The 55,023-nt window shown below is 60.4% G+C and carries 54 protein-coding genes, 1 other RNA gene and 1 pseudogene (1 of these 56 only partly in view); 30 read left to right on the top strand and 26 right to left on the bottom strand.

The annotated features are described in order from the left end of the window. Nucleotides 1-71 precede the first annotated feature (71 nt). Nucleotides 72-362, bottom strand: a complete 291-nt coding sequence (locus AC0ZWN_RS16665) for a hypothetical protein (RefSeq protein WP_476335789.1) — start codon at nt 360-362, stop codon at nt 72-74. Nucleotides 363-485: 123 nt separating this feature from the next. On the opposite strand from AC0ZWN_RS16665, the gene AC0ZWN_RS16670 reads away from it, so the two are divergent. Next, complete coding sequence (locus AC0ZWN_RS16670; protein ID WP_476335791.1) at nt 486-1,145, top strand: glutathione S-transferase family protein; 660 nt, start codon at nt 486-488, stop codon at nt 1,143-1,145. Nucleotides 1,146-1,275: 130 nt separating this feature from the next. On the opposite strand, the gene argH is transcribed toward AC0ZWN_RS16670, so the two are convergent. Then, entirely contained in the window at nt 1,276-2,670 is a 1,395-nt protein-coding gene (argH, locus tag AC0ZWN_RS16675) for an argininosuccinate lyase (RefSeq protein WP_476335792.1), read from the bottom strand. Nucleotides 2,671-3,004: 334 nt separating this feature from the next. Between argH and AC0ZWN_RS16680 the strand changes: the two are divergent. The 8 genes and pseudogenes from AC0ZWN_RS16680 to rsd all read left to right on the top strand — a co-directional run. Then, nucleotides 3,005-3,145: pseudogene (locus tag AC0ZWN_RS16680) on the top strand (sensor histidine kinase); the annotation flags it as partial. Then, nucleotides 3,142-3,888, top strand: coding sequence for a LytR/AlgR family response regulator transcription factor (locus AC0ZWN_RS16685; RefSeq protein WP_093429721.1), 747 nt, complete (start codon nt 3,142-3,144; stop codon nt 3,886-3,888). The pseudogene AC0ZWN_RS16680 and the gene AC0ZWN_RS16685, both read left to right, overlap by 4 nt. 138 nt (nt 3,889-4,026) lie before the next feature. Then, nucleotides 4,027-4,968 carry a hydroxymethylbilane synthase gene (gene hemC, locus AC0ZWN_RS16690; protein ID WP_476335794.1) on the top strand — a complete coding sequence of 314 codons (942 nt, stop codon included), beginning with the start codon at nt 4,027-4,029 and terminating at the stop codon, nt 4,966-4,968. Then, complete coding sequence (locus tag AC0ZWN_RS16695; protein ID WP_476335795.1) at nt 4,965-5,726, top strand: uroporphyrinogen-III synthase; 762 nt, start codon at nt 4,965-4,967, stop codon at nt 5,724-5,726. The genes hemC and AC0ZWN_RS16695 overlap by 4 nt, the downstream gene beginning before the upstream one ends. A gap of 16 nt (nt 5,727-5,742) precedes the next feature. Continuing rightward, nucleotides 5,743-6,885, top strand: coding sequence for a uroporphyrinogen-III C-methyltransferase (locus AC0ZWN_RS16700; RefSeq protein ID WP_476335797.1), 1,143 nt, complete (start codon nt 5,743-5,745; stop codon nt 6,883-6,885). Next, nucleotides 6,882-8,120, top strand: coding sequence for a heme biosynthesis protein HemY (locus AC0ZWN_RS16705; RefSeq protein WP_320336162.1), 1,239 nt, complete (start codon nt 6,882-6,884; stop codon nt 8,118-8,120). The genes AC0ZWN_RS16700 and AC0ZWN_RS16705 overlap by 4 nt, the downstream gene beginning before the upstream one ends. Nucleotides 8,121-8,338: 218 nt before the next feature. Next, nucleotides 8,339-8,890 carry a disulfide bond formation protein B gene (locus AC0ZWN_RS16710; RefSeq protein WP_093429726.1) on the top strand — a complete coding sequence of 184 codons (552 nt, stop codon included), beginning with the start codon at nt 8,339-8,341 and terminating at the stop codon, nt 8,888-8,890. A gap of 183 nt (nt 8,891-9,073) precedes the next feature. Beyond that, complete coding sequence (rsd, locus tag AC0ZWN_RS16715) at nt 9,074-9,532, top strand: sigma D regulator (RefSeq protein ID WP_194936447.1); 459 nt, start codon at nt 9,074-9,076, stop codon at nt 9,530-9,532. Nucleotides 9,533-9,592: 60 nt separating this feature from the next. Here the strand turns inward: rsd and AC0ZWN_RS16720 are convergent, their stop codons facing one another. Continuing rightward, nucleotides 9,593-10,258 (bottom strand): FKBP-type peptidyl-prolyl cis-trans isomerase, encoded by a 666-nt coding sequence (locus tag AC0ZWN_RS16720; RefSeq protein WP_476335799.1) that lies wholly within the window; start codon nt 10,256-10,258, stop codon nt 9,593-9,595. A 192-nt stretch (nt 10,259-10,450) separates the two neighbouring features. Here AC0ZWN_RS16720 and AC0ZWN_RS16725 point away from each other — a divergent pair, with 192 nt between their 5' ends. Continuing rightward, entirely contained in the window at nt 10,451-11,650 is a 1,200-nt protein-coding gene (locus tag AC0ZWN_RS16725) for an AlgP family protein (protein ID WP_476335800.1), read from the top strand. Here the strand turns inward: AC0ZWN_RS16725 and AC0ZWN_RS16730 are convergent. Next, a complete protein-coding gene (locus AC0ZWN_RS16730) occupies nt 11,647-12,108 on the bottom strand; it encodes a TIGR02444 family protein (RefSeq protein ID WP_476335802.1) in 462 nt (153 codons plus the stop codon). The two genes, AC0ZWN_RS16725 and AC0ZWN_RS16730, sit on opposite strands and share 4 nt — an antisense overlap. Before the next feature lie 50 nt (nt 12,109-12,158). Between AC0ZWN_RS16730 and AC0ZWN_RS16735 the strand changes: the two genes are divergently transcribed. The 3 genes from AC0ZWN_RS16735 (at nt 12,159) to AC0ZWN_RS16745 (ending at nt 15,449) form a co-directional block, all read left to right on the top strand. Further along, a complete protein-coding gene (locus AC0ZWN_RS16735) occupies nt 12,159-14,069 on the top strand; it encodes an ATP-binding cassette domain-containing protein (protein ID WP_186620123.1) in 1,911 nt (636 codons plus the stop codon). Beyond that, on the top strand, nt 14,069-14,650 hold the full coding sequence (locus tag AC0ZWN_RS16740) for a mechanosensitive ion channel family protein (RefSeq protein WP_093429732.1): 582 nt from the start codon (nt 14,069-14,071) through the stop codon (nt 14,648-14,650). Before AC0ZWN_RS16735 ends, AC0ZWN_RS16740 begins: the two co-directional genes overlap by 1 nt. 166 nt (nt 14,651-14,816) lie before the next feature. After that, on the top strand, nt 14,817-15,449 hold the full coding sequence (locus AC0ZWN_RS16745; protein ID WP_095049367.1) for a LysE family transporter: 633 nt from the start codon (nt 14,817-14,819) through the stop codon (nt 15,447-15,449). 72 nt (nt 15,450-15,521) lie between these two features. On the opposite strand, the gene AC0ZWN_RS16750 is transcribed toward AC0ZWN_RS16745, so the two are convergent. The 5 genes from AC0ZWN_RS16750 to AC0ZWN_RS16770 all read right to left on the bottom strand — a co-directional run bounded on the left by AC0ZWN_RS16750 (nt 15,522) and on the right by AC0ZWN_RS16770 (nt 20,285). Next, on the bottom strand, nt 15,522-16,265 hold the full coding sequence (locus AC0ZWN_RS16750) for a penicillin-binding protein activator LpoB (RefSeq protein ID WP_095125000.1): 744 nt from the start codon (nt 16,263-16,265) through the stop codon (nt 15,522-15,524). A 3-nt stretch (nt 16,266-16,268) separates the two neighbouring features. Next, nucleotides 16,269-16,856 carry a penicillin-binding protein activator LpoB gene (gene lpoB / locus AC0ZWN_RS16755; protein ID WP_016772610.1) on the bottom strand — a complete coding sequence of 196 codons (588 nt, stop codon included), beginning with the start codon at nt 16,854-16,856 and terminating at the stop codon, nt 16,269-16,271. 36 nt (nt 16,857-16,892) lie between these two features. Further along, on the bottom strand, nt 16,893-17,267 hold the full coding sequence (locus AC0ZWN_RS16760) for a YcfL family putative periplasmic lipoprotein (RefSeq protein ID WP_007911131.1): 375 nt from the start codon (nt 17,265-17,267) through the stop codon (nt 16,893-16,895). A 15-nt stretch (nt 17,268-17,282) separates the two neighbouring features. Next, nucleotides 17,283-18,677, bottom strand: coding sequence for a COG3014 family protein (locus AC0ZWN_RS16765; protein WP_460130390.1), 1,395 nt, complete (start codon nt 18,675-18,677; stop codon nt 17,283-17,285). Between the two features lie 243 nt (nt 18,678-18,920). Beyond that, nucleotides 18,921-20,285, bottom strand: coding sequence for a COG3014 family protein (locus AC0ZWN_RS16770; protein ID WP_476335803.1), 1,365 nt, complete (start codon nt 20,283-20,285; stop codon nt 18,921-18,923). A 189-nt stretch (nt 20,286-20,474) separates the two neighbouring features. On the opposite strand from AC0ZWN_RS16770, the gene AC0ZWN_RS16775 reads away from it, so the two are divergent. Beyond that, entirely contained in the window at nt 20,475-22,370 is a 1,896-nt protein-coding gene (locus tag AC0ZWN_RS16775; RefSeq protein ID WP_476335804.1) for an FTR1 family protein, read from the top strand. 120 nt (nt 22,371-22,490) lie between these two features. Further along, on the top strand, nt 22,491-22,946 hold the full coding sequence (locus AC0ZWN_RS16780; RefSeq protein ID WP_007911138.1) for a YaiI/YqxD family protein: 456 nt from the start codon (nt 22,491-22,493) through the stop codon (nt 22,944-22,946). A 118-nt stretch (nt 22,947-23,064) separates the two neighbouring features. Here the strand turns inward: AC0ZWN_RS16780 and elbB are convergent, their stop codons facing one another. Continuing rightward, entirely contained in the window at nt 23,065-23,733 is a 669-nt protein-coding gene (gene elbB / locus AC0ZWN_RS16785; RefSeq protein ID WP_038359087.1) for an isoprenoid biosynthesis glyoxalase ElbB, read from the bottom strand. Nucleotides 23,734-24,023: 290 nt separating this feature from the next. Next, nucleotides 24,024-24,674, bottom strand: coding sequence for a DedA family protein (locus AC0ZWN_RS16790; protein WP_476335805.1), 651 nt, complete (start codon nt 24,672-24,674; stop codon nt 24,024-24,026). A 207-nt stretch (nt 24,675-24,881) separates the two neighbouring features. Here AC0ZWN_RS16790 and hemB point away from each other — a divergent pair, with 207 nt between their 5' ends. Beyond that, complete coding sequence (gene hemB / locus AC0ZWN_RS16795) at nt 24,882-25,895, top strand: porphobilinogen synthase (protein ID WP_476335806.1); 1,014 nt, start codon at nt 24,882-24,884, stop codon at nt 25,893-25,895. A gap of 18 nt (nt 25,896-25,913) precedes the next feature. Continuing rightward, nucleotides 25,914-28,139, top strand: coding sequence for a polyphosphate kinase 1 (gene ppk1 / locus AC0ZWN_RS16800; protein WP_007911143.1), 2,226 nt, complete (start codon nt 25,914-25,916; stop codon nt 28,137-28,139). A 245-nt stretch (nt 28,140-28,384) separates the two neighbouring features. Here ppk1 and ppx read toward each other — a convergent pair whose 3' ends face one another. From ppx to AC0ZWN_RS16825, 5 genes are all read right to left on the bottom strand, one after another. Then, nucleotides 28,385-29,887 carry an exopolyphosphatase gene (ppx, locus tag AC0ZWN_RS16805; protein ID WP_093429742.1) on the bottom strand — a complete coding sequence of 501 codons (1,503 nt, stop codon included), beginning with the start codon at nt 29,885-29,887 and terminating at the stop codon, nt 28,385-28,387. 220 nt (nt 29,888-30,107) lie between these two features. After that, nucleotides 30,108-30,845 (bottom strand): amino acid ABC transporter ATP-binding protein, encoded by a 738-nt coding sequence (locus AC0ZWN_RS16810; protein ID WP_007911148.1) that lies wholly within the window; start codon nt 30,843-30,845, stop codon nt 30,108-30,110. After that, complete coding sequence (locus AC0ZWN_RS16815; RefSeq protein ID WP_095049376.1) at nt 30,832-31,482, bottom strand: amino acid ABC transporter permease; 651 nt, start codon at nt 31,480-31,482, stop codon at nt 30,832-30,834. Before AC0ZWN_RS16815 ends, AC0ZWN_RS16810 begins: the two co-directional genes overlap by 14 nt. After that, nucleotides 31,479-32,153, bottom strand: coding sequence for an amino acid ABC transporter permease (locus AC0ZWN_RS16820; protein WP_476335809.1), 675 nt, complete (start codon nt 32,151-32,153; stop codon nt 31,479-31,481). The genes AC0ZWN_RS16815 and AC0ZWN_RS16820 overlap by 4 nt, the downstream gene beginning before the upstream one ends. Before the next feature lie 21 nt (nt 32,154-32,174). Further along, entirely contained in the window at nt 32,175-32,960 is a 786-nt protein-coding gene (locus AC0ZWN_RS16825; RefSeq protein WP_103302521.1) for a transporter substrate-binding domain-containing protein, read from the bottom strand. A 256-nt stretch (nt 32,961-33,216) separates the two neighbouring features. On the opposite strand from AC0ZWN_RS16825, the gene AC0ZWN_RS16830 reads away from it, so the two are divergent. The 7 genes from AC0ZWN_RS16830 (at nt 33,217) to AC0ZWN_RS16860 (ending at nt 41,352) form a co-directional block, all read left to right on the top strand. Further along, a complete protein-coding gene (locus AC0ZWN_RS16830) occupies nt 33,217-33,924 on the top strand; it encodes a FadR/GntR family transcriptional regulator (RefSeq protein WP_116254271.1) in 708 nt (235 codons plus the stop codon). Nucleotides 33,925-34,044: 120 nt separating this feature from the next. Further along, nucleotides 34,045-34,374, top strand: a complete 330-nt coding sequence (gene trxA, locus AC0ZWN_RS16835) for a thioredoxin TrxA (RefSeq protein ID WP_003206727.1) — start codon at nt 34,045-34,047, stop codon at nt 34,372-34,374. A 250-nt stretch (nt 34,375-34,624) separates the two neighbouring features. Beyond that, nucleotides 34,625-35,884 (top strand): transcription termination factor Rho, encoded by a 1,260-nt coding sequence (gene rho / locus AC0ZWN_RS16840; protein WP_003229334.1) that lies wholly within the window; start codon nt 34,625-34,627, stop codon nt 35,882-35,884. Nucleotides 35,885-36,010: 126 nt separating this feature from the next. After that, a complete protein-coding gene (locus AC0ZWN_RS16845; RefSeq protein WP_476335810.1) occupies nt 36,011-37,972 on the top strand; it encodes an acyltransferase family protein in 1,962 nt (653 codons plus the stop codon). 80 nt (nt 37,973-38,052) lie between these two features. Then, nucleotides 38,053-39,519: a 4-hydroxy-3-polyprenylbenzoate decarboxylase gene (ubiD, locus tag AC0ZWN_RS16850; RefSeq protein ID WP_007911173.1), complete on the top strand. Its 1,467-nt coding sequence runs from the start codon at nt 38,053-38,055 to the stop codon at nt 39,517-39,519. Next, nucleotides 39,519-40,487, top strand: coding sequence for a CDP-6-deoxy-delta-3,4-glucoseen reductase (locus tag AC0ZWN_RS16855; protein ID WP_095049381.1), 969 nt, complete (start codon nt 39,519-39,521; stop codon nt 40,485-40,487). Before ubiD ends, AC0ZWN_RS16855 begins: the two co-directional genes overlap by 1 nt. Nucleotides 40,488-40,683: 196 nt before the next feature. Then, the gene (locus AC0ZWN_RS16860) at nt 40,684-41,352 is read left to right on the top strand and encodes a gamma-glutamylcyclotransferase (protein WP_095049382.1); all 669 of its coding nucleotides are present in this window, start codon (nt 40,684-40,686) and stop codon (nt 41,350-41,352) included. Here AC0ZWN_RS16860 and glpT read toward each other — a convergent pair. After that, a complete protein-coding gene (gene glpT, locus AC0ZWN_RS16865; RefSeq protein WP_016985912.1) occupies nt 41,328-42,677 on the bottom strand; it encodes a glycerol-3-phosphate transporter in 1,350 nt (449 codons plus the stop codon). The two genes, AC0ZWN_RS16860 and glpT, sit on opposite strands and share 25 nt — an antisense overlap. A 224-nt stretch (nt 42,678-42,901) precedes the next feature. On the opposite strand from glpT, the gene AC0ZWN_RS16870 reads away from it, so the two are divergent. After that, the gene (locus AC0ZWN_RS16870; RefSeq protein ID WP_476335811.1) at nt 42,902-43,531 is read left to right on the top strand and encodes a flagellar basal body-associated protein FliL; all 630 of its coding nucleotides are present in this window, start codon (nt 42,902-42,904) and stop codon (nt 43,529-43,531) included. 178 nt (nt 43,532-43,709) lie between these two features. Further along, on the top strand, nt 43,710-44,324 hold the full coding sequence (locus AC0ZWN_RS16875; protein ID WP_476335813.1) for an energy transducer TonB: 615 nt from the start codon (nt 43,710-43,712) through the stop codon (nt 44,322-44,324). Between the two features lie 54 nt (nt 44,325-44,378). Here the strand turns inward: AC0ZWN_RS16875 and AC0ZWN_RS16880 are convergent, their stop codons facing one another. Continuing rightward, a complete protein-coding gene (locus tag AC0ZWN_RS16880; protein ID WP_476335815.1) occupies nt 44,379-45,356 on the bottom strand; it encodes an NADPH:quinone oxidoreductase family protein in 978 nt (325 codons plus the stop codon). Nucleotides 45,357-45,506: 150 nt separating this feature from the next. On the opposite strand from AC0ZWN_RS16880, the gene AC0ZWN_RS16885 reads away from it, so the two are divergent. Next, nucleotides 45,507-45,914 (top strand): flagellar basal body-associated protein FliL, encoded by a 408-nt coding sequence (locus AC0ZWN_RS16885; protein WP_027610485.1) that lies wholly within the window; start codon nt 45,507-45,509, stop codon nt 45,912-45,914. A gap of 16 nt (nt 45,915-45,930) precedes the next feature. Here the strand turns inward: AC0ZWN_RS16885 and AC0ZWN_RS16890 are convergent, their stop codons facing one another. The 4 genes from AC0ZWN_RS16890 to AC0ZWN_RS16905 form a co-directional block, all read right to left on the bottom strand. After that, nucleotides 45,931-47,049, bottom strand: a complete 1,119-nt coding sequence (locus tag AC0ZWN_RS16890; RefSeq protein ID WP_476335816.1) for an ABC transporter permease — start codon at nt 47,047-47,049, stop codon at nt 45,931-45,933. Next, the gene (rbbA, locus tag AC0ZWN_RS16895) at nt 47,049-49,778 is read right to left on the bottom strand and encodes a ribosome-associated ATPase/putative transporter RbbA (protein ID WP_476335817.1); all 2,730 of its coding nucleotides are present in this window, start codon (nt 49,776-49,778) and stop codon (nt 47,049-47,051) included. Before rbbA ends, AC0ZWN_RS16890 begins: the two co-directional genes overlap by 1 nt. After that, entirely contained in the window at nt 49,775-50,740 is a 966-nt protein-coding gene (locus AC0ZWN_RS16900) for an HlyD family secretion protein (RefSeq protein WP_099757474.1), read from the bottom strand. Before AC0ZWN_RS16900 ends, rbbA begins: the two co-directional genes overlap by 4 nt. A gap of 121 nt (nt 50,741-50,861) precedes the next feature. Continuing rightward, on the bottom strand, nt 50,862-51,311 hold the full coding sequence (locus tag AC0ZWN_RS16905) for an EVE domain-containing protein (RefSeq protein WP_476335818.1): 450 nt from the start codon (nt 51,309-51,311) through the stop codon (nt 50,862-50,864). 197 nt (nt 51,312-51,508) lie between these two features. Here AC0ZWN_RS16905 and AC0ZWN_RS16910 point away from each other — a divergent pair, with 197 nt between their 5' ends. Then, nucleotides 51,509-51,664 carry a hypothetical protein gene (locus AC0ZWN_RS16910; RefSeq protein WP_016985917.1) on the top strand — a complete coding sequence of 52 codons (156 nt, stop codon included), beginning with the start codon at nt 51,509-51,511 and terminating at the stop codon, nt 51,662-51,664. Nucleotides 51,665-51,700: 36 nt separating this feature from the next. On the opposite strand, the gene AC0ZWN_RS16915 is transcribed toward AC0ZWN_RS16910, so the two are convergent. From AC0ZWN_RS16915 to AC0ZWN_RS16930, 4 genes are all read right to left on the bottom strand, one after another. Continuing rightward, the gene (locus AC0ZWN_RS16915; protein ID WP_476335820.1) at nt 51,701-52,306 is read right to left on the bottom strand and encodes a 5-formyltetrahydrofolate cyclo-ligase; all 606 of its coding nucleotides are present in this window, start codon (nt 52,304-52,306) and stop codon (nt 51,701-51,703) included. A gap of 79 nt (nt 52,307-52,385) precedes the next feature. Continuing rightward, nucleotides 52,386-52,564, bottom strand: a non-coding RNA gene (gene ssrS / locus AC0ZWN_RS16920) — 6S RNA. A gap of 30 nt (nt 52,565-52,594) precedes the next feature. Then, a complete protein-coding gene (locus tag AC0ZWN_RS16925; RefSeq protein WP_093429754.1) occupies nt 52,595-52,912 on the bottom strand; it encodes a cell division protein ZapA in 318 nt (105 codons plus the stop codon). Continuing rightward, complete coding sequence (locus AC0ZWN_RS16930; protein ID WP_007911197.1) at nt 52,909-53,118, bottom strand: TIGR02449 family protein; 210 nt, start codon at nt 53,116-53,118, stop codon at nt 52,909-52,911. Before AC0ZWN_RS16930 ends, AC0ZWN_RS16925 begins: the two co-directional genes overlap by 4 nt. Before the next feature lie 125 nt (nt 53,119-53,243). Here AC0ZWN_RS16930 and AC0ZWN_RS16935 point away from each other — a divergent pair, with 125 nt between their 5' ends. Together AC0ZWN_RS16935 and pepP are read left to right on the top strand one after the other, a co-directional pair. Further along, nucleotides 53,244-53,804: a YecA/YgfB family protein gene (locus AC0ZWN_RS16935; protein WP_257356577.1), complete on the top strand. Its 561-nt coding sequence runs from the start codon at nt 53,244-53,246 to the stop codon at nt 53,802-53,804. 27 nt (nt 53,805-53,831) lie between these two features. Further along, a protein-coding gene (gene pepP, locus AC0ZWN_RS16940; RefSeq protein WP_093429756.1) for a Xaa-Pro aminopeptidase crosses the window boundary here: on the top strand, nt 53,832-55,023 show its 5' portion. Its footprint extends 143 nt past the window's final position; only the first 1,192 of its 1,335 coding nucleotides appear in the window; its start codon is at nt 53,832-53,834; its stop codon lies beyond the right edge, outside the window.

Below are 55,023 nucleotides of genomic sequence, written 5' to 3' on the forward strand. Positions count from 1 at the left end.
GAGTGCCTGTCAGCATCTTTTTCACTGACAGAACGCTATCGCGAGCAGGCTCACTCCTACAGGATCGGGGCTTACTGCTTTTCGGGTGGCAACTCTGGCAATGCACGCAGCGCTGTTTCGTACCATCCAGTATCAAATGCACGGTCTTCATCGAGCATCGCGTCGATTTCGTAAGCCAGCACGTGAGCCATCAGATTGAGGATTTCTTCGCGCTCGACACCCACCAGGGTCAGCTTGTTGAACGTCGCTTTGGCGGCCGGCGGATTGTCGCTTTCGATCTGGTTTTCGATGGCTTCGATCAACGTCGCTTCGGTGAACTCTTCTTCGTCGTTGTCATTGTCGATGTCTGTCGGCTCGCTCATGGCAGGCTCCTCATGGAAAGGCGCCAGTTTACCCGCATTCAGTGGCGTGATGCTGCTGGCGGGAAACGCCTGAGCGATCTATAAACAGGCACTGCCCACCCCGCACGGCCTGGAGGCTATGTGATGTTCAAGCTCTACGGATTCTCAGTCAGCAACTACTACAACATGGTCAAACTGGCACTGCTGGAAAAAGGCCTGCCGTTCGAAGAGGTCACGTTCTACCCGACGCAGACACCGGAGTCTCTGGCCATCAGCCCGCGCGGCAAAGTGCCGGTGCTGGGTGTAGACGCTGGTTTTATCAACGAAACCGCGATCATCCTCGAATACCTCGAACAGACCCAGAAAGGTACGCCGCTGCTGCCGAGCGATCCGTTCCAACGCGCGCAGGTGCTGGCGATTGCCAAGGAAATCGAGCTGTACATCGAGTTGCCGGGACGCGCTTGTTACGGCGAAGCGTTCTTCGGCATGACCCTGCCGGAGCCGATCAAGGAAAAGACCAAGACTGAATTGCAGCTGGGTTTCGCCGCGCTGGGCCGACATGGCAAATTCGACCCGTACGTGGCGGGCGACAGTCTGAGCATTGCCGATTTGTATTTCCTCTACAGCGTGCCGCTGGCCTGTGCGGTCGGGCAGAAGCTGTTCGGGATTGATCTGCTGGCGGAGTTGCCGCAGGCGAAGGCGCTACTGGAGCGGTTGGAGCAGAATCCGCATGTGCAGAAGATCGCGGCAGACAAGGAAGCTGCGATGCCGGCGTTTTTGGCGATGATCGCTGCCAAGAAGTGAGTTTTATAGCGCTCTGAAGGAAGCCTTCGCGAGCAGGCTCGCTCCCACATTTGGATTTTTGTTGAACACAAAATTTGTGGCCGACAAAAATCCCCTGTGGGAGCGAGCCTGCTCGCGAAGCTTTTGGCTTTTAGCGGCTAGCGATCAGCGCCTGACCGCGTACCACCGCTGCCTTGACCTGCGCCGGCGCAGTGCCGCCGATATGGTCACGAGCATTCACCGAGCCTTCCAGGGTCAGCACGGCAAACACGTCCTGCTCGATCTGATCGCTGAACTGACGCAGCTCTTCCAGGCTCATCTCGGCCAGATCCTTGCCAGTGTCGACGCCGTACTTCACCGCGTGACCGACGATTTCATGGCAGTCACGGAACGGCAGGCCACGGCGTACCAGGTAGTCAGCCAGGTCGGTCGCGGTGGAGAAACCGCGCAGCGCCGCTTCACGCATGATCGCGTGCTTGGGCTTGATCGCCGGGATCATGTCGGCAAAGGCACGCAGCGAATCGCGCAGTGTGTCGGCGGCGTCGAACAGCGGCTCTTTGTCTTCCTGGTTGTCCTTGTTGTAGGCCAGCGGTTGGCCTTTCATCAGGGTCAGCAAACCCATCAGTGCACCGAACACACGGCCGGTCTTGCCACGCACCAGCTCCGGTACGTCAGGGTTTTTCTTTTGCGGCATGATTGAGCTGCCGGTGCAGAAGCGGTCCGGCAGATCAATGAACTGGAACTGCGCACTGGTCCACAGCACCAGCTCTTCGGAGAAGCGCGACAAGTGCATCATCGCGATGCTCGCGGCCGAGCAGAATTCGATGGCGAAGTCGCGATCGGAGACGTTGTCCAGCGAGTTGCCGCCGACGGCGTCGAAACCCAGCAATTGCGCGGTGTGTTCGCGGTCGATCGGGTAGGTGGTGCCAGCCAGCGCGGCGCTGCCCAGCGGCATGCGGTTGGTGCGCTTGCGGCAGTCGACCAGACGCTCGTAGTCGCGGCTGAGCATTTCGAACCAGGCCAGCATGTGGTGCCCGAATGTCACTGGCTGCGCGGTCTGCAGGTGGGTGAAGCCCGGCATGATGCTCGCGGCTTCGCGCTCGGCTTGCTCCAGCAGGCCTTTCTGCAGGCGGGTGATCTCGGCGAGGATCAGGTCGATTTCGTCACGCAGCCACAGGCGGATGTCGGTGGCGACCTGGTCGTTACGGCTACGGCCGGTGTGCAGCTTTTTACCGGTAACGCCGATGCGGTCGGTCAGGCGTGCTTCGATGTTCATGTGCACGTCTTCGAGGTCGACACGCCAGTCGAACTGGCCGGCCTCGATTTCGCCCTGAATGGTCTTCAGGCCGTCGATGATGCTGTCGCGCTCGGCATCGGTCAGCACGCCGACCTTGGCCAGCATGGTGGCGTGGGCGATCGAGCCCATGATGTCGTGGCGATACAGGCGCTGGTCGAAAGTGACGGAGGCGGTGAAGCGGGCGACGAAGGCGTCGACGGGTTCACTGAAGCGGCCGCCCCAGGACTGATTGGTCTTGTCAGTGCTCATGAATTCGCTCGTATCGGCTTGAAGAAAGAAGGCGTGAAACGCTGGCGCGGATAATAACAGGGTTGCCAATCCTGTCGCTGACACTGGTCGATACGTTTTTTTCTCATTGCGTCAGCCATAGTGGCCGCTGGTGCCGGGGTATTTGCACAAGGATATTTTTCGATTGAGCAATATCGGCCCGGCGAGCGTCTACAGTTGGACATAAGGGTCGACGCGGCTCTGGATCGCGCAAAGGTCTGGCCGGCGACTATAAGAAGAGGGGGTGGGTGTTTTGTCCTTCGGCAAACCCCGTGAGAAACGCAGGAAACAGCGGGCTTTGAGCAGTACGACCCGGACACTGGCAAATATTGCTGGCCGACGTACGGCACTTTTTGGCGCTCGGGCTAGTCTTAGCGTGGATCGCGGTGACGGACGTCACTTCACCTGTCTACGCTATCCTTGTGCGAGACTCACGCAGGAATCCAGCGCAATATGAATGTCCTGATCGTTGATGACGAACCACTGGCTCGCGAGCGCCTCAGCCGAATGGTGAGCGAGCTCGAGGGTTATACAGTTCTGGAGCCCGGCGCCACGAATGGCGAAGAGGCGTTGGCACTGATCGACAGCCACAAGCCGGATATCGTGCTGCTCGATATTCGCATGCCGGGTCTCGATGGCCTGCAGGTTGCTGCCCGTCTGTGCGAACGTGAAACGCCGCCGGCCGTGGTGTTTTGCACCAGCCCCGATGAATTTGCCGTGGAAGCCCTGCAGGCCAGCGCCGTGGGCTATGTGGTGAAACCCGTGCGAACCGAACATCTGCATGACGCCCTGAAACGGGCTGAACGTCCCAATCGGGCGCAACTCTCGGCCCTGACCCGTCCCGCTGCCGAAAGTGGCAACGGCCCGCGCAGCCATATCAGCGCCCGAACCCGCAAAGGCATCGAACTGATCCCGCTGGATCAGGTGGTCTACTTTATCGCCGACCACAAGTACGTGACCCTGCGCCACGAGGCCGGTGAAGTGCTGTTGGATGAGCCGCTCAAAGCCCTCGAAGACGAATTCGGCGAGCGCTTTGTGCGTATCCATCGCAACGCGCTGGTCGCCCGCGACCGCATCGAACGTCTGCAGCGTACGCCGCTGGGGCATTTCCAGCTGTTTCTCAAGGGTCTAAATGGTGACGCGCTGATCGTCAGTCGTCGGCACGTGGCCGGTGTGCGCAAGATGATGCAGGGCCTGTAACCCGGTCATTCCGGACAGCTCCAGCTCCTTTTTACCAGGCACTGCGGGCCAGGGAGGCCGCGCCGACTCTGATTCAAGTCAAAGTGGATTTGGCTGAGCTGTTATTATCCGCCGTATCTATTCAGTACGGATTGATCCATGTCCTCTCGCGAAATCCGCATCGCCACCCGTAAAAGTGCGCTTGCCCTCTGGCAGGCCGAATACGTCAAAGCCCGTCTTGAAGCGGCCCACCCGGGCCTGCTGGTGACGCTGGTGCCCATGGTCAGTCGCGGCGACAAACTGCTCGATTCGCCACTGTCGAAAATCGGTGGCAAGGGCCTGTTCGTCAAGGAACTGGAAACTGCGCTGCTGGAAAACCAAGCCGACATCGCCGTCCACTCGATGAAAGATGTGCCGATGGACTTCCCGGAAGGCCTCGGCCTGTTCTGCATCTGCGAGCGTGAAGATCCGCGTGATGCCTTCGTTTCCAATACGTATGCCAGCCTGGAAGCATTGCCTGCCGGCAGCATTGTCGGCACGTCGAGTCTGCGTCGGCAGGCACAGTTGCTCACCCGTCGTCCGGATCTGCAGATCCGCTTTCTGCGCGGCAACGTCAACACTCGCCTGGCCAAACTCGATGCCGGTGAGTACGACGCGATCATCCTCGCCGCCGCCGGCCTGATCCGCCTCGGCTTCGAAGATCGCATCACTTCGGCGATCAGTGTTGATGACAGCCTGCCTGCCGGTGGCCAAGGTGCAGTCGGCATCGAATGCCGCAGCGCCGACACCGAAATCCACGCCTTGCTCGCACCGCTGCATCACGTCGACACCTCGTCGCGCGTCACCGCCGAGCGTGCCCTCAACAAACATTTGAATGGCGGCTGCCAAGTGCCGATCGCCTGCTATGCCGTGCTCGAAGGCGAACAGTTGTGGTTGCGTGGTCTGGTCGGTGAGCCAAGCGGCGGCAAGCTGCTCAGCGCCCAAGCGCGCGCGCCACGGGCCGATGCCGAAGCACTGGGTGTGAAGGTCGCCGAAGACCTGCTCAGCCAGGGTGCCGACGACATTCTCAAAGCGGTCTACGGCGAGGCAGGTCACGAGTGACCGGTTGGCGCCTGCTGCTGACGCGCCCCGCGGAAGACTGTGCGGCGCTGGCGCAGACGTTGGCCGGGCAGGGCGTTTTCAGTAGCTGTTTGCCGCTTCTGGACATTGTCCCGCTGCCAGTCTCTGAGAAAATTCGTCAGGCGATTACGCAGTTGCCAAGTTGCAGTGCAGTGATTGTCGTCAGCAAACCGGCGGCGCGTATTGCGCTGGATCTGCTCGAAGGTGCATCTGCGCTGACGATGCCGTGGTTCAGTGTCGGCGCGGCGACTGCGCAGATTTTGCTGGATCACGGTCTGGACGCGAACTTCCCGGCCGCCGGCGATGACAGCGAAGCCTTGCTGCAATTGCCGCGTCTGCGTGAGGCGGTCAGCCAGCCCGGCGCGCAGGTGTTGATCTTGCGCGGGGAGGGTGGGCGTGAACTGCTCGCCGAGCGCTTGCGTGAGCTAGGTGCTAGTGTCGAGTATCTGGAATTGTATCGACGCGACCTGCCAGCCTATGCCCTGGATGAGCTGCCACGGCGGATCGAAGCGGAACGCTTGAACGGGCTGGTGGTCAGCAGTGGACAGGGTTTCGAGCATCTGCGCCAAATGTCCGGCGATGCCTGGCCGACTATCGCGCCGTTGCCGTTGTTTGTACCAAGCCCAAGAGTCGCCGAGCTGGCACGTGCCGCCGGGGCTCAAACAGTTGTGGATTGCCGCGGCGCGAGTGCCGCGGCTTTGCTGACGGCGTTGCGGGAGTATCCCGAACCCGTTTTCTAATGCAAAGGATGGATACGTGAGCGAAACAGCCTTGCCAAAAGATGACGTCCAGCCTGTGATTGAACCCCAGGTTGAAACTCCACCGCCGGCCACAGAGCCGCGCCGAGGCAATGGATTGGCCATCGTCGCCTTGTTGCTCGGCGCCGCCGGTGTCGCGATCGGCGGCTGGGGTGTCTGGCAGGTTCGTCACCTGCAGACCAACACTCAACAGCAGTCCGGTGAAGTGCAGGCATTGAACGATCAGGCGCAGAGCCTGAAGCTCAATGAACAGCGTCTGACCGAGCGCCTCGCGCAGCTGCCGGGTGCCGACGAACTTGCCGAGCGCCAGCGTCTGGTGACCCAGCTTCAAGGTGATCAACAGCGCCTAAGTCAACGTCTGGAAACGGTGCTGGGCGCTAGCCGCAAGGACTGGCGTCTGGCCGAGGCCGAGCATTTGCTGCGCCTGGCCAGTCTGCGTTTGTCGGCTTTACAGGACATCAGCAGCGCTCAGGCGCTGGTCCAGGGCGCTGACGAAATTCTCCGTGAGCAAAACGATCCAGGCTCTTTCGCCGCCCGCGAGCAAGTGGCGAAAACCCTGGTGGCGCTGCGCAGTACTTCGCAACCGGATCGCACCGGTCTGTTCCTGCGTCTCGGCGCGCTGCGTGATCAAGTCATCGACCTCACCGAGCTTGCGCCGGAGTACAAGGATCGTGGCGAATCGCTGCTGGGCCTGACCGCTGACGGTGACGGCGCCAGTCGTTGGGCGCAGTGGTGGGACCAGGTCTCGCGCTATATCCGTATCGATTTCAATGCCGACAAGAATGTGCGGCCGCTGCTGGCCGGGCAGAGCCTGAGTCAGGTGCGTCTGGCCCTGAGCCTTGCGCTTGAGCAGGCGCAGTGGGCAGCCCTCAACGGTCAGGCGCCGGTCTATACCCAGGCGCTGGCCGAAGCGCGCGATGTGCTCAAGGGCAATTTCAACCCGGACAATCCGCAAAGCAAAGTGATGCTCGAGCAGGTCGGTGAGTTGAGCAAGGAACCGGTCACGGTCACGACGCCTGATCTGGCCGGCACGCTGAGTGCGGTGCAAGCCTATCTTGAACGGCGCAACGTTAACGCCGAAGAGTCGGTGAAACCCTTCGCCAAGCCTGCCGCCAACACCGCGCAGGAGACCACGCCATGAAACGCCTGTATGTGATCGTGTTTCTGGTGATCGCTGCGACAGCGGCGCTGGGTCTGGCGATTGCCGAGCATTCCGGTTACGTGCTGGTGGCCTACAAAAGCTTCCGCTACGAGTCCAGCCTGTGGGCGACGCTGGCGGTCATCGCGGTGTTGTGGCTGCTGATCTGGGGGATCAAGGCACTGGTCGAATTGGTCATGACCTCCAGTGGCGTAGTCAACCCATGGTCGCGCCGCAACCGCAGTCGGCGCGTGCAGGTGGCGATCGAGCACGGTCAACTGGATCTGGCCGAAGGTCGCTGGGCCAGTGCTCAGCGTCACCTGTCTCGAGCGGCTGAAGCCGAGCGCCAGCCATTGCTGTACTACCTCGGTGCTGCCCGCGCAGCCAACGAGCAAGGTCTTTACGAAGAGTGCGATCGTTTGCTGGAACGGGCGCTTGAACGTCAGCCCCAGGCGGAGCTGGCCATCGCTTTGAGTCATGCGCAGTTGCAGACTGACCGTGGCGACACCGACGGTGCCTTGGTGACGCTGCAAGCGATGCACGATCGCCATCCACACAATGCGCAGACGTTGCGTCAGTTGCAGCGCTTGTATCAGCAGCGCGGCGAATGGTCGGCGGTGATTCGTTTGCTGCCGGAATTGCGCAAGGACAAAGTCCTGCCGCGCGCCGAACTGGCTGAACTCGAGCGCCGCGCCTGGGGTGAAAACCTCTCGCTGGCTGCGCAACGGGAAGAGGATGGCAGCGTGGGTTTGCAGTCGCTCACGCGCGCCTGGGAGCAGCTCACTTCGGCGCAACGGCAGGAGCCGCCGCTGGTGTTGGCGTACGCCGAACAGTTGCGGCAGTTGGGCGCCCAGGTCGAAGCGGAAGAAGTGCTGCGCACTGCCCTCAAACGCAAGTACGACAGCCATCTGGCCCGTCTCTACGGGCTGGTGCGCGGCAGCGATCCGGCCCGCCAGTTGCAAACCGCCGAAGGCTGGCTGAAGGAGCATCCGAACGATCCGAGCCTGCTATTGACCCTCGGCCGCCTGTGTCTGCAAACCAGTCTGTGGGGCAAGGCACGGGATTACCTGGAAAGCAGTCTGCGTGTGCAGCGCAATCCCGAGGCCTGTGCGGAGCTGGCGCGCCTGCTCGCCCAGTTGGGCGATACCGAGCGCAGCAATCAGTTGTTCCAGGAAGGCCTTGGTCTGCTGGACGAGCGCCTGCTGGCCGCGCCGTTGCCGGTTCCGGCCCATGTCTGAAGTGGCGAGGGAGTTCGCTCCCTCGCTTACCTTTTGTGGCTGAATTTTCCACTTCGTTGAGCGCCTGAAGCAAATTCCTACAGCGGTCTACACCAATTCCTCTCGATCCTGTCGGGTTTTCCCTACACCTCTGGTGAACTGTCGGCAGGGCCTTGCCTTGAAAGGCTGACACGCTTTCCTCTACCGTAACCGTCTGTCTCTACTGTTACGGAAAAGCCATGTCGTTGGCCTGCTCACGCTCCTTGTTCTTCATGGCTTTCACTGCGGGGGCCTTTGCTCTGGGAGCTTCCTATTATCTTGAATATGCAGTCGGCCTGACGCCGTGCAGCCTGTGTCTGGTGCAGCGCCTGTTCCTCACACTGCTGTGCGTAGTCAGTGGTCTGGCGGCGGTGCACGGTCCCAAACGTGTCGGTTTGTGGTTCTACTGGCTGTTGACCCTGGGCGCCAGCCTGGGTGGGACCACGGCGGCCTGGCGGCAGGTACTGATACAGAGTGATCCGATGCTGCACCTGCTCAATTGCTCGCCTGCTCCCGAGGCCTTGTTCAGTGGTCTGCCATGGATCTGTGCCCTGCAAACAATGTTTAGCGGCGGTACCGATTGTGCGGAAATTTCCTGGACGCTGTTCGACCTGAGTATCCCGGAGTGGAGCCTGCTGTTCTTTGTCGCGGTATCGATTCTGGCGGTGTATCAATTGTTGCGGCTGGTATGGAGTGCTCTGCAACGCCCGCTCAGCGGCCAAGCGTCGCACCCGGTGCTGTTGCGGGATTAAACACTTGTATGAACTTTATCTCCTGCGTACCTTGAAGCCATAGGCGTGCGGGCATAATCTGGCCCGCACGTGTCATTGGATTTATGTTGCTCGATGACGCTCTGCCCGGCCGACCCCCAAGCCAGAATCAAAAGAGGGGCGCGGGTGTAGAGCAGCATGACCCACAAGGGAAGAGAGATCGCCATGCTCGAAAGTTGTCAGAATGCTCAGGAACGTTGGGGTGGGGTTCATCTGCTGATCGACCGCTGGTTGCAAGAGCGTGAAGAGCTGATCGGTGCCTACGACAAACTCGGTGCACAGCCTGAGTCGCTCTCCGAGAACCGCAAGCCTCTGCAGGAATTCTGCGGTGTGCTGGTCGATTACGTCTCGGCTGGGCACTTCGAAATCTACGAACAGCTGACGGGCGAAGCCAAGGCGTTCAACGACAAGCGTGGGCTGGAACTCGCCGATACGATTTATCCGCGCATCGATGTCATTACCGAGAAGCTTCTAGCCTTCAACGACCTGTGCGATGAAGGCAAATGCGTTGCAGAGAAATTCAAAGAGCTAGGTGGCCTGCTCCACGAGCGCTTCGAGCTTGAAGACTGCCTGATTGAAGTGCTGCACACAGCACACAAGGAAGAAGATCCGGTTCAGGCCTGATCCCGAAACCTGATCAAAAAAAACGGTGCGCCCGAAAGCGCACCGTTTTTTATTGCCCGATCAACTCGTCGCACCACGCAATTCCACTTCAAACACCAGCGGTGTGAACGGCGCAATCAGGTCACCGGCACCGTCAGCGCCATAGGCCTGATCCGATGGAATCACCAGTCGCCATTTCGCGCCTACCGGCATGTTCTGCAACGCGGTGCGCCAGCCGGCAATCACGCTGTCGAGGTTGAACCATTGTGGCTGAGTGTTCTGATCGAACACGGTGCCGTCCGGCAGCCGTCCGACATATAGCACCTGCACTTTTCCATCGGGGCCAGCTTTGGCACCGGTACCCGCTGTCAGCTCGGTGAGCAGGATGCCGTCAGCCAGTTCCTGAACACCCGGTTTGGCTTTTTCAGCGATGAGAAAGCGTTGCTCGTTTTCCATCGCCGCATCACTTGAAGGCTGTGCAGAGTGCTCGGCGTTTTGCGCTTCATGATCAGCCAGAATCTGCTCGATGCGTGCTCCGCTCAGCGCCAGCGGCTTGCCTTGGTAGGCTTGCTGCAAGCCATCGACCAGCGCCTGGATCTGCAACTGCGGGACTTCCTGACGCAGCCGTTCACCGAGGCTGGCACCGAGGCTGTAGGCCAGATCGTGAGCATCGTTCGCGGTGTTTTTTTCGTCAGCGTGAACGGCCGAAAAAACCATGCAGAGGGATAAAAAAAAGTAGCGCGACATGGGCACACTCCGTCCTGAGATGCGGTGGATTATGCCAGCGCGAACGTCTGCAACGGTGAACTGCTTTTGACTTCGCGCAGAACATTTTCGATTCGGTGCAACGCAACGCAATCGATACTGTCAAGATGCCCTAGCGGCGGTAACTGCAGAGGTCTAGTATGAGCCGCACTCACGTCAGCCAGGAGGTAAACCATGTCGGCCACCAAGAAGCCTGTAAATACTCCGTTGCACTTACTCCAACAACTCTCGGGCAGCCTGCTCGAGCATCTGGAAAACGCTTGCTCCCAAGCCTTGGCTGATGCTGAAAAACTGCTCGCCAAACTGGAAAAGCAACGCGGCAAGGCGCAAGAAAAACTGCACAAATCCCGCACCAAATTGCAGGACGCAGCCACTGCCGGTAAAGCCAAGGCACAGAACAAAGCCAAGGCCGCAGTGAAAGAACTGGAAGACCTGCTCGATGCCTTGAAGGATCGTCAGTCCGACACTCGCAGCTACATTCTGCAACTCAAGCGCGATGCCCAGGAAAGCCTGAAACTGGCCCAGGGTGTGGGTCGCGTTCAAGAAGCCGTGGGCAAAGTACTGTCCACCCGCGCCGCCAAACCGGCAGCGGCACCGGCGAAGAAAGCGGCTGCCAAACCGGCTGCAGCGGCTAAACCTGCAGCGAAAACCGCTGCGGCAAAACCGGCGGCCAAACCTGCTGCCAAGGCACCGGTGAAAGCGGCGACCAAGCCAGCTGCCAAAACCGCGGCAAAACCTGCGGCGAAAAAACCGGCTGCCGCGAGCGCTGCCAAACCGGCGGCTAAAACCACTGCTGCAAAACCAGCTGTTGCCAAGCCAGCCGCTAGAACGGCCGCCGCCAAACCGGCTGCAAAACCAGCCGCGAGCAAAGCTGCTCCCGCGAAAGCTGCAGCTGCCAAACCGGCCGCTAAACCTGCGGCGAAAGCTGTGGCGAAACCAGCCGCAAAACCTGCTGCCAAAACCGCCGCTGCCAAGCCAACCGCAAAACCGGCTGCCGCTAAACCCGCTGTAAAAGCCGCCGCAAAACCTGCCGCCAAGCCGGCTGCAAAACCAGCAGTGAAAGCCGCCGCCAAGCCAGCCGCGAAACCGGCCGCGAAACCGGCCGCCGCTGCTAAACCAGCGACCACTGCTGCCAAGCCTGCTGCTGCAAAACCGGCCGCCAAACCAACTGCCAAACCAGCCGTGAAAAAGCCTGTCGCTGCCAAACCAGCTGCCGCCAAACCGGCTACCACTCCAGCTGCCAAGCCTGCCGTGCCAGCCACTCCGGCCACGCCAGCCGCCGCTGCTCCAGCCGCCACCACCTCGACTCCTTCGACTGCGCCATCGCCAGCCGCTGCGTCGAGCGTCAGCAACAACCCGACCAGCGCTTCCTAAGTGCCGGTTGCCGCGACGCGCAGCACTTGCAGCGCGTCGCGGTTCGGGCTGGCCGCCATGCCGGCCAATCCTTCAAGCCAGGTCTTCGAGCCTGCATCGTTTAGCGGCCATTCCTGCGCCACCCCTTCAAGCCGTGACAGCAACGCTCGCTCAGCCTCAAGCTCCAGTGATTTGATCTGCTCGCGCATGCCTTTCAGCACCGCATCATCAACGGCCCGTACTTTCCATAGCATCCGCAGGGAGCGCAGCGGCTGTACCACCTCGGTATCCCAAGGCTCGGTCAGCGTCTGAAGCTGGCCTACACGTTGTTCATCACAGATCACCCCGCGTTGTTCGAGCCATAAACCGCACAGCAGCAGGCACACATTGGCGCCCGCCGTTTGCAGTCGCAGGCAGGCATCTTCCACGCCCGGGCGGGCGTAGGTGGCAAGGGAAAAGCTCCACAGGTCAGAGGACATCGTGCTACTCGCGCCAGTTGTGAGCGAAGCTGGTAGACTCCGCCGCCATTATGATCCGACTTCAGAACCTGACTTTACAGCGTGGCCCGCAACGTCTGCTAGAAGACGCCGAGCTGACCCTGCACGCCGGCCACAAAGCCGGCCTCATCGGTGCCAACGGCGCCGGCAAATCGAGCCTGTTCGCCTTGATTCGGGGCGAACTGCACCCCGACTCGGGTGATTGCTTCCTGCCGGCTGACTGGCGCATCGCCCACATGCGCCAGGAGATCGAGACCCTTGAGCGTCTTGCCGTCGACTATGTGCTCGATGGCGATTTGCGTCTACGCGAGGTGCAACGTGACCTCGCCGCCGCCGAAGCGGCGCACGACGGTGCCGCTCAGGCCCGCCTGCACTCGGAACTCGACAGCGCCGACGGCTACACCGCCGACGCACGGGCGCGCAAATTGCTCGCCGGTCTCGGCTTCACCAACGAGCAGATGGATCGCCAGGTAGGAGATTTCTCCGGTGGCTGGCGGATGCGTCTGAATCTGGCGCAGGCATTGATGTGCCCGTCCGACTTGTTGTTGCTCGACGAACCGACCAACCACTTGGATCTCGACGCGATCATCTGGCTCGAAGAGTGGCTGAAAAGCTACCCGGGCACCTTGCTGCTTATCTCCCACGACCGTGATTTCCTCGATGAAGTCGTCGATCACGTGGCCCACGTCGATCAGCGCAAAATCACCCTGTATCGCGGCGGCTATACCGCGTTCGAACGCGCCCGTGCCGAGCGTCTGGCCCAGCAGCAACAGGCCTACGAGAAGCAGCAGGCGCAACGTGCGCACATGGAAAGCTACATCGCCCGTTTCAAGGCCCAGGCGACCAAGGCCCGTCAGGCACAGAGCCGGATCAAGGCACTGGAGCGGATGGAAGAGCTATCGGCGGCCCACGTCGATTCGCCATTCGACTTCGTCTTCCGCGAGTCGACCAAGATCTCCAGCCCGCTGATCGACCTGTCGGATGCGCGTCTGGGCTATGGCGACAAAACCATCCTGGAGAAGGTCAAGCTGCAACTGACCCCGGGCGCGCGGATCGGCCTGCTCGGCCCGAACGGCGCAGGTAAGTCGACGCTGATCAAAAACCTCGCCGGCGAACTGTCACCGCTGGGCGGGCGGCTGACCCGTGGCGAGAACACTGTGGTTGGCTACTTCGCCCAGCATCAGCTCGACTCGCTGGATTCCAAGGCCAGCCCGTTATTGCACTTGCAGCGTCTGGCGCCGACCGAGCGCGAGCAGACACTGCGTGACTTCCTCGGCGGTTTCGACTTCCGTGGCGCGCGCATTGATGAGCCGGTACTGAATTTCTCCGGTGGTGAAAAAGCGCGTCTGGCCCTGGCATTGATCGCCTGGGAACGGCCGAACCTGTTGCTGCTCGACGAACCGACCAACCACCTCGACCTGGAAATGCGCCTGGCGCTGACCATGGCGCTGCAGGAATTCAGCGGCGCGGTGCTGGTGGTGTCTCACGATCGTCACTTGCTCAAGAGCACCACCGACAACTTCTACCTGGTCGCTGATGGCAAAGTCGAAGAGTTCGATGGCGACCTCGAAGACTACGCGCGCTGGCTGGTGGAGTACCGCCAGCGTAACGCGCCGGTCAGTAACACCCCGGTGAATCCGGACAAGACCGACAAAAAGGCCCAGCGTCAGGCTGCTGCTGCATTGCGTCAGCAACTGGCCCCGCACAAGCGTGAAGCCGACAAGCTCGAAGCCGAGCTGGGCAAGCTTCACGAGAAACTGGCCAAGGTCGACGCCAGCCTCGGCGACAGCGACATCTACGAGCCGGCACGCAAGAACGAATTGCGTGATCTGCTCGCTGAACAGGCCAAGCTGAAGGTTCGTGAAGGCGAGCTGGAAGAGGCGTGGATGGAAGCTCTCGAGGTATTGGAAAGCATGCAAGCGGAGCTGGAGGCGCTGTCCTGATGGAAGCGTTCAAGCTGCCGCTGCCGGCGGAGTGGGTCGAGCCGATCTGGTTCGCGGTGCAGATTCTGCTGATCCTGCTGGCCGGTTACCTCACTCAGCGCTTCGTCGCCAAAGGCCTGACCCGGTTGGGCGAGCGCTATCCGTTCCCGCCGCAATTGCTGATGCCACTGCGCGGTGTGTTGCGCTGGCTGATCATGGGCAGTGCGCTGATCTTTGTTCTGGAACGCCTCGGTGTCTCGGCCACGGTGCTGTGGACGGCGCTGTCAGGGTTCGTCGCCGTGGCGGCGGTGGCGTTCTTCGCGATGTGGAGTGTGCTGTCGAATCTGCTCTGCGCGATTCTGATTTTTACGGTTGGGCCGTTCCGGCTGGGCGATATCGTTGAGCTGGTGGACACCACGGACAAGCCTGGCGTCAAAGGCCGGGTGGTGGCGATCAATCTGCTTTACACCACGTTGATCGAGGCGGAAGAGCTTGGGACTGGCAGCGCGATGGTGCAGGTGCCGAACAGCTTGTTTTTCCAGCGCTCGGTGCGACGTTGGCGCGGGACGGATGTATTCCCTTCCAGCGGGTTCGAGAAGTAAGTCTTACAGCAAGATCAAAAGATCGTCCGATCGCGGCCCGAGCCTTCGGCAACTCCTACAGGGATCGCATTCCAATGTAGGAGCTGCCGGAGGCTGCGATCTTTTGCTTTTAGCCCCAATCCGCATTAGCTTGAGCGTCTGTCACGATTCAGATGCGAGGTGTGCGATGGAGCTTCAAACATGGCTGGCGTTTTTTGCTGCCTGCTGGGTGATCAGTCTGTCCCCGGGCGCTGGCGCCATTGCGTCGATGTCCAGCGGTCTGCAATACGGGTTCTGGCGCGGTTACTGGAACGCCCTCGGCCTGCAGATTGGTCTGGCGGTGCAGATTGCGATTGTCGGCGCCGGTGTTGGCGCGATCCTGACCGCTTCGGCCACGGCTTTCCACGCGATCAAATGGTTCGGTGTGGCTTATCTTGTTTATCTGGCCATCAAGCAATGGCGCGCGCTGCCCATGGACATGAGCGACGACGCGGCGGTACGACCGATCGGCAAGCCGCTGGCGCTGGTATTCCGCGGCTTTCTGGTGAACATCAGCAACCCCAAGGCTTTGGTGTTCATGCTCGCGGTGCTGCCGCAGTTCATCAACCCGCATGCGCCGTTGCTGATTCAGTATGTGGTGATTGGTGTGACGATGATCTTCGTCGACCTGATTGTCATGGCGGGCTACACCGGTCTGGCATCGAAGGTGCTGCGTCTGTTGCGCACCCCGCAACAGCAGAAGCGCATGAACCGCACGTTTGCCGGGCTGTTCATCGGCGCTGCGGCGTTTATGGCCACGCTGCGTAAAGCGGCAGCATAAACCGCGCAGGCAAAAAAAAGGCGACCTTTGCGGGTCGCCTTTTTTGTGGCTGGGACGCAGAGCGGCCAAGGATCAGCGCAAGATCACCGGCGCAGTATCACGCGGCAGATTGTTGCGCTGTGGTGCTTCGCGCGGCTGCTCGTAACCGCCGCCACCGAGCTGCATGCTCAGTTGCCCGGCCACGTCTTCACCCAGAGCCTTGGACACGTCGCGCACCACCCGTGGGCGGTTCAGCGAGATCTTGATGTCGCGGTGGTTCACCAGTTTGGTGTCCTGCGCTTCGCCCATCGCCGTGAAGGCCGAGGTGATCTCGAAGGTCTTGGTGTTGATCAGGCTGAAGTCCGCCACCAGCGTCAGGCCCAGTACCGCCGAATAGCTGTCGGTGTGCGCCAGCTCGTTGATGTCCTGAGTGAAGTCGATGTCGGACACCGTACCAAACAGCACATAGTCGGCGCCCTTGAAGTTGCCGGCCTTGATGCGCTTGATCACGTCGTAGACGTCACCCTTGGACGACGCGGTGTACGGCGTGCCCTGCACCAGCTGGAACATACCGGTACGCAGGATTTCACCCTTGATGTCGCCGGTGAATTTGCGCAGCTCGCCTTGCTCGATGTAGCTGGTGCTCGCTTCGATTTCGTTGTAGCTCGAAGAACCGCTGGAGCTGTAGTAACCCTCGCGATGATTGCTCTGGGCGGAAACGATGTGGATGTATTGCTCCACACGCTCCTGATAGGCCAGATCCGTCACCGCGACTTTCGGGGCCGCCTGCACGCTGAACGCGCAAGCCAGGGCCATCATGCCAATCCATGCGCGCATCAATTAACGCTCCGTGGTTTTGCGGATCTCTTTTTCGTCCATCCACTCGGCCAGACCGCTTTCAACGTCGATCAGTTGCAGGCTGAATTTGTAGAAGACGTCCTTGTAATCGCTGCTGCGCTTGACGATCGAGCTGATCGAGCCTTCGATGCGGTACTTGGCGGCAACCATGTTGCCAGTCTTGGCCACGGTGCTCTTCTTGTACAGGCCGCTCTGGTTTTGCAGCTTGAGCTGGTCAACCTGGCTCTGCATGGCGTTGTTGTCGCTGGCGAAGCGGGCCACGCCGGTTTTCATCAGCTGAGTCTTGATGCTGGTGGTGATTTCGCGGGTGTCGATGTATTCGCTGGTCTTGTTCTTCACGTCGTAGACCTGAACCACCGGGCGGCCCTGCAGAATGCCGGACTGGGCCAGCGAGCGGGTCATCGACTCGGCGATCATTTGCAGGTCGGTCGAACCGAATTCGTTGGTCACGGTTTCAACCGCTTTGGTGTCGCCGTAGCTGATGTTCTTGCTGCCCAGGGTCGGCGAAGTGTTGGCGCAACCGGAGGCCAGCAGGGCGATAACAGCGATGCAGGAAAAGCGTGCAAACATGGGAATGCTCTCTAAAACAGAAATAGGGTGACAGACTTACGGCGTCTTGATTTCCAGACGGAAGTCCACGGCTTTCGGGGTCGGGGCGATGCCTTGGATGAAGCTGGTCTGGGCGCCGTACATCATTTGGCTTTTCCACACTTCTTCTTCGGCAATCGGGAAGCCTTCCGCGCCGAGCCAGGCGAAGCGGTAGTAGAAAATCTTGTTGCTGTTGAGGGTGTTGCTCAACTGCACGTTGACCGTCATGAAGCCGTTTTCGCGAGCGACGCGCATGGCGCCGACGACGATGTGTTTCTGCGGGCCCATGGCCACGACTTTGCTCGCGGCGCTGCCCGGCTCTGGCGGTGGCGGGGTAGCGCAGCCGCTCGCCAGCAAGGCGAGGGCGGCGACGGCGATGAGTTTGAAGCGCATGCAAAGACTCCGTTCTTAAGGTTGTTTGAGGCTGGCGACGTTGGTCGCGCTGGCGCTCGGGATGACGTGGGCGGCGAGGCCACCGGCGAACACCTGGTTGCCCACGGCGCGCAGAGTGATCACTTGATAACGCTGATCGACGGTGACCTTGACCACCGAACCGCCGACGGCGCTCGGCAGACTGACCTGATGCTCGCCTTTCTTCAAGCGCAGGCGCACCACTTGAGTGTTGTCCGGCAGGGTGCGCCACGTACGGGTATCGGCACCTTCAAGCACAGCTGAAGAGATGCCGACGGCCAGACCGGCCAGTGGATTGGTTTCGTTGATCTTCTTCTGCGCCACGCCTTTGGTGATCGCCCGCACGGTGGTGCGCAGGATGATCCCCGGCATATCGTCACGCAGAGCGCGGCGGGACATGGCGGTGGTGCTGTTGAGAGCGGTCAGATCGACCTGCTGGCCATCGACACCGATCTGCGCGAACGGCGCGGTGGAGGTGTCCGGCTTGATGATCGGGAACGACAGTGGGGTGATCACCACGTTGTTGGAGATCGGCAATGGCAGCGGCACGCGGATCGAGTCGCGAGCTGGCGCCAGACCGCTTTGCACGACGATCAGAATATCGCTGTCGTCAGACTTGCTCGGCTTGTCGAGGTTGACCAGTGCCTGCTCCAGCAACGGCGTGTTCGGACGCAGTTCGGCAGCCTTGCGGTAACCCGGCGCCGCGAGGCCTTTTTCGCCTAGGGCTTCGTAGACGAAACCGGACAGGTAATGGCTGAAAGCACTCTGGTAGCTGTTCTTCAGACCGACCACTTCCGGTGCGTCGAGGCTGGCGACCGGATAACCCTGCAGGTCTTTGTACTGGGTCTTGATGCCTTCTTTCTCGGCCTCTTCTTCGCTCTTGAGGTATTCCTTGTCGCGCAGCTCGGCGATCACCGCTTCACGTTCGTGAGTCTTCTTGATCGCGGTGCGCGCGCCGTCGAAGTCGTTGACCGCCAGCAGGTTCAGGGCCATCTGGGTGGTCAGCATGACTTTTTCGTAGTCGTAGCCTTCGTAGCGACGCACTTTGTCGTTGACCAGGAAGCTGCCGAACTGGGCCAGATATTTGTCGGTGTCGAGCTTGACCGAGTCTTCCCACTTGCCCACCACCTGATCAGCGCTGGTCCAGGCGTTCTGGCTGCCGGACAGGTCGCCCTTGGCGCGCAGCAATTCACCTTTCTCGAAGTAATAGAGCAGGTCTTTGTCCGGGCCGGTGTTGTTCTTTTCCAGCAGGGTCAGCGCGGCGTCGACGTTGCCGGAGGCCAGTTGCTGATTGGTCTGGGCCAGTTCGGAGTCGTAGTTGCGAAACGCCGAACAGCCGGACAGCAGAGTGACGGCGCTGAGCGCAATCAGAGTGGGAGCGCGGAATGCCATGGGGGTACTTCTTCCCTGGAGTAATACAGCCGCGAATGCTGGTCGGGCTGGTGTGACCCATCGACAGTGGCGCTGGCCTCCTGCCAATTCCTCATAACCTGAGGAGCTTTAATGCCGTTTCGCGATAGCGAGGGCGCGGCATTATAGGCGGGCGGTGGTGGCTATGTAATATCTTTTTAATTGCACTTGTTAGTTTGGTGCCATTACTTATTTCAGGTCGGATACCACGCTGCCGGTCGGCGCTCAGCCGGGCTGGAATGCGCTGCCATTGGCAAACACTCGCTCACCCAAAGCACGCAGGCCGATGACCTGGCGGCTCTGGTCGATGCGGATTTTCATGGGCGCAGCACCGGGAGCGTTGGGCAGGCTGATCAGGTGCTCACCTTTTTTCAGGCGCAGGCGCACGACTTGGGTGAGGTTGGGCAAGGTGCGCCAAGTGCGCGTGTCGGCATGCTCGAAAGCATCCCAGTGGGTGACGTAGGAGGCTTTGCTCGGGTCGCGTCGATTGTCCCTGGCCTGAACATCGGCTGCCAGAAATGCCCGATAGGTTGTGCGCTGGATAATGCCCGGCATGTCGTCACGCAGGGTGCGCAAGGACATGTCGGCAATGCTGTTGACCGCAATCAGCTTTTTTTGACGACCATCGATGCTCAGTTGGTTGAATGAAGGCGTCGAGGTGTCGGGCACCATTACGGGGAACGAGATATTGGCGACGATGACCTGACCGTCCGCGAGCTTCACCGGGTAGGGCACACGCACGGAGCTGCGGGCCGGCGCCAGGCCGCTCTGTACGATGATCAGCACATCGCTTTCGTCTGCCTTCAGACCAGGGCTGTCGAGGTCGCGCAGTGCCTGTTGGAAAAACGCCATGTCCGGACGCAGTTCAATTGCCTGACGATAGCCGGGCGCAGCCAGATCTTTCTCGCCCAGCGCTTCGTAGGTGAAGCCGGCGAGATAGTGACTGAATGCACTTTGGTAGCCGTTTTTCAGCGCAATCACCGCGGGCGATTCGAGCATCACCACGGGGTAACCCTGCAGGTCCTTGTAATGCACGCGCGCGCCCTGGGCCTTGGCCGCTGCTTCGACACGCTCGTATTCCAGCTCCCGCTGTCGGGCTATAAGCGCTTCGCGCTCGTGGGTTTTCTTGATGTCGGCACGGGCGCCGTCAAAATCATTCATGGCCAGTTGGTTGAGGGCCATTTGCGTGGTCAGCATGACTTTTTCGTAGTCGTAGCCATCGTAGCGGCGCAGCTTGTCATTGATGATGCTGCCCCAGTGATCGCCCATGGCGGCGAGCAACTTGTCGCCGGTGGTTTGGATCGTGTCCTGGCGCTCGATGATCATCTGCTCGGCGCTGCGCCAGGTTGTCTGGCTCTGCGCAAACTCGCCGCCCGCACTCAGTACGGCGCCCTTTTCGAAATAGTAGAGCAGGTCTTTTTCCGCGGCCGGATTGTTCGCTTCGATCACGGCCAGGGCGCTGTTGATGTTGCCGGCCTTGAACGGGTCGGTGGTCTGTTGCAGTTCCAGATCGTAGTTGCGATATGCACCGCAGCCGCTCAGTTGCAAAACGGCGGCGATCAACAGGGGCAAGTGCAAGCGGTGGCGCATGAAAAGGGTTCATCCTTGAGCGGGAAATGCGACAGGTCGCGCAGTATAGGGTGCAATAGTGGCTAAGTGATGTGGCGTTTTTGCAGGCCGATGGCTCGCGTCTTGTGTGGCGTTACGTCGACAAAGCTTGAGGGAAACGCGTTCGAAGTGAACAATATGTAACTTCGCATTTCCATTTGAGACTCATTCATGACTGCCTCGTCCCGTTTTCTGGCCTGGCTGGTGTTCCCGTTGTTTGCCCTGAGCAGCTTTAATCTGCTGGCCGATACCGTGGAAGGCGCGCCGCAAGCGCTGCACCTGCTCGATTACATCAGCGCCGACTACCCGCCGACGGTAGCGGCGGGCAAGGTTGTCGATGATTCCGAATACCGCGAGCAACTGGAGTTCACGCGGGCGCTGCAAGGCTTGATCGCCGGCATGCCGGCCAAGCCTGAAAAGGTTGCGCTGGAGCAGGGTGTCAGCGCTTTGCACGCGGCAATCACTGCCAGGCAGGATGGCGCCGAAGTGGCCCGGCAGGCACGGCAACTGGGCGCGCAACTGGCGGTGGCGTATGAGGTCAGCCAAGCGCCGATCATCACCCCCGATCCCACCCGGGGTGCGCCGCTCTATGCGCAGAATTGCTCGGTGTGCCACGGCGACAGTGGCGCCGGTGACGGCCCGGCGGGCCTCGGCATGACCCCGGCACCAGCCAATCTGCGTGATGCGGCGCGGCTGGATCACCTGAGTCTGTACGCGATCTACAACACCCTCGGCCAAGGCGTCGAAGGCACCGACATGCCGGCGTTTGCCGATCAGCTCGATGATCGGCAGCGTTGGGATCTGGCGACCTACATCGCCGGGTTCAGCGCTGATCCGGCGGCGGCCAAAGCCGAGAAAACCTACAACATCGCCGATCTGGCGCGTCAGACCCCGGCCGAAGTGCAGGCTGCCGAAGGCCAGCAAGCGGCGGCGACGTTCCGTGCGCAACGCGCGCAGCCGCCGCAGGTCAAGCGTGGCCCGGCGCAGTTGCTCGACTACACCGCCGCAACGCTGGACAAGAGCCTTGCTGCCTACCGCGCCGGTGAACACGATCAGGCTTACGACCTGTCGGTGGCGGCGTATCTGGAAGGCTTCGAGCTGGTCGAAAGCTCGCTGGATAACGTCGACGCCAATGTGCGCAAGGACACCGAAAAATCCCTGATGGCTTACCGTCAATCGTTGCAGGACGGCTTGCCGGTCGAGCAGGCCGAGCAGCGCCTGGACGCCGCCAAGGCCAAGCTGAAGGAGTCCGCCGGGTTGCTCGGCAGTGATGGCTTGAGCTGGTCGCTGAGCTACATCTCCGGTCTGCTGATTCTGCTGCGAGAAGGCCTGGAAGCGATTCTGGTGCTGGCGGCGATCCTCGCGTTCCTGCGCAATACCGGCCAGCAATCGGCGGTGCGCAGCGTCAACGTCGGTTGGGGCCTGGCGTTGCTGGCCGGCCTCGGCACCTGGGCGCTGGCGGCGTATGTGATCGACGTCAGCGGTTCGCAGCGTGAACTGCTCGAAGGCGCCACGGCGCTGTTTGCCAGCGTCATGGTCTTGTGGCTCGGTGTATGGATGCACGACCGTCGCCACGCAGCGGCCTGGCAGGATTACATCAAGAGCAGCCTGGTCGGCGGTGGCGGGCGTTTCGGCTTCGCGATCCTCGCGTTCTTCTCGGTGTACCGCGAGTTGTTCGAAGTGATCCTGTTCTACGAAACCCTGTGGTTGCAGGCGGGTCCGGCCGGGCATGACGCCGTGCTCGCGGGTGGCGCCACGGCGCTGGTGCTGCTGGTCGGTCTGGCGTGGGTGATTCTGCGCGGTTCGGCGAAGCTGCCTCTGACGCTGTTCTTCAGCATCAACGCGGCGCTGCTCTGCGCGTTGTCGGTGGTGTTTGCCGGGCATGGCGTGAAGGCGTTGCAGGAAGCCGGGATCTTCGGCACGCGGCCGGTGGCGTTCTTTGAATTCGATTGGCTGGGGATTCATGCCGATGCGTATTCGTTGACGGCGCAGGCGGTGGCGATTCTGGCGATTGCTGTGTTGTATGGGCGTAGTTGGGTGGCGGAGAAGCGGCGGGTAGTCGCTTAACAGCATTCGCTGCGCTCACATTCGCGAGCAGGCTCGCTCCCACAGGGTTTACGCGTAACCTGTGGGAGTGACGGAGCGACGATTCGACTTGCTCGCGAATTGTTTTTGGAGGTTAGAAAAATGCGTGTATGGATCGATGCCGACGCCTGCCCGAGGGCCGCGAAGGATCTGGTGGTGAAGTTTGCGCTCAAGCGCCAGTTCGAAGTGGTGCTGGTGGCCGGGCAGCCGCAGATCAAGCCGGGGCTGGCCATCGTCAAACTGATCGTGGTGCCGAGTGGTCCGGATGCGGCAGACGATTATCTGGTCGAACACGCAGTGCCCGGTGAGCTGGTGATTTGCAGCGATATCCCGTTGGCTGATCGTTTGGTGAAGAAGGGCGTCGCGGCGCTCGATCCGCGCGGCAAGGAGTTCGATGCACAGAACATGGGCGAGCGGTTGGCCGTGCGTAACCTGTTCACTGATCTGCGCGAACAAGGCCAGATGAGCGGCGGACCGGCGCCGTTTGGCGATCGCGAGAAGCAGGCGTTTGCCAATGCGCTGGATCGGATTCTCACGCGCCTGACCCGCAAACCTTAAGCCTTGCACAAATCCCCTTGTAGGAGTGAGCCTGCTCGCGATAGCGGCCGGTCATTCAACAGATATGTTGCCTGATACACCGACATCGCGAGCAGGCTCACTCCTACAGTAGACCGTATCAGGCGTCGTTTTCGTGGGTCAGTTCGAGCACGCGGTCGACCAGTTTGTTGATCCCCGAAGCCGCCTCACTGATGTTCTGCGCCAGCATGTAAGCCGGGGTCGTCACCAGTTTGCGCGCCTTGTCTTCGATGATTTCCGTCACCGCACAGTCTTCGTGGGTGGCGCCCATCTTGTTCATCGCCGTGGCAGTGTCGGCGTCGTTGCCGATGGTGCAGGTTACGCCCGGGCCGTAGATCTTCGCCGCCAGTGCCGGCGAGATGCACATCAGACCCACCGGTTTGCCTGCTTCGGCAAATGCCTCGGCCAGCGCCAGTACTTCCGGCTGCACGCTGCAGCCAGCGCCTTCAACAGCAAAGTTCGACAGGTTCTTCGCCGCACCAAACCCACCCGGCACGATCAGCGCATCGAAGTCATCGACGTCGGCTTCGCGGATGTCCTTGATGTTGCCGCGGGCAATGCGCGCCGATTCCACCAGAACGTTGCGCGACTCGGGCATTTCTTCGCCGGTCAGGTGATTGATCACGTGCAATTGCGCGATGTTCGGGGCGAAGCACTGCACCTGCGCACCGCGTTGGTCGAGGCGCAGCAGGGTGATGACGCTTTCATGGATTTCGGCGCCGTCGTACACGCCACTGCCGGACAGGATCACTGCAACTTTTTTGCTCATGGGTTTCTCTCCAGATTCATGGCGCTAAATGTCCACTAAATTGTCGTGCGTTGCCATAGGCTCAAGGGGTGGTTGCACCTGCGTGGAACGCTTTCTAAATGGATCGCAACAACCGCGGGGTGTTCATTATTTGGGGTTGACTGCTGCGTAACGAGGGGGAGATTTTTGGCGTAAGACCGCTGCTGGCGAACTTGGATGCGCCAGAGCAGCGAGGATAAAAGTGACCTGTCTGACTGAAAGGGCCGGCCAGCCCGCTCAGTGCTGGCGGGCTGTAGCAAGTCGCCAGCGAGTTACTCGGCTGGCGTCTTCGGTTCGGCAGGTTTGGCCACTTCGGCTTGACTCAGCAGTGCAGCTTTCGCGGCTTGCTCGTCGGCGTAAACCTGTTTGGCCAGCCGCGCATTCTTGAAGCGGCGGCGCAGCCACAGGCCAACGCCAAGAATCAGCAGCGCCCCGAGTACCCACAACTCGTACTTCTTGATGCTGCCGAGCATGCCTTCCAGTACCGCACCGAAGTGGTAAGCGGCGGCAGCCAGTGCGGTCGCCCAGATCGCCGCACCGATGCCGTTGAGCAGCAGATAACGTCCCGGCGGATACCCCGACAGACCGATCGCCACCGGCATCACCGTGCGCAAGCCATAGACGAAGCGGAAGCTCAGCACCCAGATGTCGGGATGCTTGCGAATGTGCTCCAGTGCGCGGTCACCCATCATTTGCCAGCGCGGTTTGCGCGCCAGCAATTTGCGCCCGTGCTTGCGGCCGAGGAAGTACCACAGCTGATCGCCGGCATAGCTGCCGCAGAACGCCACAACCACCACCAGGTTGATGTCCATGTATCCACGGAACGCGAGGAAGCCCGCGAGCACCAGAATGGTTTCGCCTTCGAAAAACGTGCCGAGGAACAAGGCAAAGTAGCCAAAGTCATGCAGAAATTGTTGGAGCATTGTCTGGGTGCTGGCGAAATGAACGCGCAGCCTAACCCTTCGGACACATTCATGAAAGTGTCCAAATGTGTCTCGACGTGAACAATTCCTACACTGAGAATGGAATGCGGCTACCTGTCACAGGCCTCACACAACTGTCATCTGTTCGTCATAATGGCCGTCTATAACTGTCACGCTCGCCCGTTTGCGCGGGCTCAGGAGTCTGCCGTGAGCTTTACCCCCGCCAATCGTCTGTTCCCTGCCACGCGCCTGCGCCGCAACCGTCGTGATGATTTTTCGCGTCGGCTGGTGCGGGAAAATGTGCTGACAGTCGATGACCTGATCCTGCCGGTGTTCGTGCTCGACGGTGAAAACCGCCGCGAAGCCGTGGCCTCGATGCCCGGGGTAGAGCGGTTGACGATCGATTTGCTGCTCGAAGAAGCGGCCAACTGGGTCGAGCTGGGGATTCCGGCGCTGGCGCTGTTCCCGGTCACCCCTCCTGAGCTTAAATCCCTCGACGCCGCCGAAGCCTGGAATCCTCAAGGCATCGCCCAGCGCGCCACCCGCGCCCTGCGTGAGCGTTTCCCGGAGCTGGGGGTGATCACCGACGTCGCGCTTGATCCGTTCACCACCCACGGCCAGGACGGCATTCTCGACGAAGAAGGCTACGTACAGAACGACATTACCGTCGACGCGCTGGTTCGTCAGGCGTTGTCCCATGCTGAAGCCGGCGCGCAGGTGGTGGCGCCGTCGGACATGATGGACGGTCGCATTCAGGCGATCCGCGAAGCGCTGGAAATCGCCGGCCACGTCAACGTGCGGATCATGGCTTATTCGGCCAAGTACGCCAGCGCCTATTACGGCCCGTTCCGCGATGCGGTCGGTTCGGCGTCGAACCTAGGCAAGGCCAACAAAGCCTCGTATCAGATGGACCCGGCCAACAGCGACGAAGCGCTGCACGAAGTCGGCGCCGACTTGTCTGAAGGCGCGGACATGGTCATGGTCAAACCCGGCATGCCGTATCTGGACATTCTTTTCCGGGTAAAAGATGCCTTCAAAGTGCCGACCTTCGTCTATCAGGTTAGCGGCGAATACGCCATGCACATGGCGGCGATCCAGAATGGCTGGTTGAGCGAGGCGGTGATTCTCGAATCACTGACCGCCTTTAAACGTGCCGGCGCTGATGGCATCCTGACTTACTTTGCTGTCCGCGCCGCTCAATTGTTACGAGAGCAGAAATAGCCCTCCCAGGAACATTCAATGAATACCGAAGGACTCACGGAAGTTGCAGTAAAAGAAGCTCAACCGGTGGTCGAGCAAATCACCGAGACCCCGCCGGAACTGGAGCCTGCGCCACCCGCGCCGGTCGCCGAACCTGTCGCGGCGGCACCAGTGATTGCGATACCAGGCCTGGATGACAGCAGCCTGTACATCCACCGTGAGCTTTCGCAACTGCAATTCAATATCCGCGTGCTGGAACAGGCGCTGGACGAGTCCTATCCGTTGCTGGAACGCCTGAAGTTCCTGCTGATTTTCTCCAGCAACCTTGACGAATTCTTTGAAATCCGCGTCGCCGGCCTGAAGAAGCAGATTACCTTCGCCCGTGAACAGGCCGGTGCTGACGGCTTGCAGCCGCATCAGGCGCTGGCGCGGATCAGCGAGCTGGTCCACGGTCACGTTGACCGCCAGTACGCGATCCTCAACGACATTCTGTTGCCGGAGCTGGAAAAGCATCAGGTGCGCTTCATCCGTCGCCGCCACTGGACGGTCAAGATCAAAACCTGGGTGCGCCGTTATTTCCGCGACGAGATCGCGCCGATCATTACCCCGATCGGCCTCGACCCGACGCACCCGTTCCCTTTGCTGGTGAACAAGAGCCTGAACTTCATCGTCGAACTGGAAGGCATCGACGCCTTCGGTCGCGATTCCGGTCTGGCGATCATCCCGGCACCGCGTCTGCTGCCACGGATCATCAAGGTGCCGGAAGAGGTCGGCGGTCCCGGCGACAACTATGTGTTCCTGTCGTCGATGATCCACGCCCATGCCGATGACCTGTTCCAGGGCATGAAGGTAAAAGGCTGCTATCAGTTCCGCCTGACCCGAAACGCTGACCTCGCGCTCGATTCCGAAGACGTCGAAGACCTGGCCCGCGCCCTGCGTGGCGAGCTGTTCTCGCGTCGTTACGGCGATGCGGTGCGTCTGGAAGTCGCTGACACCTGCCCGAAACACCTCTCGGATTACTTGCTCAAGCAGTTCAACCTGAGCGAGAGCGAGCTGTATCAGGTCAACGGCCCGGTCAACCTGACGCGGCTGTTCAGCATCACCGGTCTGGACAGTCATCCGGAGCTGCAATACACGCCGTTCACCCCGCAGATCCCGAAACTGCTGCAGAACAGCGAAAACATTTTCAGCGTGGTCAGCAAGCAGGACATCCTGCTGCTGCACCCTTTCGAGTCGTTCACCCCGGTGGTCGACCTCCTGCGTCAGGCGGCGAAAGACCCGCACGTACTCGCTGTGCGCCAGACGCTGTACCGCTCCGGCGCCAACTCCGAGATCGTCGATGCGCTGGTGGATGCCGCGCGTAACGGCAAGGAAGTGACGGCAGTCATCGAGCTGCGTGCAAGGTTCGACGAAGAGTCCAACCTGCAACTGGCCAGCCGTCTGCAAGCGGCCGGTGCGGTGGTGATCTACGGCGTGGTCGGCTTCAAGACCCACGCCAAAATGATGCTGATCCTGCGTCGCGAGGCCGGCGAGATCGTCCGCTATGCGCATCTCGGCACCGGTAACTACCACGCCGGCAACGCCAAGCTTTACACCGACTACAGCCTGCTGACCTCCGACGATGCCTTGTGCGAAGACGTCGGCAAACTGTTCAGCCAGTTGATCGGCATGGGTAAAACCCTGCGCATGAAGAAGCTGCTGCATGCGCCGTTCACCCTGAAGAAGGGCATGCTCGACATGATCACCCGCGAGACGCAATTTGCGCTCGACGGCAAACCGGCGCACATCATCGCCAAGTTCAACTCGCTGACCGATCCGAAGATCATCCGCGCGCTGTACAAGGCCAGCCAGTCCGGCGTGCGCATCGATCTGGTGGTGCGCGGCATGTGCTGCCTGCGTCCGGGCATCGCCGGTGTTTCGCACAACATCCATGTGCGCTCGATCATCGGCCGATTCCTGGAACACACCCGCGTGTTCTACTTCCTCAATGGCGGCGACGAGCAGATGTTCCTCTCCAGCGCCGACTGGATGGAGCGCAACCTCGACAAGCGCGTCGAGACTTGCTTCCCGGTCGAAGGCAAGAAGCTGCTGACCCGCGTGAAGAAAGAGCTGGAGCTGTATTTGACCGACAATACCCACAGCTGGAGTTTGCAGTCGGATGGTCGTTACATCCGCAACACGCCGACCGGCAACCAGAACCCGCGCAGTGCGCAGGCGACGTTGCTGGAGCGGTTGGGCAGCCCGATCTTGCCGGTGAGCAGCTAAAGCCTTGAAGGTCAAAAGCCCCTCACCCTAACCCTCTCCCAGAGGGAGAGGGGACTGACCGGGTTGGATGGGCGAGTTACGCCGACCTGAACTACCGAGTCGAACTCAGGCCTTGAAGCCAACGGAGATCGGCTCCCTCTCCCTCGGGAGAGGGCTGGGGTGAGGGGGAAGGCCCACCTCCAATTTCAAGCCGAACCCAATAAAAAGGCGATCCCTGTGGATCGCCTTTTTTGTGCCTGCCCGACTCAGTGGACGGTAAGGACGATGCCCACCCGCGTCAGCCAATCCGCTTCTAACCCGAAATCCGCCTGAGTCAGCTGATTCTCATCCAGCCAATTCTCCGGGAATTCCACATCCAGAGTGTTGCCCTTGGCATGCAACACCACCTGCGGCATCGCCTGGGTGCCACGAATGTGGTGGAACAGAATCGCAAAACGCAGCAGCACGCACAGGCGAATCAGCTTGTCGCCGTCGTCGCCGAAATCGGCAAACTTGTCCTTGGGAATGTTGCGGCGATGGCCGCGCACCAATAGCGCGAGCATTTGCTGGTCTTCGCGGGAGAACCCGGCGAGGTCCGAGTGTTCGATCAGGTAAGCACCGTGTTTGTGGTAGTGATAGTGCGCGATGTCGAGGCCGACTTCGTGCACTTTCGCGGCCCAACCGAGGAGTTCGCGCCAGATGCCGTCATCCAGCTCCCAGTCCACAGCCACCTGATCAAATGCGTGCAACGCTTTGCGTTCCACACGCGCCGCCTGCTCCAGATCGACGTGATAGCGCTCCATCAGCGAAGTTAACGTACGTTCGCGCACGTCTTCATGATGATGACGGCCGAGCAGGTCGTAGAGCACGCCTTCACGCAGTGCGCCGTCGCAGTGGTCCATGCGTTGCAGTTCGAGGGCGTCGAAAATCGCTTCGAGAATCGCCAGACCCGCTGGGAAGATTGTCCGGCGATCAGGCTTGATGCCTTCGAAATCGATCTTGTCGACGTCACCGAGCTTGAACAGGCGGCGCTTGAGCCACGCCAGGCCTTCGGCATTCACTTCGCCAGTGCCGTGACCCCCGGCCTTCAGCGCCAGGCCGATGGCACGGATGGTGCCCGAGGAGCCGATGGCTTCATCCCAGGTCAGGCGATGCAGGGCGTGTTCGATGCTCATGATCTCCAGCCGCGCCGCGGTATACGCCTGGGCGTAGCGGGCCGGGGTGATCTTGCCGTCCTTGAAGTAGCGCTGAGTGAAGCTGACACAGCCCATTTGCAGGCTTTCGCGCAACAATGGCTCAAAGCGCTGGCCAATGATGAATTCGGTACTGCCGCCGCCGATATCGGCGACCAGACGTTTGCCCGGGGTGTCGGCGAGGGTGTGCGACACGCCCAGATAAATCAGGCGCGCTTCTTCACGGCCGGAAATGACTTCCACCGGATGACCGAGGATTTCTTCGGCGCGGTGGATGAATTCGAGGCGGTTGCGCGCTTCACGCAAGGCGTTGGTGCCGACGATGCGCACGGCGCCCAGCGGCATACCGTTGATCAGTTGGGCGAAACGCTTGAGGCAATCGAGGCCTCGTTGCATCGATTCTTCGTTGAGATGGCGCTCATCGTCGATGCCGGCGGCGAGCTGAACCTTCTCCCCGAGGCGTTCGAGAATGCGGATCTCACCGTTCTGGGCCTTGGCCACGACCATGTGAAAGCTGTTCGAGCCCAGGTCGATTGCGGCGATCAGGGACAGATTCTTGGCTTGGGATTGCGGCATGGTCAGGGGGTCTCGGTCGATAACCCCGTCATCGTGCCACGATCAAACGCTGGCGCCAACGCGCACGGTTCAAACCGCCGGAGCGCGCACCCCGAACCTGATCGTTCCCACGCTCCGCGTGGGAATACAGCCAGGGACGCTCCGCGTCCCAAAAGCGGACGCAGAGCGTCCGGTGAGGCATTCCCACGCAGAGCGTGGGAACGATCAGGATGAGGCAGATTCAGGCTGTCGCTTCCACCGTGCCAATAAAGTTCGCCAGCTCTGCCGTCTGCGGATTGGCAAACAACACCTTCGGATCCCCCACCTCATGCACCTTGCCATGGTGCATGAACACCAATTTATCCCCGACCTCGCGGGCGAAGCGCATTTCGTGGGTGACCATGATCAGCGTCATGCCTTCCTTGGCCAGTTGCCGCACCACGCTGAGCACTTCGTTGACCAGTTCCGGGTCGAGCGCCGAGGTGATTTCATCGCATAACAACACTTTCGGCGACATTGCCAGCGCCCGGGCAATCGCTACCCGCTGTTGCTGGCCCCCAGACAACCGATCCGGGAAGGCATCGAATTTTTCCCCGAGTCCCACGCGTTCCAGCATTTCCCGGGCCAGCTCCGCCGCTTTGGCTTTCGGCACTTTCTGTACCACCTGCGGCGCGAGCATGACGTTTTCGCCCACGGTCAGGTGCGGGAACAGATTGAACTGCTGAAACACCATGCCGACTTTTTGCCGCAGGCTGCGCAGATCGGCGCGGGCGGCGTCGAGGTATTCGCCGTCGACTTCGATCACGCCGTCATTGATCGATTCCAGCCCATTGAGGGTGCGCAGCAGGGTGGATTTGCCCGAGCCGCTGCGGCCGATGATCGCCACCACCTGGCCTTCCTCGACACTGAGGTCGATGCCTTTAAGCACATGGTGATCGCCGTAGTATTTATGCAGGGCGGAAATTCTAAGCAGAGGCATGCAGTCTCCTTTCCAGGTAGCGCGCACTGAGGGACAAGGGGTAGCAGAGCAGGAAGTAGCCGAGGGCGACGAGGCCGTAGACCATGAACGGTTCAAACGTGGCATTGGCGAGCATGCCGCCGGTCTTGGTCAGCTCGGTGAAACCGATGATCGAGGTCACTGCGGTGCCTTTGACCACTTGCACCGAGAAACCCACGGTCGGCGCCACAGCGATGCGCAGTGCTTGCGGCAGGATCACGTAGCGCAGCTGTTCCAGCGGATTCAGCGCCAGACTCGCCGAGGCTTCCCACTGGCCATGGGCGATCGACTCGACGCAGCCGCGCCAGATCTCCGCCAGATAAGCGCTGGTAAACAAGGTCAGGGCAATCGCTGCGGCCATCCACGGCGAGATTTCGATCCCGGCCAGCGCCACGCCGAAGAACACCAGAAACAACTGCATCAACAGCGGCGTGCCCTGAAACAGCTCGATCCAGGTGCGGGCGATGCTGCTCGGCACAGAGTTTTTCGAGATGCGCATGACCAGGATCAGCAGCCCGACGATCCCGCCACCAATGAACGCCACCAGCGACAGCGCCAGTGTCCATTGCAGGCCGGTGAGCAGGTTGCGCAGGATGTCCCAAAAGGTGAAATCGCTCATACGCTGCTCCCGCTTCGACTGATATAGCGTCGGCCAATCCAGTTCAGCAACTGGCGAATCAGCAGCGCCATGCACAGGTAGATCAGCGTGGTCAGCGCATAGGTTTCAAAGGCGCGGAAGTTGCGCGACTGAATGAAGTTGGCGGCAAAGCTCAGCTCTTCGGTGGCGATTTGCGAACACACCGCCGAACCGAGCATGACGATGATGATCTGGCTGCTCAGGGCCGGCCAGACCTTGCCCAGTGCCGGCAGCAGCACCACGTGGCGGAACGCCTCGAAACGCGTCATCGCCAATGCCGCTGCGGCTTCCAGCTGTCCGCGCGGGATTGCCTGAATGCCGGCGCGAATAATCTCCGTCGAATACGCGCCGAGGTTGATCACCATCGCCAGCACCGCCGCTTGCCACTCGGAAATCTGCACACCCAGCGACGGCAGGCCGAAAAAGATAAAGAACAACTGCACCAGAAACGGCGTGTTGCGGATCAATTCGACGTAGACGCCGAAGATTGCCGAGAACGGGCGGATGTTCCACGCCCGCACCAAAGCACCGACAACTCCGACACCGACCCCGAGCAACGCACCGATGGCCGTCAGCTCAAGGGTGAACAGCGCCCCGCGCAGCAACAGGTCGGTGTTTTCCACCACCGGCATGAAATCGAACTGATAAGCCATGAAGGTCTCCCGCGCAGTCGATCAGAGATCGGCCGGCAGCGGCTCTTTCAGCCAGGTCTGCGAGTTCTTTTCCAGTGCGCCGTCAGCCTTGGCGGTGGTCAGGATGTCGTTGACCTTGGCCAGCAGCGCCGCTTCGTTCTTGTTCACACCGACGTAGACCGGCGAATCCTTCAGTTTCACTTTCAGCGCCGGCACGCGTTTCGGGTTCTTTTCGCTGATCGCGACCATCACCACGTTGCCGCTGGCGATCAGGTCGACCTGGCCGGCGAGGTAGGCGGCGATGGTCGAGTTGTTGTCCTCGAAGCGCTTGATGGTCACGCCTTCGGGGGCGACCTTGGTCAGCTCGATGTCTTCGATGGCGCCACGGGTGACGCTGATGGTTTTGCCCTTGAGGTCGTCGAGGTTAGCGATCGCAGCGTCTGGCGGGCCGAACACGGCGAGGTAGAACGGCGCGTAAGCGCGGGAGAAGTCGATGACTTTCTCGCGCTCAGGGTTTTTGCCGAGGCTGGAAATCACCAGATCGACTTTGCCGGTGGTCAGGAACGGGATGCGGTTGGTGCTGTTGACCGGTGTCAGTTCAAGTTTGACCTTGAGTTGATCAGCCAGCAGTTTCGCCGTGTCGATGTCCAGGCCGCGAGGCTTCATGTCCGGGCCAACCGAGCCGAACGGCGGGAAGTCCTGGGGCACGGCGACTTTCAGCGTGCCGCGTTTGACCACGTCGTCGAGACCGTCGGCGTGCGCGGGAGCCTGGCTGAGCAACAGAGAGGAAAACAGAGCGGCGAGGAGGGCGCTGTAACGCTTGGTCATGGACAATCTCCGGATCGGCGAGAAGTGATTTCTGCGATCGGACAGAGCATGGGCCGTGCCAATACGTGGTTTTCGCCCCCGCAGACCGCAGTTTCAGCGACTTTGCTCGGTCTTACTGGTCTGAACAGTCAGGTTGTTTTTCGCACTGCCATGGCGCACCGGTGTGGTTTGCCGAACCCTGCTGGGGCACGACTTGCCGGACTCGGCGAATAGCTTTACAACTAGCCGCACATTGGCCTGGCGCGTCTGAAAAACCATGAACTCGATTTCCCGTGCGGTACCCGAAGTGGCGCTGCAAGCGATCCGCAAACTGATCACTGAGCAGGGTTTCGGTGCGGGCGATGCGTTGCCGTCGCAACGGGACCTGGCGCTGCAACTGGGCGTTAGCCGGGCATCGTTGCGTGAGGCGCTGTCGTCGCTGAGTGCGCTGGGCGTGGTCAGTATTCAGCCGGGCAAAGGCGTGTTCGTGCAGTCGCCCGTAGAGTTGCCGCGTGGTGCGCAGGCACCGGGCTGGCCATTTGCGGCGCAAGCGTCACCGCTGGACATCTTTCAATTGCGCTATGCGCTGGAAGGCTTCGCCGCAGGGCTGGCGGCGATCACGTTAAGCACGTTCGATCTGGATGCGCTCGAAGACAACGTTGCGGCCATGCGTGACCAATTGAAGGTCGGTGACTTTGAAGCGGCGGCGAAACTCGACTTCGAATTCCACCGCCGAATCCTCTTGGCCAGCGGCAATCAGGCGATGCTGAGCATCCTTACCGCCAGCGCCGAGATGTTCCTGGAGAGCCAGAAGCTACCGTTCATCCGTGCCGAACGCGCCATGGAAACCTGGCAGGAACACCGCAAGATCCTCCGCGCCCTCGCGCGCCGGGCGTCGGGCGCGGCACAAAAAGCCATGCAGGAACACGTGCGCAACGCCGCCCTGCGTACCGGAATTGCTTTCATTGCCCCCGCCACGACGTGACTTGAGCTATACCCAAACTCATCGAGTGCCATAGCAAGACTCAATCAACTGCGGCTTCCTGAACAGGGGAAGGGCGGCTATGATGGGCCACGTTTTTTTGCTTACAACCTGGAGAATTCCATGAGCAGCGATCTTATCAAACACGTTAGCGACGCTAGCTTCGAAGCCGACGTACTCAAGGCCGAAGGCGCTGTCCTGGTCGATTACTGGGCTGAATGGTGCGGTCCTTGCAAAATGATCGCTCCGGTTCTGGACGAGATTGCCGAGACTTACAAAGGCAAGCTGACCGTTGCCAAACTGAACATCGACGAAAACCAGGAAACCCCGGCTAAGCACGGCGTGCGTGGTATCCCGACGCTGATGCTGTTCAAGAACGGCAACGTTGAAGCGACCAAAGTCGGCGCCCTGTCGAAGTCGCAACTGGCGGCTTTCCTCGACGCCAACATCTAAGCGTCGCTGTAAAGTGCCTGAAAAAAAGCCCCGCAAATTAGCGGGGCTTTTTGCGTATTCAGGGCTAGACGCTCCGAAACTCAGGTGGTACATTCGGCCCCGCACTGGTTTCTCCATTGCCCCCTGCTAGCCGTCGCCGACGCACTCCTTTTCGAATTAGTTCGCGATCCTGTCGCCTTCTCCGCGGCGCGGCCTCATTAAGCCAAAAGCTTAATTTCCCCCCCTCCATAAATGATTACGTCATTCCTATATGAATCTGACTGAACTCAAGCAAAAGCCGATTACCGAACTGCTCGAATTGGCCGAACAGATGGGCATAGAAAATATGGCCCGTTCGCGCAAGCAGGACGTGATTTTCTCCCTGCTGAAAAAGCACGCGAAAAGCGGCGAGGAAATCTCCGGTGATGGCGTGCTGGAGATTCTCCAGGACGGCTTCGGCTTCCTGCGCTCCGCTGACGCTTCCTACCTGGCCGGCCCGGACGATATCTACGTCTCGCCAAGCCAGATCCGCCGTTTCAACTTGCGCACCGGTGACACCATCGTTGGCAAGATTCGCCCTCCGAAGGAAGGCGAGCGGTATTTCGCCCTGCTCAAGGTCGACACGATCAACTTCGATCGTCCCGAGAACGCGAAAAACAAGATTCTCTTCGAGAACCTGACTCCGCTGTTCCCGACCGTGCGCATGAAGATGGAAGCCGGTAACGGTTCCACCGAAGACTTGACCGGTCGTGTAATCGACCTGTGCGCCCCGATCGGCAAAGGCCAGCGTGGTCTGATCGTTGCACCGCCGAAAGCCGGTAAAACGATCATGCTGCAAAACATCGCAGCGAACATCGCCCGTAACAACCCTGAAGTTCACCTGATCGTGCTGCTGATCGACGAGCGTCCGGAAGAAGTAACCGAAATGCAGCGCACCGTGCGCGGCGAAGTGGTTGCCTCGACCTTCGATGAGCCGCCGACCCGTCACGTGCAGGTCGCTGAAATGGTGATCGAGAAGGCCAAGCGCCTGGTCGAGCACAAGAAAGACGTGGTGATCCTGCTCGACTCCATCACCCGTCTGGCCCGTGCCTACAACACCGTGATCCCGAGCTCCGGCAAGGTCTTGACCGGTGGTGTCGATGCCCACGCCCTCGAGAAGCCGAAACGCTTCTTCGGTGCTGCGCGTAACATCGAAGAAGGCGGCTCGCTGACCATTATCGCCACCGCGCTGGTTGAAACCGGCTCGAAGATGGACGAAGTGATCTACGAAGAGTTCAAGGGTACCGGCAACATGGAACTGCCTCTGGATCGCAAGATCGCCGAGAAGCGCGTGTTCCCGGCCATCAACATCAACCGCTCCGGCACCCGCCGCGAAGAGTTGCTGACTGCCGACGACGAACTGCAGCGTATGTGGATCCTGCGCAAGCTGCTGCACCCGATGGACGAAGTGGCTGCCATCGAGTTCCTGGTCGACAAACTGAAAACGACCAAGACCAACGACGAGTTCTTCTTGTCGATGAAGCGCAAGTAATACACACGCTGTAAAAAAGAACGCTCCCGAAAGGGGGCGTTTTTTTTGCGTACGCGCCGCATAACTTTCGTAACGCGCTACTGTCCTTGTCTGGAGCGGTTTGTACCTACAAGGATAAGAAAGGTTATGCACACGTTTGGCAATCGCCGTGATATCGACGGATTACGGGCGCTGGCGGTTATTCCCGTCGTCCTGTTTCATTTCGGATTCAACACATTCAGCGGCGGCTTTGTCGGCGTTGATGTGTTCTTCGTCATTTCCGGTTTTCTGATCACTTCAATCCTGTTTCGTGAAATCAGCGCGCAGCGCTTCAGCTTCCTCGACTTCTGGGGGCGTCGCGCCCGACGCATCCTGCCGGCGTTGACTGTGGTTGTGGTGGTGACGCTGGCATTAGGCTGGCTGTTGCTGACGGCCAAGGACCTTGCCGAACTGGGGCGAACGATTCGTTACCAGTCGCTGTTCATTTCCAACATCCTGTTCATGCGCGAAGACGGCTACTTTGCGCCGGCGTCGGAGCTCAAGCCGCTGCTGCATACCTGGTCGCTGGCGGTAGAAGAGCAGTACTACATCTTCTTCCCGTTGATGATGGTGTTGCTGATGCGGTATGTCCGTCATTGGCGCTGGATGCTGTTCGCGGTCCTGTTGGTGTCGTTTGGCCTGAACCTCATTTATATCGAACGCCGGCCTGAATTCGCCTTCTTCGCGTTGCCGACCCGCGCGTGGGAGCTGCTCTGCGGGGCCATGCTGGCGGTGATGCCCGTGCCCAAGCATGTCGCGCGGCCGTGGCTGCGGCAGTCTGTTGGCCTGGCCGGTCTGGCGGCGGTGCTGGTGGCGGTGTTCACCTACGACAAGTCCACGGTGTTTCCGGGCTGGGCAGCATTGCTGCCGGTATTGGGCACGACGGCGCTGATCTGGTCGGGTGCACAGGGCCCAACGTGGGCGGGCCGGTTGTTGAGTATCCGGGTTCTGGTGTGGATCGGCTTGCTCTCCTATTCGCTGTATCTGTGGCATTGGCCGGTTTACGTGTATGCCAATGCGATCTCCATTGATGGCATCCAGCCGTTGGAGGCAATTGGCTGGATGGCTCTGGCGTTGGCGCTGGCTTGGCTGAGCCTGCGATACATCGAGCTGCCGTTTCGTGAGAAGCGTGTGTTTGCCAGTCGTAACTCGGTGTTGGTCGGCGGTCTGGTGTCGATCACGGTGCTGGCGATCACCGGCTCGGTGATTCGCTCGGCAGACGGTGTTCCGCAGCGTCTGACCGGCAAGGCGCTGGAATATGCGCAATCGCGCGAGTGGAACGCCGGGCAGTCGAAATGCATGCACTTGAGCACGGACAAGGCACTGACCAAATCCTGCCTTGTGGGCGGTGATCAACATATAACGGCGACGAAAATGTTCTGGGGCGACAGTCACGCCGCCGCGTTGTTGCCAGCCATCGAAGGCAATGCCGGGCGCAACGTGCAGCCGGTGTGGCTGTACAGCTTGACCGGGTGCCCGCCGATCATCGATGACCACTTACGCCCTCAGTGCAAAGACTTCAACCAGCGCAACATGGACCGCGTCACGAGTCTGGGGATCAAGGACGTGGTGTTGGCGGCGAACTGGAGCCTGTACGTTTATGGTCGTGAAGACGGCGATGGCGATCTACAGTTCCTGCTTGATCGCAAGGACAACCCGCGCCAGGCAGAGCGGCGCATGGCTGCCGCCCTCAAGGCGCAAGTGGCCGAGTTGCGTGAAGCGGGTGTGCAAGTCTGGCTGTTCAAGGAAGTGCCACTGCAACACAAGAGCTTCATCGACCGTCTGACCAGTCTGGCGCGCATCGGCCGTTCGGCAGAAGGTCTCGGTCGCCCGCTCAGCGAACACTTGGCTCGCCAGCAGTTTTTCACGTCGTTGTTCGGCTCGATGAGCGCCGCTGATTCCGGCATTCATGTCATCGATCCGACGCCGCTGATGTGCAAGGACGGCTTGTGCGCCATTGATGTCGATGGCCACTCGCAATACAAGGATGCCGATCATCTTTCGGACGTTGGCAGCGCCAGACTGAGCCCGTTGTTTGCGCCATTGATGCTGGGCACCAGCGACAATTGATTGATGCCAGGCGCTGACGGGCTGCTGTTTGCCCGTCAGAGCAGGTAGGATGTACGCCTATTTTGAGGGTGCCATCGTCAATGAAATTCAAGGATCTTCGGGATTTCGTGCAGCAGCTTGAGCAGCGCGGAGAGTTGAAACGCATCCAGATTCCCGTCTCGCCGGTGCTGGAAATGACCGAGGTGTGCGATCGCACACTGCGGGCCAAGGGCCCGGCACTGCTGTTCGAGAAACCCACCGGCTACGACATCCCGGTGCTCGGCAACCTGTTCGGCACGCCTGAACGGGTGGCGATGGGCATGGGCGCCGAGTCGGTCAGCGAGCTGCGCGAAATCGGCAAGCTGCTGGCGTTCCTCAAGGAGCCGGAGCCACCGAAGGGCTTGAAAGACGCATGGTCGAAACTGCCGATCTTCCGCAAGATCATCTCGATGGCGCCGAAAGTCGTCAAAGACGCGGTGTGCCAGGAAGTGGTCATCGAAGGCGACGACGTCGACCTCGCGATGCTGCCGGTGCAGACCTGCTGGCCCGGCGACGTCGGCCCGCTGATCACCTGGGGTCTGACCGTCACCAAAGGCCCGAACAAGGATCGTCAGAACCTCGGCATCTATCGTCAGCAAGTGATCGGCCGCAACAAGGTGATCATGCGTTGGCTCAGCCACCGTGGCGGCGCTCTCGACTTCCGCGAGTGGTGCGAGAAGCATCCGGGCCAGCCGTTCCCGGTGTCCGTCGCCCTGGGTGCGGATCCGGCGACCATTCTCGGCGCGGTGACGCCAGTGCCGGACAGCCTCTCCGAATACGCTTTCGCCGGTCTGTTGCGCGGTAATCGCACCGAACTGGTCAAGTGCCGTGGCAACGACCTGCAAGTGCCGGCCACCGCCGAAATCATCCTCGAAGGCGTAATTCACCCGGGCGAGATGGCTGACGAAGGTCCTTACGGCGACCACACCGGTTACTACAACGAAGTCGACAGCTTCCCGGTGTTCACCGTCGAGCGCATCACCCACCGGATCAAACCGATCTACCACAGTACCTACACCGGCCGTCCGCCAGATGAGCCGGCGATCCTCGGTGTGGCGCTGAATGAAGTGTTCGTGCCGATACTGCAGAAGCAGTTCCCGGAAATCACCGACTTCTACCTGCCGCCGGAAGGCTGCTCGTATCGCATGGCCATCGTGACCATGAAGAAGTCGTATCCGGGGCATGCCAAGCGCGTGATGCTCGGTGTCTGGTCGTTTTTGCGACAGTTTATGTACACCAAGTTCGTTATCGTCACTGACGACGATATCAATGCCCGTGACTGGAACGACGTGATCTGGGCCATCACTACGCGCATGGACCCCAAGCGCGACACGGTGATGATCGATAACACGCCGATCGACTACCTCGACTTCGCCTCGCCGATCTCAGGGTTAGGTTCGAAAATGGGCCTCGATGCCACCCACAAGTGGCCGGGCGAAACCACTCGCGAGTGGGGTCGTGTGATCGTCAAGGACGACGCCGTCACCCAACGGATCGATGCCATCTGGAATCAGTTAGGAATAGATTGATGCGTGTAACCCTGCAGCCCTCCGGAGCAGTGCTTGAGATACAGCCCGGTGAGCGGATTCTCGACGGCGCGCGGCGTTTGGGCTACGAATGCCCGCAAAGCTGCCGCAACGGTAATTGTCATGTGTGTGCGGCGTTGCTGGTTGAAGGCCGCGTCGCGCAGGATGGCAAAGTGCATGACCACGGCGAGTTCTACACTTGCATAGCCGAGCCGCTGGAAGACTGCATCCTGCTGTGGGATGGCGTGCTCGCGCTGGGAGAACTGCCGGTGCGCAGCCTGTCGTGTCAGGTCATCGAATGCCGCGACGTGGGTGGCGACACCTGGCGTGTGCGGCTGCGCGCTCCGGCGGGCAAGCCACCGCGTTATCACGCCGGGCAGTATTTGATGATCGAGCGCGAGAACGGTGAGAAATCAGCGTTCTCCATGGCCTCGGCACCGCACGGCGGGCGTGATCTTGAAATCCACGTGCTGGCGCGCGAAGCCAGTGCACTGAGCCTGATCGAACAGCTGCAACGCAACGCGATGGTGCGGGTCGAGTTGCCGTTCGGCGATACGCATCTGGCCGAGCTGCCCGACGGGCCGCTGGTGTTGGTTGCCGCTGGCACCGGCATGGGCCAGATTCACGCCCTGATCGAACACTGCCGCGCTAAAGGCTTCAAACACCCGGTGCATCTGTACTGGGGCGTGCGCCGTCCGGAAGATTTCTATGAGATCGAACATTGGGACGAGTGGCTGAAATTACCCAATCTGTTCCTGCATAAAGTCGTCAGCGATCAATGCGGTTGGGAAGGGCGCTGCGGCATGCTGCACGAGGCAGTCTGTGAAGATTTCCCGGATCTGAAACCGCTGCACGTCTACGCCAGCGGCTCGCCGGCCATGGTCTACGGCACTCTGGACGCACTGGTTGAAGCCGGCATGGACGCCCATCAAATGCGCGCCGACGTGTTCGCTTACGCCCCCCGCTCCTGATTCGTTATAACTCGCTATATAGCCGATCGGTATTTATGTAATCGCATAAATACCGCTAGGTTATATATCAATCAGGCAATCAATTAAGAACTGTGCCATGGCACTCAAATTGCCTTAAAACATATGTGCCTTATTGTTACAGCGGTGCGTTCTATTAAGTAATTCTTCACCCGCGGGGAGCTGAACGCTATTCGCCATGAGCGCCATTGAAAACGCTTTTCTGAATTTGAATTACCCTCCGCGGCTCGATCTTGGGCCGCAGCTGACGCACGAACAACTTCTCGCTTCCATGCAATCAACCATGGCGCGCCACAAGGGCGGGCCGGTGTGGCTGTTCGCGTATGGCTCACTGATCTGGCGGCCTGAATGCTCGGCGGTGGAGCGGGTGCGCGGACGCGTGCATGGTTACCATCGCGGTTTGTACCTGTGGTCGCACGAGCATCGCGGCACGCCGGAAATGCCCGGTCTGGTGTTTGGTCTGGATCGCGGCGGTTCGTGCAGTGGCTTCGCCTATCGCTTGCCGGAAGATAATCTCGACGCGGCGCTGTACGCCTTGTGGAAACGCGAGATGCCAGTGCCTTCCTACCGGCCACACTGGCTCAACTGCCGGCTCGAAGATGGCAGTCAGGTTCAGGCGTTGGGATTCGTTTTGGAGCGACACCTGCCCAGCTATGCCGGCAACTTGCCGGATCACGTGCTGAGCCAGGTGTTCGCAAGCGCTTGCGGGCGTTACGGCACCACTCGCGATTATGTCGAGCAGACCGCCCACGCCCTGCGCAGCCACGCCATGCCAGACCGTAATCTGGAGGCGCGGCTCAAGCGCTGTAAATCACAAAGCGATCAAGCGACTGCTTCACGGCTCTGACTGGCGACTTGCTTGTGCCATAGCGTCGGGGCCAGGAAGGCCATCGCCAGCAGGCAAGCGCCCACCAGCAGGACGAAACCGCCGTCCCAGCCAAAATGGTCAACGGTGTAGCCCATCGCCGCACTGGCCGCGACCGAACCACCCAGATAGCCGAACAGGCCGGTGAAACCCGCAGCCGTGCCGGCGGCTTTCTTCGGCGCCAGTTCCAGCGCCTGCAGACCGATCAACATCACCGGGCCGTAGATCAGGAAGCCGATCGAAAACAGCGCGATCATGTCGACGGTCGGGTTACCGGCCGGGTTCAGCCAGTAAACCAGGGTCGCCACGGTCACCAGCGCCATGAACACCATACCGGTCAGGCCACGGTTGCCACGGAAGATCTTGTCCGACATCCAGCCGCACAGCAGCGTGCCCGGAATGCCCGCCCACTCGTAGAAGAAGTAAGCCCACGAAGTTTTATCGACGGTGAAACCCTTGGCTTCTTTCAGGTAGGTCGGCGCCCAGTCCAGTACGCCGTAGCGCAGCAGGTAAACGAAGACGTTAGCCATGGCGATGTACCAGAGCATTTTGTTGCGCAGCACGTATTTGACGAAGATTTCCTTGGCACTGAATTCGTCTTCGTGGCTGGCGTCGTAGCCTTCCGGGTAATCGTTCTTGTACTTCTCGATGGGCGGCAGGCCAACCGATTGCGGGGTGTCACGCATGGTGATGAAGGCAAAGACCGCCACGCCCAGCGCCACTGCTGCCGGTACGTAAAACGCCGCGTGCCAGTCGTTGAACAAGCCCATGCCGAGCAGGAACAGCGGGCCGATCAGCCCGCCGCCAACGTTATGCGCCACGTTCCACACGGATACCACGCCACCGCGTTCCTTCTGCGACCACCAGTGCACCATGGTCCGGCCACTTGGCGGCCAGCCCATGCCCTGGGCCCAGCCGTTGATGAACAGCAGGATGAACATCATGGTCACGCTGGACGTTGCCCAAGGCGCGAAACCGAAAATGAACATCACCCCGGCCGAGACCAGCAGGCCGAACGGCAGGAAGTAGCGCGGGTTGGAACGGTCGGACACCAGGCCCATGAGGAATTTCGACAAGCCATAGGCAATGGCGATCGCCGACATTGCCAGACCCAGATCGCCACGGCTGTAGCCTTCGTCGATCAGGTACGGCATGGCCAGCGAGAAGTTTTTGCGCAGCAGGTAGTAACCCGCGTAGCCAAAGAAGATACCGGCGAAGATCTGCCAGCGCAGGCGTCGGTACGTGCTGTCTATTTTTTCTTCAGGCAATGGAGCCTGATGTGCGGCAGGACGAAAGAAAGCAAACATTCAAGAGCTCCAGATTTCTTGTTTTGACTGCGGATGCGAATGTTACAGTTTCGTTACCGAAAATAGCACCGGTTCGCATCGAGCAAATAGCGGAAAATGTTGGAAGTCGCGCGTTCCTTTACGAACCTGTCGCTCAGCTGTAAGAACAGGGCGTTTTTGTCGCGCCTGGAATGTTGTGTCTTAGACTCGCGATCTATGGATCGACTGATTTCGCGAGATAAACGATGACCCCGAAAGTTCGCAGGCTATTGCCCAGACTGTTGATGGTCGCAGTGGTGACTGTTTCAGTGTTGGCACTGAGCTTCGCCCAAGGTTCTGCGGCGCCAGGCCTGCGCAATGTCACCGTGTTGATCGTTCGTCATGCGGAAAAGCCTGATGTAGGCCGTGAACTCAATGCCCGGGGCGAACAACGCGCTGCGGCTTATGCCGACTATTTCACGCCGTTGAAACTGGATGGCCAGGCGCTCATCCCTCAGCGTCTGATCGCTACCGCCGACAGCCCGGAAAGTATGCGGCCACGGCAGACACTGATCCCGCTGTCCCAGCGCCTGCAACTGCCCATCGAACAGCCCTGCGCCAATAACCAGGTCGACGAACTGGTCACTAGGCTGCGCAAGCACAATCAGGCAAAAACCGTGCTGATTGCCTGGCACCATGGGCACATCAATAAGCTGATTGCCGCTTTCGGCGGCGATGGCCCGGCGCTGATCGGCCAGCCGAAATGGCCAGTGGATGTGTATGACTGGCTGATTGTTCTGCGCTTCGATGACAAGGGGCAGTTGATCCAGTCTCGTAGTCGGAAGGTTCAGGAACAGTTGATGCCCGGTGACGTTGCCGTCGCAAACGGCAGCTAAATATCCGTCGGAAAAATTACCTGCGACTATTCGCGCAGCGGATTTTCCCGGTTTCCCGAGGGGATCAGGGAAACGTCCTGCATGCAGCGGCGAAGCTGCGCCATTCAGTTAAAAGTCACTGCTCAGTAACCTTTGTGTTGTTGCCGGATAGGACAACTCACTAGGGAGGGGCAGGATCATGCGATGGTTTTTTGCTGGGTTTTGGTTGTTGGTCGGCTGTTCTGCGCTGGCCTCAGAAGTGTTTTTGATACCGGAAAACAATCCCAAGCCGATTTACCCTCTAGAACTGCAAAGGGCAGGTATAACGGGCGAGGTGAAGGTTAGTTTCATCGCCAGTGCGGATGGTTCAGTCAGCGAAATCAGCATTCGAGAGAGCACTCATCCTGACTTGGCCGATGCGGTTCGAGTCGCGATAGCGCAGTGGCGTTTCAAGCCTTGGACGGTTGAAGGGAATAAACCGGAACAGCAGGAAATCATCGCGCCAATGATTTTCAGGCTCGATCTGGATCTGCCCATTCACGTCAATCAGCAACTGAAAGCCTTGCGATGCCGTACGGTTAACGAGAACCTCGCCAACATTGCAGAGTACTCATGGATCGATTCGGCGGTATTTGCTCAAACCCGCGCCTATCTCTCGAACGTCTTCCATAAAACTCAGCTACCGGACGCACAACGTCTGGCGATAATTGCCAAGATGAATCGGCAGGTTGAAAAGATCGTCAGGGCTTGTCGGCAGAGTCCGACGCGTAAATTCATAAGCCTGTTACCAGCGGAGATTCGTGAGTTGCTTTGATAACACAGGCCAGAACGACCGAACCGGGCATTCTGGCCTGCATCGAAAGATTACTCAGCGCACTTGCACTACAACCTTGCCCACGGCCTTGCGCTGGCCAAGATCATTGATCGCCTGCGCCGCATTGCTCAGCGGATACACCTGCGATACCAGCGGTTTCAACTTGCCCTCGGCAAACCAGCCGAACAACTGCTGGAAGTTCGCCGCGTTGTCCTGCGGCTGGCGCTGGGCGAAGGAACCCCAGAATACGCCGAGTACCGCCGCGCCTTTGAGCAGGGCGAGGTTGACCGGCAGCTCCGGGATGCGCCCGCTGGCGAAACCGACGACCAGCAGACGGCCATTCCAGGCGATGGCGCGGATGGCTTGATCGAACAGGTCACCGCCGACCGGGTCGTAGATCACGTCGGCGCCCTGGCCATCGGTGAGGCGTTTGATTTCGTCCTTGAGGCTGGTTTCGCTGTAGTTGATCAGCTCATCGGCGCCAGCAGCCTTGGCCACGGCGAGCTTCTCCGCGCTGCTGGCGGCAGCAATGACGCGGGCGCCCATGGCTTTGCCGATTTCCACCGCCGCCAGGCCGACGCCGCCGGATGCACCGAGTACCAGCAGGGTTTCCCCCGCTTGCAGGTTGGCGCGTTGCTTGAGGGCGTGCATCGAGGTGCCGTAAGTCATGCTGAACGCGGCGGCGGTGTTGAAGTCCATCGACGGCGGAATCGGCAGGACGTTGTAGCCCGGCACCGCGACCTGTTCAGCGAAGCTGCCCCAACCGGTCAGCGCCATGACTCGGTCACCGACCTTGAGGTGGCTGACCTTTTCCCCGACCTCCGTGACCACGCCAGCCGCTTCACCACCCGGCGAGAACGGGAAGGGCGGCTTGAACTGGTACTTGCCCTCGATGATCAGCGTGTCCGGGAAGTTGACCCCAGCGGCGTGCACCTCCAGGAGGATTTCGTTCTTCTTCGCGACAGGGCTGGCGACGTCTTCCAGCACCAGCGATTCGGCAGGGCCGAAGGCTTTGCACAGCACGGCTTTCATCAGGGCTATTCCTTTGGGAGTGATGGCCGATAAGTGTAGGTGTGTCAGTCAACGGGTCAACGAGCATGCCCGGCCCTGATAGTCAGCCATAAGCTTGTGCTTGCGTGGCGGGTCGTTATGCTAGGCCGCAAACCGGATAAGGAGCGAATTGTGAAAGCGTGGATCATGTTGTTGCTGGCCCTGTCTCTGCCTGTGGCAGCGCTGGCCGAAGAAGCTAAAGAAGGCGAGGCGCCGAAGGTCAACTACATCACCCTGAGCCCGCCGTTCGTGGGCAACTACGGGTTGGACGGCACGCCGAAGCTTAAGGTTTACAAGGCCGATGTGGCGTTGCGCGTGACCGGTGAGGAGGCGACCAAACTGGTCAAGGCCAACGAGCCGCTGATCCGCAATCAGCTGGTGGCACTGTTCACCCAGCAGACCACCGAGGCGATGGGCAGCATCGAGGGTAAAGAGAAGCTGCGTCAGGAAGCGTTGAAGCAGACCCAGCAAGTGATGAATGACGAGACCGGCAAGCCGGTGGTTGAGGATCTGTTGTTCAACAACCTGATCATTCAGTAAGTGCGTTGGCTGCTGTTCAGGACGCCAGGCTTTTGCGAAAGCGCGCCAGCGCGATGAAGAAGAACAGCAGGCCGATGGCCGTTAGCGCTAGCAAGTCCGGCCAGACCACGCTCAGCCCGGCGTCGCGAAACAGAATCGCGGCGCTGAGGCTGACAAAATGCGTGGACGGTGAGCCCTGCATGACCCACTGCAGCCATTGCGGCATGCTGTCCAGTGGCGTGCTGCCACCCGACAGCAGCAACATCGGGATGATCACTGGAATCGCCAGCAAGCCGAACTGCGGCGTCGAGCGTGCGAGTGTCGCCAGAAAGATCCCCAACGCGGTACTGGCAAACAGATAAACCGCAGTCACCAGCAAAAACAGGCTCATCGAGCCGGACAGCGGCACGCCGAGTGCGCCTTTGACCACCACCTCCAGCGACAGCCAGGTGCACAGCACCACCACCAGCAGGTTGCTCCAGATTTTCGCCAGCATGATTTCCAGCGCCGTCAGCGGCAGCACCAGCAAATGGTCAAGCGTGCCGTGTTCGCGTTCGCGCAGTAGCGCGGTGCCCGTGAGGATGATTGCCAGAATAGTGATGTTGTTGACGATCTGAATCACCGCCAGAAACCAGCCACCCTCCAGGTTGGTGTTGAACAGCGCGCGGGTGGTCAGTTGAATCGGCGTTTTGCTCGCGGCATCGTCCTGGTCGCCATAGGCCTGCAGCTCGCGCTGGAAAATCCGGCTGATGTAGCCAGCGCCCATGAACGCCTGGCTCATCGCGGTGGCATCGACGTTGACCTGAATGGCCGGTTGCCGCGCCGCCAGTAGATCGGTTTGAAACCCCGCCGGAATGTTGATGACGAAAGTGTACTGGCCGCTGTCCATGACCTGGTCCAGTTGCGGATAGGGGAGCAGCACTGGCGTCTGGAATTCCGGCGGTTGCAGGGCCTGGGCCAACTGGCGCGAGAGGGCGCTGTGGTCTTCGTCGACGATCGCCACGCTGGCGTTGTGCACGCCGATCACTGAGCCGGCGGCAGGCATGTAGATCGCCACGGTGAAGGCGTAGAACAGGAACAGCAGCAATACGCTGTCGTGGCGCAGGCTGGTCAGTTCCTTGAGCCCCAGGCGCAGGATGTGCGCGAACTTGTGCATCAGGCCTCCTGCTTTTTCAGCATGATCAGGCTCAGCCCGGTGAACCCGACAAAGAACCCGAACAGCGCCAGGCACTGCGGCCACAACTGCCGCAGGTCCAGCGCTTTGGTGAACGTCCCCACGGCAATGTCGAGAAAGTGTCCTGCCGGAAACAGCATGCCCATCACCGCAGCCGCTCCTTCCAGTGAAGAACGCGGCACGATCAGTCCGGAGAACTGGATGGTCGGCAGGCTGGTAATGATCATGGTGCCGAGGATCGCGGCGATTTGCGTGCGGGTGAACGCCGAGATCAGCAGGCCCATGCTGGTGGTCGCCAGCACATACAGCAGGCCGCCAAACGCCAGCGTCAGCAGGCTGCCCTTGAACGGCACGCCAAACAGCCAGCGGTTCATCGCCACCAGCAGCGCGAGATTGACCAGACTGACCAGCAGGTATGGTGCCTGTTTGCCCAGCAGAAACTCCAGGCGGGTCAGGGGCGTGGCGTAGAAGTTGGTGATCGAGCCGAGTTCTTTTTCGCGCACGATGCCGAGCGCGGTGAGCATCGCCGGAATGAACGCCAGAATCAGCGCCATGACCCCGGGGCCAATAGCGTTGACGCTGACCACATCCTGGTTGTAGCGAAAGCGCGTTTCCAGGCTGGCACCCGCTTGGTGGCTGATGGCGGGGCTGCTCTGTTCGGCCAACTGCTGCAGGTTGGCCAGGTGCACGGCTTCGACATAATTGCGGCTGGTCTCGGCGCGAAACGGCATGCCGCCGTCCAGCCACGCCGCCGCCGCAGGCTGGCGTCCGGCGTACAGGTCGCGGCCAAATCCGGGCGGGATTTCCAGCGCCAGTTTGATTTCCGAGCGTTGCAGGCGGCGGTGCAGCTCTTGAGCGTCGTGGATGGCCGGCCGCTCATCGAAGTAGCGCGAGCCGCGAAAGGCTTCCAGATAGGTTCGGCTCTGCGGGGTTTGATCCTGATCGTAAACGGCGAACGCGAGGTTCTCTACGTCGAGGGAAATTCCGTAGCCGAAAATCACCATCATGAAAATCGCCCCCGCCAGCGCAAAAGCCATGCGCACTTTGTCGCGCAGCAGCTCCTTGCCTTCGCGACTGGCCACGGCTAGCAGGCGACCGAGGCTGAAACCGCGTTGCTGGTCTGGCGGCGCGTCGGCTGGCGCTGAAGGCGCTGTCGGCGATTCACTCGCGGGAGGCGATGGGGCAGTGCCTTGGGCCTGTTCCAGACACGTCACGAAAGCGGCTTCCAGCGTCTCTCCGGCAAACTGACGCTGCAGCGCTGCCGGGGTGTCGCAAGCGAGGACTTTGCCGGCGTGCATCAGCGAAATGCGGTCGCAGCGCTGGGCTTCGTTCATGAAGTGGGTGGAGAGAAAAATCGTCACGCCTTGCTCGCGGGACAGTTCGATCAGCAGTCGCCAGAAGTCATCACGGGCTGCCGGGTCGACGCCGGAGGTCGGCTCATCGAGGATCAGCACTTCCGGACGATGCAACACCGCGACCGCCAGCGACAGGCGTTGACGCAGCCCGAGAGGCAGGGCACCGGACGGCTGATCGGCGACGCTGAGCAGGTTGAAGCGCTGAATCAATGCGTCGATGCGTTGCGCGCTTTCGGCCTTGGGCAAGTCGAACAGACGGGCGTGCAGCTCAAGGTTCTGCCGCACGCTGAGTTCGCCATACAGCGAAAAGCTTTGGGACATGAAGCCGACCCGTTTGCGCGTGGCCAGATCCTTGGCGTCCACCGGATTGCCCAGCAGTGTCGCGCTGCCTTCGCTGGCCGGCATCAGCCCGGTCAGGACTTTCATGGTCGTGGTCTTGCCGCAGCCGTTGGAGCCGAGAAAACCGAAAATCTCGCCGCGACCGATGGCGAAGCTGACGTGATCCACCGCAGTGAAGTCGCCGAAGCGCAGCGTCAGGTCGTGGGCTTCGATGGCAATGTCGGTGGTACCGCCAGTACGCGGCGGAATGACCAACGGCTGAGCGTCGTGATGACTGTCGCCCTGGAAGTGTGTGAAGGCTTCATCGAGTTTGCCGCTGGGGGTGACGGCTGCCAGCTCGCGGCTCAGACCGATGGCAATCAATTGGCCGTTGTCGAGCATCAGGCAATGCTCGAACTGTTCGGCTTCTTCCATATACGCAGTGGCAACCAGCAGGGTCAGTTGCGGGCGCTCGCGCCGTACATCGTCGATCAGCTCCCAGAAGCGTCGGCGTGAGAGCGGGTCGACGCCGGTGGTCGGCTCATCGAGGATCAACAGATCCGGCTCATGGATCAGTGCGCAGCACAGGCCCAGCTTCTGTTTCATGCCGCCGGACAACTTGCCGGCGGGGCGCTCGGCGAACTTCAGCAGGTCGGTGGCGAGCAGCAGATTGTGCATGCGTTGCTCGCTGTCGGCTTTCGCCAGGCCGAACAGCGTGGCAAAGAACTGGATGTTTTCGCGGATCGACAACTCGGGATACAGGTTGCCGCCCAAGCCCTGGGGCATGAAGGCGATGCGCGCATACAGCGTGTCGCGGTGGCGGCGCTGCTGGATCGGCCCGCCGAGGACGTCCAGTTGCCCTTGCTGCAAGGCCTTCACGCCGGCGATCAGCCCGAGCAGGCTGGACTTGCCCGCACCATCTGGGCCGATCAGCCCGCAGCGGGTGCCGGCGGGCAGGCTGAAGGTGATAGCGCTCAGCGTTTGCTGTTTGCCGTAACGGTGCGCGATCGCGTTCGCCTGAACCGCGAGGCCGTTCATTGCAAATTGGCCGGCCAGGCAATCGGCGCGATGCGCACATAACCGGCGCCGGGCATGCCGGGCTTGGCTTGCGGCACGGCGCTGGGTTGGGTCAGGCGCAGCTTGACGCGGAACACCAGTTTTTGCCGCTCGTCACGGGTCTCGACCTCTTTGGGGGTGAACTGCGATTTGCCGGCGACGAAACTGATCTTCGCCGGCAAGGGTTTGTCGGGCAGGGCATCGAGCAGCACCCGGGCTTCATCGCCTACGGCCAGACGCCCGGCCACCGAGGCAGACAGGTAGAGGTTCATGTACTGATCGTTGGGATCAATCAACAGCAGGACGCGGCCACCGGCCCCCAGCACTTCGCCGGGTTCGGCCATGCGCAACTGGATCACCCCATCAATCGGCGCGCGCAGGCTGCTGTCGTCGATTTCGCTGGTCAGTTGAGCGACCTGTGCCTGCGCCGCGCCGATCGCTGCAGCGACCGCCGACACTTGGGCGCGGGCCGCCGTCACGGCAGCATTGCCGGTGCCGATACGCGACTGCAATTGATCGATAACCTGGGCGCTGACGAAACCGTGCTTGAACAGCGATTGCGAACGCCCCAGTTCCTGCTGGGCCAGTAGCAATTCACTCTGGCGCAATTGCACATTGGCCTCGGCGGCGTTGAGGTTTTCCCGGGCGCGCAAGACTTCGGCTTCGGCTTGAGTGCGCTGGGCTTCGAGGGTGCGGGTATCCATGCGCGCGAGCAGTTGGCCCTTGTTGACCTTGTCGCCTTCATCGACCAGCACCTCGGCCAGGCGTCCGGGTGTCTTGCTGGCGATCTGCACTTCGGTGGCTTCCAGCCGCCCGTTGCCCATCGACAGCCCTTCGACCAGACGGCTGCTGATCGACATCCAGTAACCGAGCCCGCCGGCGGCGGCGAGTAACACCAGAAGCGACCCGGCGTATAAAAGTGAAGAGCGGCTGTGCGTCGACATGGGGGCATCCTGCGGCTGTGGCGTGCAGTCTGACTGCTCAAGCGTTCCAGTCGCTTGATGTCAGTCAACCGAGCGCCAAGCCTAGCCCCTTTTTCGGCTAATAACCGTGACCGGGCAGTTCTCAGCGCAAGCCGAGCACGGCGGCCCACTGTTCGGCCGTCACGGGCATGACCGACAACCGCGAGCCCTTCTGCACCAACGGCATCTCGGCCAGCGCGGTCTGCTGCTTGAGGTAATCCAGCTTCAATACCCGGGCAAACGTCTCGACGTGTTCGACATCGATCGCACTCCAGGCATTTTTTTCCGGGGTAGCCTTCGGGTCGAAGTAGTGGCTTTCCGGCTCCAGTGCGGTGGGATCCGGGTACGCCGCCTGAATAATTTTCCCGATACCGGCAATCCCCGGCTCCGGGCAGCTGGAATGGTAGAAAAAGAACTCGTCACCCACGGCCATCGAGCGCAGGAAGTTACGCGCCTGATAGTTGCGAACTCCGTCCCAGCGCGCTGTGCCGAGCTTTTCCAGACCTTTGATAGAGAGTTCGTCGGGCTCGGACTTCATCAGCCAATAGGCCATGGTTTTTGCTCCTGAAACGGTCATTGGGCAGGTTGTCGGGCAATTTTATGACAAACCGACAGTCGGTTGACGTCAGCGTTTGCGCGCAGGTTCACGTTGTCGCAAAATGCCGGCCTTTAAAGCTTGACGCTGCTGCACGGCCTACGAACGGAAACCGCTGCTGTCATCGTGATGATGTGCCTTGAGGGGGGCAATCGATGAAACGCAAACCGGATCTACTATGGACTTTGGTAATTTTGTTTGGCTTGGGCGTCGTAACCACCGGTTATGCGCAGAGCTTGTGGTCGAACAAGGCCGACGCGCCGATTGAAGTCGCGCAACAGGTGCAACAGTCGACAGCCTTCAAACGCTGAAACGGCTTTCTCGACGCCGCTGATCTGCGCGGCGTCCTATCCCGCGAAATACCACGCCTTGTCGCTGACCGTGCCTTGTAACGGTACATCCCAGCTTGCCTGCGCCAAGCGTTCGACTTTCTGACATTCATGGGCCAGGCCCAGTAGCGTAGGCTTGCGCCAGCTTTTTCGCCGAGCCAGATACGCCAGGCTGCGATCATAGAAACCGCCGCCCATCCCCAGTCGCCCGCCGACATCGTCAAACCCTACCAACGGCAATAACACCAGATCCAGTGCCCAGACCTTGCGTTGCTGTGCCAGATTGGCTCGCGGCTCGAGAATGCGGAAGCGATTGGGTTTAAGTTTCTCGCCGGGACGAATGCGTTGGAAAACCATCTTGGTGCGTGGCCAGGCGCTGAGCACCGGCAGATAAGTCGATTTACCCCGACGTTGAGCTTCGCGCAGCAGAAGGCGCGGATCGATTTCACTGTCTGTGGGCAGGTACAGAGAGATATGTCTGGCCCGGCGAAAGTGCGGGTCTTGTGCCAGTTGCCGGTACAGGCCTTTGGCGGCCTGGCGTTGTTCGCTTTTGCTCAGCGAACGGCGCGCCTTGCGCAGCAGGCGGCGGAGTTGCGGGCGGGGCAGCAGCGCGGGTTCGGTCATGGTTCGGCTTCGGCAGGTTGGACGAAAACGTACGCATAAAAAATCCGATGGCGGTTTTCACCGACATCGGATTCGAATCAGGCTCCCCGGATGAACCGCTGTCAACTTAGCCCTTGAACCCGAAAGTTCAAGGTGGAAGATGCAGTAGACTTTAAGGCTTTCCGTCTAGCGGACATGCACACCAGCCCAACGTGCAACTTCCAGGGTAGTGCGAATCGGCTCAGGGACATCGTCAACTGGCAAGCACCCCAGGGAGTGCCGCGAGTATACCGCAAGCGGCCAGTCGAATCAGCCCTTGCTGGTGTTCTGATCGTCGGCGAGGACCAGATCGACACGATCGAGCAAGTCGCGCACCTGTTCACGGGTCGAACCGCTGGCCTGGATGTCCGGACGCTCTTCTTTGTGCAAGAGGTCATGGGTGATGTTCAGCGCGGCCATCACGGCGATACGGTCGGCACCGATGACTTTGCCGCTGCTGCGGATCTCACGCATCTTGCCATCCAGATAGCGCGCGGCACTGACCAGATTGCTGCGTTCTTCCTGCGGGCAGATGATCGAATATTCTTTATCGAGGATCTGCACGGTGACGCTATTGCTTGAACTCATGAGTCTTGCTCCAGGGCCTTGAGGCGCGAAATCATCGATTCGACCTTACGCCGGGCGATTTCGTTTTTTTCAATGAGGTGAGCGCGTTCCTCGCGCCAGGTCTTTTCCTGAGCTAGTAAGAGTGCATTTTGACTCTTTAGTTGCTCGACTCGGCCAATCAACAGTTCGAGTCTGGCCATCAGCGCTTGCAGGTCGGTGTCTTCCATTGTGTCCACGTGTTCGTCTGATGGGAGGTAGCTGGCGGACAGCCTTTAATAGTCTTGGCGAGTCTGTCGATGTAGGATACAAGGCCTTCATTCTAGACATAGCGCCGTCTGGCGCCTAGCTGCCCATGACCAATGCGAATTCCCCGTACCAAGCCTTTGCCACCCTGCTGACTTCCAGCGGCCACAACGTCTCGCCTGCCGAACTGCATGGCCTGCTGCTTGGCCGTAGTTGCGCCGGTGCCGGCTTCAATGCCGAAGAGTGGCTGATCGATGCTGCCGAGTTGCTCGAAAGCGAACCGCAGGACAATGTCCGCAACGCCTTGATCGGCCTGCAAGAGATGGTCAAAGGCGAGCTGACCGGCGACGACGTCACTGTCGTTCTGCTGCTGCCGACCGATGACGCACCGCTGGCTGACCGCGCCGCTGCACTGGGCCAATGGTGCCAGGGCTTCCTCAGCGGTTTCGGCCTGAACTGCCGCGACAGCAGCATGCTCAGCACTGAAGCCACCGAAGTACTGCAGGATCTGGCTGCCATTTCCCAAGTGCAGGATGCTCTCGAAGAATCCGAAGACGGCGAAACCGACTACATGGAAGTCATGGAGTACCTGCGCGTTGCGCCGCTGCTGCTGTTCTCGGAAACCAAGAAAGCCGACGTGCCGCCAGTCGCCAAGCCGTCGCTGCATTAATCGCGTGCCAGGGAAAGCCATCTGCCCATGATCCATATCCCGAAAGCGGAATACAGCCGTCGCCGCAAGGCCCTGATGGCGCAGATGGAACCCAACAGCATCGCGATCCTGCCCGCCGCCGCGGTGGCCATTCGCAACCGCGACGTCGAGCACGTCTACCGTCAGGACAGCGATTTCCAGTACCTCAGCGGTTTTCCCGAGCCGCAGGCTGTCATCGTTTTGATGCCCGGCCGTGAGCATGGCGAATACGTGCTGTTCTGCCGTGAGCGCAACGCCGAACGCGAATTGTGGGACGGTTTGCGCGCCGGGCAAGAGGGCGCGATCCGCGACTTCGGTGCCGATGACGCTTTCCCTATTACCGACATCGACGACATCCTCCCGGGCCTGATCGAAGGCCGCGACCGGGTGTATTCGGCGATGGGCAGCAACCCTGAATTCGACCGTCACCTGATGGACTGGATCAATGTGATCCGCTCCAAGGCGCACCTCGGCGCCCAGCCGCCGAACGAATTCGTTGCCCTGGATCATCTGCTGCACGACATGCGTCTGTATAAATCGGCGGCAGAAGTGAAGGTGATGCGCGAAGCCGCACGGATCTCGGCGCAAGCCCACATCCGTGCGATGCAGGCCAGTCGGGCCGGGCTCTACGAGTACAGCCTCGAAGCCGAACTCGACTACGAATTCCGCAAGGGCGGGGCGAAGATGCCGGCCTACGGCTCGATCGTCGCCGCCGGGCGTAACAGCTGCATCCTGCATTACCAGCAGAATGACGCGCTGCTCAAGGACGGCGACCTGGTATTGATCGATGCCGGTTGCGAGATTGACTGCTACGCCAGCGACATCACCCGCACCTGGCCGGTCAACGGCAAGTTTTCGCCCGAGCAGAAAGCGATCTATGAGTTGGTGCTGGCCTCGCAGGAAGCCGCGTTCGCCGAAATCGCCCCGAACAAGCACTGGAATCAAGCGCACGAAGCCACGGTTCGAGTGATTACCACGGGGCTGGTGAAACTGGGATTGCTGCAGGGTGAGGTCGACGAGTTGATCGCCAGCGAAGCCTATAAAGCCTTTTACATGCACCGCGCCGGTCACTGGCTGGGCATGGATGTGCATGACGTTGGTGAGTACAAGGTCGGCGGCGAATGGCGAGTGCTCGAGGTCGGCATGGCGCTGACCGTAGAGCCGGGCATCTACATCGCCCCGGACAATCAGAACGTCGCGA

Source organism: Pseudomonas sp. 3B-A001-10F (assembly GCF_056313565.1).

Excerpts from the sequence above, each read along its gene's own strand:
- AC0ZWN_RS16665 (WP_476335789.1), bottom strand. The coding sequence starts at position 362 with ATGAGCGAGCCGACAGACATCGACAATGACAACGACGAAGAAGAGTTC.
- AC0ZWN_RS16670 (WP_476335791.1), top strand. The coding sequence starts at position 486 with ATGTTCAAGCTCTACGGATTCTCAGTCAGCAACTACTACAACATGGTC.
- argH (WP_476335792.1), bottom strand. The coding sequence starts at position 2,670 with ATGAGCACTGACAAGACCAATCAGTCCTGGGGCGGCCGCTTCAGTGAA.
- AC0ZWN_RS16685 (WP_093429721.1), top strand. The coding sequence starts at position 3,142 with ATGAATGTCCTGATCGTTGATGACGAACCACTGGCTCGCGAGCGCCTC.
- hemC (WP_476335794.1), top strand. The coding sequence starts at position 4,027 with ATGTCCTCTCGCGAAATCCGCATCGCCACCCGTAAAAGTGCGCTTGCC.
- AC0ZWN_RS16705 (WP_320336162.1), top strand. The coding sequence starts at position 6,882 with ATGAAACGCCTGTATGTGATCGTGTTTCTGGTGATCGCTGCGACAGCG.
- AC0ZWN_RS16710 (WP_093429726.1), top strand. The coding sequence starts at position 8,339 with ATGTCGTTGGCCTGCTCACGCTCCTTGTTCTTCATGGCTTTCACTGCG.
- rsd (WP_194936447.1), top strand. The coding sequence starts at position 9,074 with ATGCTCGAAAGTTGTCAGAATGCTCAGGAACGTTGGGGTGGGGTTCAT.
- AC0ZWN_RS16720 (WP_476335799.1), bottom strand. The coding sequence starts at position 10,258 with ATGTCGCGCTACTTTTTTTTATCCCTCTGCATGGTTTTTTCGGCCGTT.
- AC0ZWN_RS16725 (WP_476335800.1), top strand. The coding sequence starts at position 10,451 with ATGTCGGCCACCAAGAAGCCTGTAAATACTCCGTTGCACTTACTCCAA.
- AC0ZWN_RS16730 (WP_476335802.1), bottom strand. The coding sequence starts at position 12,108 with ATGTCCTCTGACCTGTGGAGCTTTTCCCTTGCCACCTACGCCCGCCCG.
- AC0ZWN_RS16735 (WP_186620123.1), top strand. The coding sequence starts at position 12,159 with ATGATCCGACTTCAGAACCTGACTTTACAGCGTGGCCCGCAACGTCTG.
- AC0ZWN_RS16740 (WP_093429732.1), top strand. The coding sequence starts at position 14,069 with ATGGAAGCGTTCAAGCTGCCGCTGCCGGCGGAGTGGGTCGAGCCGATC.
- AC0ZWN_RS16745 (WP_095049367.1), top strand. The coding sequence starts at position 14,817 with ATGGAGCTTCAAACATGGCTGGCGTTTTTTGCTGCCTGCTGGGTGATC.
- AC0ZWN_RS16750 (WP_095125000.1), bottom strand. The coding sequence starts at position 16,265 with ATGCGCGCATGGATTGGCATGATGGCCCTGGCTTGCGCGTTCAGCGTG.
- lpoB (WP_016772610.1), bottom strand. The coding sequence starts at position 16,856 with ATGTTTGCACGCTTTTCCTGCATCGCTGTTATCGCCCTGCTGGCCTCC.
- AC0ZWN_RS16760 (WP_007911131.1), bottom strand. The coding sequence starts at position 17,267 with ATGCGCTTCAAACTCATCGCCGTCGCCGCCCTCGCCTTGCTGGCGAGC.
- AC0ZWN_RS16765 (WP_460130390.1), bottom strand. The coding sequence starts at position 18,677 with ATGGCATTCCGCGCTCCCACTCTGATTGCGCTCAGCGCCGTCACTCTG.
- AC0ZWN_RS16770 (WP_476335803.1), bottom strand. The coding sequence starts at position 20,285 with ATGCGCCACCGCTTGCACTTGCCCCTGTTGATCGCCGCCGTTTTGCAA.
- AC0ZWN_RS16775 (WP_476335804.1), top strand. The coding sequence starts at position 20,475 with ATGACTGCCTCGTCCCGTTTTCTGGCCTGGCTGGTGTTCCCGTTGTTT.
- AC0ZWN_RS16780 (WP_007911138.1), top strand. The coding sequence starts at position 22,491 with ATGCGTGTATGGATCGATGCCGACGCCTGCCCGAGGGCCGCGAAGGAT.
- elbB (WP_038359087.1), bottom strand. The coding sequence starts at position 23,733 with ATGAGCAAAAAAGTTGCAGTGATCCTGTCCGGCAGTGGCGTGTACGAC.
- AC0ZWN_RS16790 (WP_476335805.1), bottom strand. The coding sequence starts at position 24,674 with ATGCTCCAACAATTTCTGCATGACTTTGGCTACTTTGCCTTGTTCCTC.
- ppk1 (WP_007911143.1), top strand. The coding sequence starts at position 25,914 with ATGAATACCGAAGGACTCACGGAAGTTGCAGTAAAAGAAGCTCAACCG.
- ppx (WP_093429742.1), bottom strand. The coding sequence starts at position 29,887 with ATGCCGCAATCCCAAGCCAAGAATCTGTCCCTGATCGCCGCAATCGAC.
- AC0ZWN_RS16810 (WP_007911148.1), bottom strand. The coding sequence starts at position 30,845 with ATGCCTCTGCTTAGAATTTCCGCCCTGCATAAATACTACGGCGATCAC.
- AC0ZWN_RS16815 (WP_095049376.1), bottom strand. The coding sequence starts at position 31,482 with ATGAGCGATTTCACCTTTTGGGACATCCTGCGCAACCTGCTCACCGGC.
- AC0ZWN_RS16820 (WP_476335809.1), bottom strand. The coding sequence starts at position 32,153 with ATGGCTTATCAGTTCGATTTCATGCCGGTGGTGGAAAACACCGACCTG.
- AC0ZWN_RS16825 (WP_103302521.1), bottom strand. The coding sequence starts at position 32,960 with ATGACCAAGCGTTACAGCGCCCTCCTCGCCGCTCTGTTTTCCTCTCTG.
- AC0ZWN_RS16830 (WP_116254271.1), top strand. The coding sequence starts at position 33,217 with ATGAACTCGATTTCCCGTGCGGTACCCGAAGTGGCGCTGCAAGCGATC.
- trxA (WP_003206727.1), top strand. The coding sequence starts at position 34,045 with ATGAGCAGCGATCTTATCAAACACGTTAGCGACGCTAGCTTCGAAGCC.
- rho (WP_003229334.1), top strand. The coding sequence starts at position 34,625 with ATGAATCTGACTGAACTCAAGCAAAAGCCGATTACCGAACTGCTCGAA.
- AC0ZWN_RS16845 (WP_476335810.1), top strand. The coding sequence starts at position 36,011 with ATGCACACGTTTGGCAATCGCCGTGATATCGACGGATTACGGGCGCTG.
- ubiD (WP_007911173.1), top strand. The coding sequence starts at position 38,053 with ATGAAATTCAAGGATCTTCGGGATTTCGTGCAGCAGCTTGAGCAGCGC.
- AC0ZWN_RS16855 (WP_095049381.1), top strand. The coding sequence starts at position 39,519 with ATGCGTGTAACCCTGCAGCCCTCCGGAGCAGTGCTTGAGATACAGCCC.
- AC0ZWN_RS16860 (WP_095049382.1), top strand. The coding sequence starts at position 40,684 with ATGAGCGCCATTGAAAACGCTTTTCTGAATTTGAATTACCCTCCGCGG.
- glpT (WP_016985912.1), bottom strand. The coding sequence starts at position 42,677 with ATGTTTGCTTTCTTTCGTCCTGCCGCACATCAGGCTCCATTGCCTGAA.
- AC0ZWN_RS16870 (WP_476335811.1), top strand. The coding sequence starts at position 42,902 with ATGACCCCGAAAGTTCGCAGGCTATTGCCCAGACTGTTGATGGTCGCA.
- AC0ZWN_RS16875 (WP_476335813.1), top strand. The coding sequence starts at position 43,710 with ATGCGATGGTTTTTTGCTGGGTTTTGGTTGTTGGTCGGCTGTTCTGCG.
- AC0ZWN_RS16880 (WP_476335815.1), bottom strand. The coding sequence starts at position 45,356 with ATGAAAGCCGTGCTGTGCAAAGCCTTCGGCCCTGCCGAATCGCTGGTG.
- AC0ZWN_RS16890 (WP_476335816.1), bottom strand. The coding sequence starts at position 47,049 with ATGCACAAGTTCGCGCACATCCTGCGCCTGGGGCTCAAGGAACTGACC.
- rbbA (WP_476335817.1), bottom strand. The coding sequence starts at position 49,778 with ATGAACGGCCTCGCGGTTCAGGCGAACGCGATCGCGCACCGTTACGGC.
- AC0ZWN_RS16900 (WP_099757474.1), bottom strand. The coding sequence starts at position 50,740 with ATGTCGACGCACAGCCGCTCTTCACTTTTATACGCCGGGTCGCTTCTG.
- AC0ZWN_RS16905 (WP_476335818.1), bottom strand. The coding sequence starts at position 51,311 with ATGGCCTATTGGCTGATGAAGTCCGAGCCCGACGAACTCTCTATCAAA.
- AC0ZWN_RS16910 (WP_016985917.1), top strand. The coding sequence starts at position 51,509 with ATGAAACGCAAACCGGATCTACTATGGACTTTGGTAATTTTGTTTGGC.
- AC0ZWN_RS16915 (WP_476335820.1), bottom strand. The coding sequence starts at position 52,306 with ATGACCGAACCCGCGCTGCTGCCCCGCCCGCAACTCCGCCGCCTGCTG.
- AC0ZWN_RS16925 (WP_093429754.1), bottom strand. The coding sequence starts at position 52,912 with ATGAGTTCAAGCAATAGCGTCACCGTGCAGATCCTCGATAAAGAATAT.
- AC0ZWN_RS16930 (WP_007911197.1), bottom strand. The coding sequence starts at position 53,118 with ATGGAAGACACCGACCTGCAAGCGCTGATGGCCAGACTCGAACTGTTG.
- AC0ZWN_RS16935 (WP_257356577.1), top strand. The coding sequence starts at position 53,244 with ATGACCAATGCGAATTCCCCGTACCAAGCCTTTGCCACCCTGCTGACT.